This is a genomic window from Lactiplantibacillus sp. C232 (assembly GCF_023806725.1).
Lineage (GTDB): Bacteria > Bacillota > Bacilli > Lactobacillales > Lactobacillaceae > Lactiplantibacillus > Lactiplantibacillus plantarum.
In genome coordinates, this window is record NZ_JAMSKZ010000019.1 from 1 (window position 1) to 55477 (window position 55477).

The following is a 55477-nucleotide window of genomic DNA, read 5'->3' on the forward strand; positions in this document are numbered from 1 at the left end:
ACACTCGCTTCATACATTTTAAAATTGCGGTACGCTCGTCGTTGCTTGAAGTAATCCAAATTCGTCCCTCCTTTACTAATGGGCCTTTCACCCGTTCGGTGGATTCAGTCACTGCTGTTCAAGCCAATTCTGTTTAGTCAATCTATGAGTAAGTCGTCTGCACTAACGACGCTCTCTAACTTTTTGGTACTACGACAATAAGCACAATGTCCGCATTGGATAGGATCTGCTTCGCCTTTAATGACATCTTGAATATGCTGTTGAGAGTCCAATATCTGGTTCATAGCATTAGTAAGTCGGTACTCCGGTAAATCAATAGCCTGCTTGTCTGGTGGATCCTGTTTGCTTACTGCCACGATGTACGGTTTACACATCACACCGAATTGCTGCTTAATCAGTTCCTGATACACGGCCATTTGAAGCTGATAGTTATACGCATAAACAAATGGTTCCCGTTCACGGCTTTCTTCATTCCAATAACCCTTATAAATATCAGCGGTCGTCTTTAGATCCACGAAGTAACCTTGTTTCAAATTGAGGCAATCAATCTTGCCCTTCCAGGGATAACCACCGATTTCACCAGTTACAATCACTTCTTTATCGCCTTGATAAAGAAGATTAAAATCATGATCGTCAGATAAGGCTTCAATCATGGATTCAGCAATTTTGAAGTCCTTTTTGAGATGGCCTTTGCTTGGGCCCTGGCTTGAAATTGCCTCTGGATGTTCATCAACAAACTTGGCATGAGCTTTCTCGCTTTCGAAGTAGCTGTGAAGCCAATTTCCAACGACTAGCGCCGTTGAGTTCATAACTGGCTCCCATTTACCCTGCAACTCGGCGAGTGCTTCAGCCTCACAGGCTAAAAACTTCTTGAACCATGTTGCTGACATAAATGATTGATCTGTCCAGCGATCGTAATAGTTAGCCGGCGTCAAGGTCTCCGAGGTTGTCGAAGAGGTTTTGCTGGTTGGCCCCGTCTTTGGCAGGTTCTTGATCATTGCTTGGTGCCTCCTTTACAGCTGTTTTAACGGGTTCTTTGACTGGTTCGGCAGACTCTACCTTCTCAGCTTTATTCTCTGCTACATCAGCTACCAATGACCTTTTAGTCGGTGTTACGTCTTTTCTATCGTCATTCTCATATTCGTTGCGAGTGGTTTCGTTAACTGCTTTTACAAATAAATCGTTGTCTGAGCTTGAATTAATATAGAACTTCGCAGCTCGATTGATAACAGTCCGTTTAGCCATCTCTTCCGGGAACTCGTTTTGAACCTTCTTCGTCTTAGCGTGGCTCCAACTGGTGTCGATGTCTTTTTTTGTCATAACCGTGTATGTCCGGTTCCCGTTGATGTCTTCGATCCATGCAAAGGCCCCGATAATTGGCTTATCTAGGTTCTCAAAGCTTGGCTCGAACTCTTTAACCACCAGCACTCCATTTTCACCACCAATCTTGAAAGTGTCGTCTTTGTGGACAACCTGTGCCTGAATATCCTTAACGTTTGAAAGACGCTTTACAACACTAATTGAGCCAAAATAGGAACGCTGCATGACTAACTGGTTGCCATAAGGAATGAAATAGCATTGGTTTTTAGCTGGGCTCAATCCTTGAATTGCCATGTTCATCAACGCCTTGATAACTGATCCTTGGTCACACTTATCAAGTAATGGTTGGCCCTTAGACGTATCACTCAAAATCAAGTAAGCACTGTTTAATGCATTCCCTACTGAATAATCAGGTGGTAATGACAAGCCTTCATTATTCTTCATATCCTCAATATTGTTATTAACCATCGTAACTAACTCATTACTCATGCTTATTCCTCCTCTGATACCCAGTAATAGCCCAGACGTGTCATCATCGTGTCCGTGTCGATGTGTGCCAGTAGCTCGTCCCATAGACGGGACTGACCAAACACATCAATCAACCATTGCCAATTTGGCTCCTCACCTTGATCTGGATATAACACGCTTACGTCAGTCGAACCGAAAGTGACGATACAAATGGCGCTCAACATATCGGCCTGCATATCAGCCGCCCACTGCTTAAAGTCGTTATTATCGATATAATCTTGAAATAACTGTGCCTTGGCAAACTCATCACCATCGTAACAATAGTTATCTGCGTCAAGTACCCAGTCGCGTGAGTCGTTACGTTGCTGCCAATGCTCGTTTAAATCTGCCTGTGCTGGTATCATTTGCCCCACCTCCGTGTCAAACGTTGCCTTAGTGACTGTTTCGGAGTACAATAGAACTCGAAAATAAAATTATTAAGCGTCTTAGCTGCACGGGTACTCCCAATACTCGAGCAGCTTTTTTCGTACTCAAATTTAGGCTTTGGCGATACTTTGCGTACTTCCAATTCGTTCAACCTCCTTAAACGTGTTAAAAAGACTATCTAACTCCTGAATCGTGAGCTGTTTGTAAAGCACGTTTCCAATCCTGAACGTAAATTTCATTGTCTTCATCTCCTTAAATTCCAAACCAACTAGCAACTTCATGACGCTTGAACCACAATGCAGTTAACGCGCAGCCTACTAATGCTCCTTCAATCATTGCTATTTCCTCCTAGCCATTTTCTTGATTGACTTTATCGATTACTTCCTGCAATTTATCCATTGGAATACCGGCATACTCAGCTTTCTTAGCCAAATCAGTTATCTCGGCGCTAATTTCTTCTGCATATTCACGTGGATAACGTTCAATAACTAGCTGCTGCGCTGGCGTCCGATCTCTCGGCTTGACTGTAATAGCTTCTTCAAACTCAACCTCAATTCTTTCTCGCTCACGCTGTTCCTTTTTCTGTTTCATCAAAGCCGAGAACATATCACCTTGTAGCTGACGATCATTCTGGAATGACAGCACTCCGAAATTCTCACGAGCACCAGAATAGCTAAGCCAAAAATCGTTAATTACATTTGCTAACGACTTCCTGATTTGTGGATCAGTACTTCTTGATCCACTCTTCAACCGGGACAATTGTCCGGGAGAAACATGCGTCCTATCTGCAATCTGCTGCTGTGTTAGTGTTTTATTTTTGCCTAATGCCAATGACAATTGCTCTGCAAACTTGTTCTTCATACCTACACCTCTGTATTTTGGAAAGGGCTTTATATAGCCTTTCCATGTAATTCACTTATAATTTAAATTAATTGGGATGATCTAATAGGTAATCGATCATCTCAGCTGCTGGAATCTGCCAGCCGTTATGGGTATTCACATAATCAATGAAGCCACCCTGTTCAATGTCCAAATCATGACGATGCTTGGTTAAATATCGTGAGGCTCGTTCGGTTGATTTAGTTCCGTATTTATACTTGGCCAAATCTTTAAGCTTCCAAGTACGAATACCACGTTGTGCTTGCTTCCAGGCTTGGAACTTCTCGTATTCTTCTTCGCTAATGAATTGGAATCCCTTTGGAGCCTCATGCCGAATCAATATCGTATCTGACATGTTCGCACCTCCTAATATGAAACTGACATAAGTTGGCTAGCTTGCTCGTTATACTCGGCCGTTACTGCTCGAAATTCAGCATCTAGTGCTTTATCGCTTAGTGCCTCAAACATTACTCTTGGTGTTTCTGGTTTAACCTTTGCTAGTGCATTGATTAATGTAGTTCGTGATAGATGTGTCATTTTGTTTCCTCCGTTCTTTGAAAATTAAATATTTGCTTTTAGTAACTCGAATATTCGACGCGCTTCATCAATTTTGCTTTCGTTAGTTTGATAAACATTAGACACACCTAAATGGAACCTTTGGACCATTTCGTGCAACTTCTCTTGCATAACTTCCATTACTCGGTCACCTCCACTGATAATTCATCTGTGGAAACTCCCAATGCACGGGCAAGCTTTTTCGCCGTCTCGTATGTCAAATTAGTACCTGACTCAATTGCGCTGATCGTCGTTTGCGGTACTCCACTTTTATCAGCTAGTGCTGATTGGCTGAGTCCCAGTTTCTGCCGCAATTCTCGAATCCTTAATGTGTAAGTCATTTGGTATCTCCTTTCCAGCCACTAATATATTGGTAACCTGGCCATATAATAACTAATATATCGTTACATGTCAACAATATATTAGTAAATATTTTTGTTATTTACTTTAGAATGAACTTAACAATATATCGTTAGGAGCTCATAACATGAAAACCGATGGAGAATTTGTTTCCGAACATTTAATGGAATTAATAACTCAACAGAACTTAACTATTAATCGTGTTGCAACATTAGCTGGGCTGAACCAGTCGACTGTAAACGCGATGTTTGAAGGGAGAAGTAAGCGTCCAACAATTACTACAATCCGTAAGGTATGTGGCACCCTCGGTATCAGCGTCCACGACTTCTTCGACTTTCCGCCTTACAACGAGGTGGAAAAATAATTTCTATAGACTTCTCACTTAAAAAGGTGGTAAAAAAATGTTAACAGCTACGATTCATTTTTTAGATGGTGAAACACTAACGCTAAACGTCAATGACTTTGTTTGGGGTATTCGCACTGCGCCAATTAATGATCGGCCTAAGAAAGTTTCTAAAAAGAACTGGGAAAAGATAACGTACGATTTTCCTAACAAAGACGAAATTAATGGTCCGTTTGAACTGAACGAACATATTAAGCTAGGATTAGTGCCAAGTATCACCAAACTTCTAAACAACTACACTTTCTTTTTCACTGATGATGACCCTGGCACCGTGTTTGCCAGCTCCAAAGTGGTAAAGATTGTCAGTCATTAACGTTTAATCCGAAGAGTTGCTATTTGCGATAGCGGCTCTTTTACTTTTCATTGGCATCATTTTGTTGCCTCCTTCGACTTTGTGTTACTTTTTGCAACTTTCGAAAACAAAAAAAGTGAATCAATTGGTCTCTCAACCCCATCTGATATTTTCTTAGCGACTTTCGGAGATGGTTTTCTTCCGTTTAATATTTGCGATAAATATCCATAAGAAATACCGTTTTTAAGGGAAAAGGACCGTACTGTTTCCCCCTTCAGGCTGATTAGTTTTCTGATTTCATCAGAGTTTTTTACAGGAAGGACTACTGCCATGTCTTTGCCTCCTTTCTTGATTACATAAATTATTATAATCTTTTGTTTTACTTTTTGCAACCACTTATCACGATAATATTTCACTTTTTGCACTCTATTGTTTCACTTTTTGCTATAATCCAATCATAGAAGGGAGTTTGACGCCATGAGTTCAACGGAAAATCTACGTAACGAAGTGTTAAACTTCGGTCCAAAAATCAAAGAAATAAGAAATAAGAAACGTTTTACAGTTAGACAAGCTGCACTACAAGCAGGAATATCTCCATCATTTTGGTCACAAGTAGAAAATAAAAAACGTGAGATTCCCAAACCAAAAACTCTTCAAAAAATGGCAACAGGTCTACGAATTACTGATGATGAAATTTTTAAACTAGCTGGCATTACCAAAGATCAAAATAACTTTCCTACAAAAGGATCTCACTATTATGACTTAACTGAAAAAGATGAAAGAAATATCGATAAGGAACTTGAAGATATGATGAACGGTCTCGACTCCAAACATTCGTTATCATTTTTTCAAAATGGGCAAGAGCTATCTGATCAGGATAAAGAACTACTCAAAGCGTCCATGCGCCAAACATTAGAATTATCCAAACAATTAGCAAAAAGGAAGTTTACTCCCAAAAAGTATCGTAATGGAGAGGAATAATAGGAGCTGGTTATATGGAACGGTGGATTGAAGAAGATATTGACCACTTAACCAACAAGTTTGGGATTCAAAATGCTTTTGGTTTGGCGCGTGACTTGGGCATTAACGTGCAATTCAATAACCTTGGTAGCAATATTTACGGCTACAATAACAACTCGCATCGAATCCCAATGATTGTCATTAATAATACAATTGATGAACGTACACAAAATGGTGTTTGCTATCATGAAATTTTTCATATACGACATCACAAGGGATTTAATGCACAGTTTTTTGCAATAAATACGACAAGCTTTTTATCCGATAACAACGAAGTTGAAGCCAATAAATTTATGTTGACCATGTTAAAAGAGGAGTACGGCTGGAGCAAGCAGCAGGATATTTTAAGATTTCTTGACTACTTCCGCCTCCCTCACGAATTATCATCGTTAATGTAGTTTATGCACAGACCAGATAGGAAGTCGATAAAAGCTAGGAGTTGGGACTACTTATAGTTCGGGGAATTATTGTTATTGGGGAATAACATGTTTTGGAGGGATTACTTTGGATATATTTTTTACATTTATGTTTCTTGTATCTTTAATTGCGTTAGCTTACTTTTCAATTCGTGGGGGAATTCATCATTTCACAAAAACAGGTGTTAATCGTCCATACAAAAAATACACCTTAATCTCAGTAGGACTAACAATCCTATTCTTAGCATTAACGGCTTGGGCCGCTCCTTCTGGCACAACAAGATCGAGTGCATCACAGTCAGATACAGTCTCAAGTAGCAAAGCGAAGAAAAGTTCAGCAAAAGATGCATCGAAAAGAAAGGCTAGTATCAGTAAAGCTAACTCTATTAAAGAGAAGGATTCATCTGAAAGCGCCCTATCAAGCAGCAAAGAAGAATCTGCAAGTATTGCTGCCTCCAAGTCTGAATCCAAAGAGAATTCAGAGAGTATGGCTAGTTCTGAATCCGAAGCAAGCAAAAAGCAGTCTGAGGCAGAAAGCTCTTCAATAGCTAAAGCCAGTTCAGAATCATTAGCTGCTAGCACATCATCCGCTAAAAAAGCGAGCGAAACAAGTACTACAGACAATGCTTCTTATACACAAAACGGTGATTGGACTACTGCTGCTTCTGGCATGGTTTTTGTTTCAGACTCCAATAAGTACTACACCAGCGTTAAGAATCCAGGTAATTACCAATATATGACCCAGAGTGCTGCTGATAATTCCGGCGCCAAGCCAGCACCACGGGGCAATCAATACGCAAGACCATAACAAGTCCAAGCCCTCGTTGGGGCTTTCACGCGAGCGTAGTTCAACGGTAGAACAGTTATTTACACGCTTCTCACAAGTCTCACATCCTATATTTATGCAGGTTCGACTCCTGCCGCTCGCATTAACATAAAAAAATACATTCTCCCTCACCACGAAAGAGAATGTACCTCAAGGGGCATGTACGAAACATGCTTAGAAATATTATAGATCTTAAAATCGTATTTGCAAGTTTTTTTGCGAGCGTAGTTCAACGGTAGAATGGTTCCTTTAATTCAAATATAGCCTACCTTCCAATGCAGGTTCGACTCCTGCCGCTCGCATAGAGATTCTTAACTCAATCAAACACAGGAGAATCACCAATGTTCAATTCTTTAACTTATTTTTTTAAAAGCATGTCCTCTATTAAGTGGAGCACTGAGCTATTATTTGTGGCAATTATATCAGCATTAGTTGCATATTTTCTCTATAAAAAGCTTCATCACTAAATTATTACAAACGTGGGTGTAGTTCAACGGCAGAACAGCAACTTCTTATGGGATACCCTTCCTTTATTTCTTATTGCCATGCGGGTTCAACTCCTGCCACTCACATTGACCAGTCAGGATGTCATTAAAAGCTAGGGGGTTAAAATTTAATCATCATGGGGATTTCTATTTGGGGAAATATTAATTTGGAGGAATTACAATGAAAAGAATTACTTTATTTAGTGTGGCAATCTTATCAGCATGCACAATCGGTGTAACAACACCTCTTAAAGCAAACGCAGAAGTCTACTACTCCACTTCTGTTTCGCAGCCAAGCGAAGGTGACACATGGTTCAGAAACGTCGGTGACGGGACAGATACATTAAATTACGAAAACGGTAAATGGGTACTTGCAATGAGCGACTCTATTCGTCGTAAAAATGCGTATCATCAATATGTAGTAGACGTTTACGAACCTAATGCTCAAGCAATATCAGAAGCACAAGCCAAACAAAATGCTTATATTGACAGTGCCATTGAGAATCCTAATCTTTACCAATCCCTTCCTGATTCTAAAGCAATGTCTGTCTACGTCATGAGAGTAACTAATGGTCAATCTTTTAAGGGCACAGTTAGGATTCCAAAAGTAACGATTCCTGACCAAGTGCCTATAAAATCAGCTAATACTTTTGTAAGTGCCAACGTTCCCGTAATGTTATCAGTCGTAGGTACCCGTTCTAGTTCTGAAAGTAACAGTGATAGTACCTCAAGCGCTAATTCTTCTAGCTCAGCAGAATCAAACAACTCTAGTTCGTCAGCTCAGAGTACTTCTAGCTCATCAAAATCAAGCGGTTCTAGTTCGTCAGCTCAGGAATCAGTAGAATCAAACATCACTAATTCATCATTCAAAGATTCTGAATCTAACGCTGCTAGTCAGATTCAAAGTAACGGGAACGCCACTGCTACTACAAATGCTGCAAAAACAACCACAAAAAATGTCGCGTCTGCTACCACCAAATCAGTAGCTATGAATACGAGTAATAATTCATCTGATACTACCAAGAACGTTAGTACCAAATCGCCAGTCTTAAACTCTACTACTAGTAGTAGTAATCAATCAAAGAACCAAACATCCTCATCAGCAAGCAGCATGTCGAAAATCAAAAAGAATATGAACAACATGTTACCACAAACTGATGAAGCCAAAAGTAATGTAGTTACCTTTGGTCTACTCACATTGTTTGTAAGTATGATTGGTTTTATTTCTATCTTTCGCTATAAAGATGGATCAAAGATATAATAAGATCCATTTTAGGGGAATATAGAATGAAAAAAGGAATAACCATCGGGGCCGTCCTATTCACATCACTAGCACTAGCTGCTTGTGGAAATAGTGCTAACAAGTCAAGCGAATCAAATCCAAAATCAAGTAGTCTAGTCACTGCCAAAAGAAAAAAAGCCTCTTCTTTATCTGAAATCAAGAAGAAGGCGTACTCCGAAAGCAAAGTTAAAGCTAGTTCTGAAAGTTCAGCTAAAGCTAAATCAGAAAGCGAATCAATAGCCAGTTCTCAAAAGTTAGCTGATTCAATATCAGAAAGTAAGGCTAGTTCTGAAAGCATCGCAGCCACTAGTTCATCAAGTGCCGCGTCCTCAGCTTCACAGTCATTAGAATCTTCCACAGCAGCTTCTAGTGCTACGGGAGCTAACAGTGAGTCAATTTCGATGGATGAGCATACGCTAACAGGATTTTTAAATAAATACGGAGTTTCACCGGTGTTATATAAAACACAGCATGGAATGTCTGAAAAAGAAGCTTTTGAAACTACACCGGATTCAATGAAGAGTTCTGGTGAACTACAGACCCAATTCTTAAAATACGGAATCAAGTAGCCAAGTTCATAACCAAACAAAAGCCCCCTCACCGGGCTTTCACGCGAGCGTAGTTCAACGGTAGAACAGTACTCCTTTGAATTGCTGACTAGATACTAACAGATGTAGGTTCGACTCCTGCCGCTCGCATAGAGATTCTTAACTCAATCAAACACAGGAGAATCACCAATGTTCAATTCTTTAACTTATTTTTTAAAAAGCCTGTCCTCTATTAAGTGGAGCACTGAGCTATTATTTGTGGCAATTATATCAGCATTAGTTGCATATTTTCTCTATAAAAAGCTTCATCACTAATTGATTACAAACGTGGGTGTAGTTCAACGGCAGAACGGCAACTTCTTATGGGATACCCTTCCTTTATTTCTTATTGCCATGCGGGTTCAACTCCTGCCACTCACATTGACCAGTCAGGATGTCATTAAAAGCTAGAATATATTTTCAGGAGGATATTTAATTGATTCAAGAATTCAAAGAATTTATCTCACGTGGTAATGTAATGGATTTAGCAGTCGGCGTTATTATTGGGGCTGCATTTACTGCTATCGTTAAATCATTAGTTAATAATTTAATAAATCCACTAATAGGTGTTTTTTTAGGACAAATTGATTTCTCTAGCCTTGTTTTAAAAGTTGGCAATGCTACTTTTAAATACGGTTCCTTTATTAATTCTGTCATTAATTTTTTGATTATTGCATTTGTGGTATTTTTACTAGTCAAAATGATTAATAAAATTATGCCTAAGAAAGAGGATGTCAAAGCCGATCCTATTCCAACAGCTGAGGAAAAATATCTTTCAGAAATTGTATCATTATTAAAGCAACAGAAAAGATAATTGCAGTAAGAAATCAGGTGCCATTTATGAAAAAATCAGAAGATTTATCTACTAAAGATTGGAAACAAGCACAGTCTGCCGTCTTCAAAGAGTACGAAGATTTTATTAAAAGAGTTCAAGAAAATGGTGTAGACTATGCTATTCAGCATGCAAGACGTTTAGTAAATTACCAAAAATTAGTTACCGAATGGCAACATAAAACAAATATTTTAAGGGACGATCTATCTAATAACCACGTCGCTTTAAGTGTTTTTAAAGACTTAGAAGAAGGAAACGAAAGTCATGTTTTGAGTAGAGCTTACGAGATTATGAAGAAGTGGCCAGAGTTCAACCCAGAACCATTAACCATTTGGCTAGAGCTCATCGAAGACTCAGATGATGAATAATAAAACTAAATGTCAAAGGAAGAATTCCAAATGAAGATTATCAACGTCGCATTGCATGTTAAACCAGAGCTCAAAAAAGAATATGAAGATTTCATTCATGAACTTGTTATTAATTCAGCACAAGAAGCTGGTAATGAATTCTATGGACATTTCAAAAAGTTAGACAGTGATAATGATTACGAAATTATCGAACACTGGAAAGATCAAGAAGCCGTGGATTTTCATAATGACACCCCTCATTTCCAGAAATTTCTAGCACACGTCAGTGACTATCTAACTTCAGAACCAGAAATTACCAGAATGGATTATTAGCTTTCTCGCTTTGCAAATAAGTGAAAAAACAGCACTTATTTGCAAAGCTTCCGGACCTTTAGCTCAGTTGGTTAGAGCAGACGGCTCATAACCGTCCGGTCGTTGGTTCGAGCCCAACAAGGTCCATTTCACGCGAGCGTAGTTCAACGATAGAACAGTACTCCTATGAATTGCTAACTAGATACTTTCAGATGTAGGTTCGACTCCTGCCGCTCGCATTGTAACAAATAACCCATACTACCGCTTACTTTAGTACGTACATCGCGTGGGCGTAATTCAATGGTAGAATAACAATTTCAGCCCTTCTCTCTCGTTTGAAATTGTTATGTAGGTTCAATCCCTGCCACCCACTTTTAAAAGAAAGAAGGTAAGATTATGGATAAAGATATGTCGAAATATGAACTCATAGATAACATTACTAATGACTTAACCTCTTTTATTAATCTGTATGCTTTCGTTTATCTTACAAAAGATAGCTACTCAAGGAAAGAATGTGGCCGCATAATCCAAGGAATGGAAAGAGATATGGTTGATCGTCTTAAGCAAAAATAATTGTAGGTACATTCTAATTAACTGTTGAGCCGACCAAAACCCATTGTTGGCTCTTATGCGAGTGTAGTTTAGTGGTAAAACGACAGCCTTCCAAGCTGTAGTCGCGGGTCCGATTCCCGTCACTCGCTTTGACCATTATTATCGATCAAAAATTCAGGAATAATTATGAAAGGATGCGATTTTTTGAATGATGATGCATTATACATCGACATGATTCATGAAGAAGAATTGCCAAAACGAGGTTGTAGCAAGCCAATTACCATAACTGCTTCAGATGGTAAAAAATATATACTAAAGAACGATATGGTGATGTATCCTACAGAAACTAAACCATCTAAGCAAGATGCAGAATTCTTTCAAGAAGCATTAGTTTCTGAAATTGCAAAAAAATTAGCCGTTCCTACTCCAAATTACGCTACAATAACCATTGATGTTGATACACTTTCTAATTTTCCTGACTTACAGTGGAAATATAAATTTTCTAAGGGAAAGTATTTCGCTACTGAAAAATTACCGAATATTGGTAATGACTTACTTGAAGTATTCAAATTAGCCACTGATCACAGTCAGCCGTACGCTATACGTGGATGGCGTGCTCTATTTAACAATGTTGTAAATAAGGAAATAATTCCAAATCTTATCTGTTTAGATTTTTTAACCCTTAATCTTGATCGATTTACAAATGGTGGAAATCTCCTCTTTCAATATCAAAACAATGGTAAGTGGTTAGTATCTATTGACTACGGATTTTGTTTCTTCTCTCCGTACTGGAACACAGATCCTGTAAGTCAAAGAAAAATCGACTTGTTAAATTTTAATAACCCAAAAGTAAATCCAGACATAACTACATCATACTCAGCAACTATGATGTTTTGGTTTTTGAATAGAAGCAAACAAATGCATCAAGCTTCTAAGTTCAAATACGGTGTTGTCTTTGACGCATTACAACGCGAACTAGATTTTAGTTCAAATAATCCTTTTAGTGATGTGGTTGCTGAAATTGAATCGTTAACCAATACTTTTTTTGTAAATACAATTTCTAACATTACTCCCGATTGGATTTCCGGTGGTAATATGCAGAAACAGGCTTATGTAGATTTTTTAAATAGACAAAAAAGTTTGATTAAACCTTTTATCGAGTATAATATTGCTCAAAACATATTTACAAATTACAAAGGAGGACAGATAGAATGGCACAAAGGCAAAAGTACCAATTCTCAATAATTTCATATAATCAAAACAGTATGAGAAACGAGTCAATTAATATCGGTGCACTCTTGTTTAATGAACGAGATAAGTCTGCAAAATATAGAATTATCCCATTCAACAGCTTTAAGATACGTGGACTAGCTTTAAACCAATATCAAAAAGATTTGTTTCAAACAACCATGAAATATTTAAGCTTCATACTGAGTGATTTAGATTCAGATTTTTCGGTTCAATTGTTAGATAGTACTATTGAACACAATTTACCAGAACAAATTCGCTTTTCAAAACCTAAGCCTATTGTGACTGCAAATGAAGAGCTCCTATTCAATCAAATAGTGTCCGAATATGTAGGTGATGAATATTTCAAATTAGATGATGTTGTTAATATCTTAACTCCCAAAGAGCAAATGATTAATATTTTCACCGCCCATGATTTGCTTGGAAACCAAATTAAAAAAAATATAAAAATACGCCCTTCGAAATCGTTAGAAATAAAATTCAATATTGATTTTGCATATGGAGAAAATACAACTCTTAATCTTATTGACTCTTCACCAGTTAAAGAAAGTGCACTAGAAGACTGGTATGTAAAGATGGTGACACTCAGCTCTAGATACGACTATGATAGCTCGATATTTTTAATAAATGATTCTAAAAATGCTATTAATGCCGATAAAAAATTATCCCAAATGCTATCTGACTTAGAAAATGATACCCGCATTCACAGTTTAGATATTAGTCAACATGACGAACTGGAATCATTCATTGAAACAATTTCCTATAAAAGTGTTAACTCTGAACAACTCAACGCACTAATTACTAGTAACCACTATATGGCTTCTTAACAAATTTATAGCCCCACCAAGAGCTTTTATTCAAGATTCGAATTGTCAGATTAAGTACAACACGTAACTTATGTGTTACCCGCTTATACCCCATCACGGGGTATATATTTTAAGTTAGAAAGAACATACGTTTGGGAATGTCAACCTATTGTTATTTCCAGTTGGGAGGAATAAAACATGTCAGTAACCAAACTTAATAATGGTAAATGGCAAGCCCGTGTCTCTTATAAGGATGATGACGGTAACTATAAGTCGGTTACTCATTTAGAAAAGCGCAAAACTGACGCTGTTGAGTGGGAAACTAAAACTAAGAATGCTCTGCTGGAAGGTGCTGACTTATCACGTAGTACCGAGAGTCTAAAGCATTACTTTCTTGATTGGATCAGAATTTACAAAACTGACGGTGTATCGCGTCATACTCACGAGCTGTATATGGGCAACTGGCGTCACGTCTCTGCATATTTTAAGGATAAACCTATGAGCGCAATTAAACGTCCAGATTACCAGAAGTTTCTGAATGAATTTGGCCGCAGTCATGGAATTGCCACATCTCACAAGCTTCATCAACAAGTACACACTGCAATCAAGGACGCCGTAGCTGATGGTATTCTAAAACGAGACTTTGCTTACAAGGCACACGTCACTGGACGCCCTCCTAAGCCCGTAGAGGAAAAGTATTTGACACTGTCCAATTATAAGAAACTGCGTAAATACCTCATTAAAATGGCTGATTATGATCACATGACTATGCTGATGATGCTGTTTCAATTAGAAACTGGAACCAGGTTCGAGGAAGCTGCTGGTCTGACGTGGGATAATTTGGATTTGAATAATGGAATAGTTCACATTAAACAGCAGTGGGACGCCCGTAGACAGACTTTTCGTCCAACTAAGGGAAATGGACAGGCCGATGGAGATATAACCATAGGACCCGCCTACTGTCGTTTTATGAGGAGCTATCGTAACACGCAGAAGGATTATTTAGAACTGCACGAAATGAAGAATCCTAAGAACCTCGTATTTTGGTCTAAACTAGGAAAAATCGTGGGCAATGGGAATGCAAACGAAGAGCTAGGACGTATTTGTAACCGTCTAAATATCAATAAAGTTACAACACACGCCATGAGGCATACACACGCTTCGATTCTTATCTTAAATCATGAGTCCCTTCCCTATGTTCAACATCGCCTTCGACATCAGAAACTAGAAACGACCGTTAACACCTACGTCCATCTTATTGAAGAAGAAAACGGCGTATCAGATAAGAAGGCCACTGAGCTAATGGATGAAGGATTTTAGAAAATGATAATTTTGCGATTGCTGTATTCCTTGTGCCACAAGGGATTACAAAATCATTTGTTAATTTTTCTTCCAAAAACTGCTATATTTTGACTACTTTTTTCGTTTTTGGAAGAATCGTGGAAGAACATATCGTGTTTGAGTGGTTTTCGAGTGTAAAACAAAAGCACCAAAACGCCTTTATATCAGCGTTTTGGTGCTTTGTCGTTTCTCTATATTTGTCGCCTTATCACCCGCACGGGGATCGAACCCGTAACTCCGCCTTGAGAGGGCGACGTCTTAACCAATTTGACCAGCGGGCACAAATTCATTTATTATCTTACCGAATGATAAGCGGCTTGTCAAATATAATTAAGATTTTTGCCACCTAAAAATCGTCACAACAACTAAACCAACGAATAAGAGCAAACAGTAGGCCACACTACACCAAAAAACGAAAGTCAATAATTGGGGTAACAAAAAGCTGCGCATAACTGCTAATCCGATGGCCGTGACCGCCCATACGATCAATTGTTGTCGCAGATGATCGAATAAATGATCTAATTCTGACTTCGACATACACTCACCTTCCATTTAACTAGTTTAGCCACCAACTGATACGATATTCAAGCAAAAATGCAAAAAATAGACACAAAGTTTCAGCAAAGTCTTGACAGTATTTGCTGGAAAAGTTACTATTAAATAGTTGTTATTGGGTATTCGCCAAATTGGTAAGGCAGCGGACTCTGAATCCGTAATTTACTGGTTCGAGCCCAGTATACCCAATCAGAAGTACGGATAAAGCCACGCAGGTAAGATCAAATTTACCTGCGTGGCTTTTTATGAATTGTCACACCCTTGCCAGTGCAATTTTATCTTTTTTCACTCAAAACGGTTTACGGACTTGATTAGGGGTTTATAATAGATAGTGTAGACTGTCTGTGAAGCCTTGTAAAATTGTCACTATTTTAAATTCAATCCAAAGGAGATAATGTTGTTGGTATACAAAGATGTTTTTGGTATCGATCACAATGATTGTCACATTGTTCAGACGCGGCACGAGTTTAACCGGATCTTCATTATCGAAAATGAAGTTGGCTCTCGCTTTACTTGCATCAAAGATGATGCCCCACTCGAAAAGAAGATGTCTGGGCACTGGAAGTATGCAAAAGCTAGCGACGCCCCTAAGAACTATGCCGTTCCTTATAAGGCCCAGAAAAACTAAACAACCGTTGAAAAGAGGATTACGATGCGGCGCTATCAACCGTTAACCAAATCAAATGGCCGGGTCCCCCACTCGCTCAATCATAACACCAACCCCTACTATGGTCAGCATGGTGCTGATTGGGTCAAAGACACGAATGCTTCGCTATTTAATGCCCAACATGAGCATCTCCAATCAAAGAGCCATGTTGAGCGACGCGTGCGGCACAACGTCCGTCAAGTGTTGTGGGTGGTCGTGGCGATTCTTGCCATGTTACTTGGTGGTTTTATCTTGTTCTCATTAGCGATCAATATTTAACACTAAAAAGAGTCATTCAGCTTATACAAGTTGAATGACTCTTTTTTACTAGCCTTTAATTTCCTTGGTATCCACTAAAACTTTGCTGACCATCCGAAGCTCATCAGTTAATTCAGAGGTTCGAATCCGGCCAAATTCGTCGAGGAACTTGCCAAGGCGTTCTTCGTTAACTTTTTCAATGACCCGTGCTAACTTCTCACCTTTGGCGGTTAACGTTAGATAACGGTACCGACGATCATAAGGATCGATGTTCAACACAATCAAGTCATTGTTGATCAAGTAGGTCAGTTTCCTTGAAATCGCTGAAGAAGAGACGTGGCGGTCAGCGGCTAGCTCTTTCACCGTAATCCGGTGATCAGTGCTATGGTCAAGATAGTAGAGAATCAAGAACTGTTCGAACGACACGTCCGCATCAGTCACCATCGTTTGAATAATCTCGCGAAGATGGCTTTCAAGCCATGACATGCCCACTAAGACTTTTTCGAACAATTCCGCATCGTCGTACTTGGCCTTCTTAGTATTAGTCTTCATCATTATTTAAAACCCCATTCATGCGTCACGTTCAAGGCATCATCAACAACCCCGTGATTACGCACGGACTTCTGCAGCTGGCATAACGGTGATTTCAAGATCACGTGTCATTTGTTTCTCAATCGCAGTCTGAACATCACGATCCGTTACAACTAAGCTCGACAACTTACTCTTTCCGTTGATAATATCTTGGACGTGTTGATTATCCAAATCATCAGCAGAGACGATTGGTAAGAGATGGAAATTATCATTCGTTGCTTGTAAGCATTGGTCGAACAATGGGGCGTTAACTCCCATAACCAACACACTGTTTTGTTGTTGTAAGACTGATGCCAACCACCAGTTCAATAATTGTGCTTCAGAATGGAAGACATTCGTGATGGCTTCTTCCTTGTTCACTAATTGAATTGATAATTCGTGGTTACTACCATATTGCTTGACCATTGCTAAAGAGTGGTCTGGACGATAGAAGTTTTCTAGTGTCACTTGTGAGTTATTCGTCCGGTCAAGGTACTGAGTGACTGACAAGAACCCGGCAGCATCGTACACATCCCGACGAGTTGCTAATGACCCATTGAAGTAAGTCATGTACCAAATGGCACCATTCTTACGGTACTTCAATGTCATAATTGGGTTACCGCCGTCATCGGCAATTGACACAATCTGCTTATCAGCATTGCGCTTATATTGCCATGCAGAATTATCAGGTAATTCTGGTTTAGTCTTCGCAACGGCACCCGGTACCTTTGCCTGAATCGTGTAGTACATGTTGTACAAGCCAGTTCGTTTATCAACTAAGCCAGCTGATTGGTAACTGTTCCAAATTTCTGGCAAGCTGTCATTATAGTTAACCGTAATAACATTAGCTTTATCCTTAACTTCACTCTTCAATAAGCCCATGATCATTTCCATCGAAGCCTTTTCATCACCAGACAATGATTGAATCAGATCGGTGCTGAACAAGAAGTACTTTGCAGACTGGTCAAATTCGACGGGCGATACTAAGTGAGTCGTCCCGTAATCCGATTTTAACTTGGCATCAATGCTTTCAATCTTTTGTTGGAGCCCCTTAACAATCGTGGCATTTTGATCATAATCATGTTGTAATCGATTGATTTTCTGATTAATCAAGTTGAGTGAACGTTCTTGTTCGTCTTGAGCACTCTTCTTCTTACGATCATAAGCAACTAACGCATCTTGAGCGGTATGTAAGTCTTTTTCCGCACTCGTAATCGCGTGTTCCTTCCGCGAACGTTCACGGGTTTCAGTCTGTTCACGCTTCTGGAGTTTCACGAGTTCACTGTTGATTGCGTCACTCTTTTGATACAGATCCTGTGCTTGCTTCTCCTGTTGCTTCATCAACACGAATAACTTCTTAAGATCCTGTTCGCCCTGAATTGCTTTACGCATATCAGCTTCATTTTGCTTCAAATCAGCTAATGATTGTTCAGACTGCGTAATCTTCTTTTCCAACGATTTGATGGTTTGATCGCTCTTAGCAAGAGCTTTCTTAGCATCATCATAACGTTTTTGAGCAGCATTGATGGTCTTGACCATTCCCTGCCGTTCGCTATCGTTCGTGTTAACGACTTTGTCCTGTTTAGACAGAGTAACCTTAGCGTCCTTTAACTGTTGTTCTAAGTTTAACTGTTCGGCAACTAAAGTTTCATACTGTTGCTTTTCGTGCTTACGATCCTGAACTAATTGGACCTTAAGCTCCCCACGTAAAGTTTGGTATTGCTTGTTTAAGTCAGCCATTTCGCGTTCAATGGCCACACTGTTTTTGGCTGCTGTTTGGGTAGCACGCCGTTGGTTGACCCGGTTTTGGCCCTTAACTGGGGCACTAGTTGAAGCAGTCACGCTGCTACTAGTTGGCCGGACACCAGCAGATGACCGCACATTGGGGGTCGTACTACTTTGAGTCGCCTTTGGTTTTGGCTTTTGAGCAGCAACGGTTGAAGTCGCCGTTGCACGCTCAGAATGATTACGGTAATCCTCATTCTTATCTCTGCGCTTTTTATTGAACATCTTCATAATGCAACTCCTCCATAAACTTGATTGTTTGCTCAAAGAGTAGAAAGGTCATCGCTGACCTTTCTATCCGTTCAGCAAATAATCAAGCTATTCTAATTATTATGCTTCATGCTTCCGACGAGAAACGCCAAAGTATAGCGCTGAACCCATCAATAAGGTTGAAAGACCCAAGACAGCCAAGGCAGTCCCGTTTTCGTCTTCATCCGTTTGTGGTAACGTCTTTGCGTCTGAAGTCGTCGTCTTAGTCGTAACTACTGGCTTCAATGAGGCTGATGCAGGAACAACCCCACTAGTCCCATTGTTAGTAGTAGCCGTCGTCGTTGGCGTTACTTCATCATCAGAAACCGTGGTTGCTGGTGCCGTTGAAGTCGTCGTTGATGAACCGTTGTTTGATGAACCATTACCATTATCAACAGTATCGTCACTTGGCGTCGTAACAGGAGCAGTTGTAGTTGTACCAGTACCGCCACCGTTGACGTTGTCACCAGTGCCAGGTGCAGTCGTAGGTGCTACCGTTGGTGCCGTGGTTGGTGCTGTGGTTGGTGCTACTGTTGGCGCCGTAGTCGGTGCCGTAGTAGGAGCTACTGTTGGTGCTGTGGTTGGCGCTACTGTTGGCGCCGTAGTTGGTGCCGTAGTAGTACCACCATTCTTCGTATATACTAAGGTCACGGTGTTACCGTTATAACCAATTGTCCCGGCAATAGCATCACCAGTTGAGTGGTTGTAACTGTAACCAGCAATTTCTGGTTGACCAACCGTGTAAGCTTGACCAACGATATATTCAGTTACGCTGGATGCTTTGATGGTGTTACCATCAGCGTCAACATAATTGATCGTCAAGTTAGCTTTATTTTCAACTGGTGTCGTTGAATCCTTGGTGTAAGTTAAGGTAATCGTCTTATTACCATCAACCGTACCAGTCAAAGCGGCATCAGCTGACTTGTAAGTGTAACCATCGATCGTTGGCGTTTCAACCGTATAAGTTGAGCCGTTATCCAAAGTTTGGGTCGTAGCGGCCTTGATCGTGTTACCATCAGCATCAACGTAGTTTACCGTAACCGTTGATTGTTCAACTGGGGTGGCATTCTTGGTATAAGTTAAGGTAATCGTCTTATTGCCATCAACCGTACCAGTCAAAGCGGCATCAGCTGACTTGTAAGTGTAACCATCAATCGTTGGCGTTTCAACCGTATAAGTTGAACCGTTATCCAAAGTTTGGGTCGTAGCGGCCTTGATCGTGTTACCATCAGCATCAACGTAGTTTACCGTAACCGTTGATTGTTCAACTGGGGCTGCATCCTTCGTATAAGTGAAGGTAACCGTGTTACCACCAGAAACAAAAGTCCCAGTTTGGGTTGCATCACCCGTTAAGGTATAACCGTCAATCGAAGCGGCATTTACACTGTAAGCACCGCCAACTTCAGCTGCAGTACCATCAGCACCTTCTGTATAAGTCTTAGAAGGTAAGATCGTATTGCCATCAGCATCAACGTAGTTAACAGTCAAGTTTGAAGCTTCGGTATTTTGTGAGTAGACTAACGTCAATTCAGTACCAGCAGCCGTCACATTACCATCAGAATCAGTGGTGTCAGCGGCAACTGTTCCAGTCAAAGCACTGGACTTAGTCGTATCTAACGTGTAATTACTGAAAGTAGCAGGTGTAACGGTGTAAGTATTGTCAACATCGCCTTGAACAGTCGTGTCATCCGCAATCTTATTGCCGTTTTCATCAACGTAATGGACAACGACCGTACCAGCGGCAACAGAAGTATCCATTACTTGGGTTGCATAGCTCCAAGCCTCAATCTGCTGATTGGCATCAGTGTTGTTAGTATTAGTTGATAACTTATTAACTGAGGTAGTCCCTGTAAATTCCAAATATGCAGCCCGGCTACCCGTCGTCGCGTCGTCGTTAGCTTTGAAAGTATAGAGAACAGTGACATAACTATCAGCATCAGTTAGCTTCGTGATGTCCACAGTGGCAGTTGAAGCACCAGCTGCGTAACTGTATTCCTTACCGGATTCAGTTGCGTATTCAACGGCAGTCCAAGTGCCATTACTGTTGGAACCATTTGGCGCAATTGAAACTTGACCAGAAGCATTAGCCCAATCAAGCGCTTGGCTCTTGGTTAACCGGATGGCAACTGCGTACGTATGCCCGGCAGTAACTTTGATGTTCGTGCCATCAACATTTTCCTGAATGTATTGTGCTTGGTCTTGTAAGTTGCCCGAACCACCCGACTGAGTAGCACTCGTCAATGTTCCAGCGTCAACTGAGCCAGCAGCAGTTTGATTAGCAGCTTCAGAAGCTGGTGCCGTTACTGTTGGGGCTGTAGTCGCAGCCGTGGTCGTAGCAGTCGTGGTTGCCGTTGCTGCAGCAGAAGCTGGTGTTGCAACTGATGCCTTAGCAGCCGTTGCTGCAACAGTTGCCGTTGAAGTCGATGTCGCATCACTGCTTGCTGGTGTAGTCGCACTGACAGTTGCAGCTGAAGAACTAGCCGCACTCGTTGTTGACGTAGCAGCTGAAGAAGCAGTCGAGCTGGCAGCACTACTTGAAGTAGTAGCAGTTGAGCTAGCCGTACTTGACGTTGAAGTTGCAGTTGAAGATGCAGAACTGGCATCCGTAGCAGCTGATGAAGTCGCCGTTGAACTAGTTGCAGCAGAACTGGCAGCACTAGAAACTTGTTCCGTGGTTGCGTCTGAGCTAGCAGCAGTATCAGCAGAAGCATTAACGTTGGCAAATACTAAACCTGCAGCCAAAGCTAACGTGGTTGCGCCGGCATAAACCCAACGTTTGCCATCTTTATACATCTTTACCCGATAAACCGAATCACCGGTCATTTTTTGATTATCTTTTGACATATGGAATCCTCCCCGAGCACCCACGATTTTCTGCATTTATGTAAAATGATGGGCGACAAATCGCTTGCCAGCCCATCATCTTAGTCGTGCTTATCGTGTCGTGCTTAATAACACCATAACGATTTTGTTGGCATTTCAGTTATATTTAACGAATTAGCCCTTGAATGCGGCAATAACGTTTAAGATAAAACTGTGTAATCCACCAAAGATGTCGTTGGAAACACTTGATGTATATGATGATGTGTGTGTACCTGGTAAAATATGAAAATCATTGAAAAAACTCATGAGATTAATCCCCTTTAATTGTTAATTAATTAGCCTTTGAATGCAGCAATTACGTTCAATACGAATTGGTAGAAAGTACCAAGTGGTTGGTTGCTAACGTAGCTGGTGTGTGATGAAGTATGCGTACCTGGTAAAAAGTGTAAATCTGAAAAGAAACTCATAATGTATATCCTCCCTCATTATCTAAATAATATCAAGACATTAATTAATATATTAATTAATTAGTTTATCGAAATAGATTATCCCTTGATCGCTTTAATAACGTTCAAGATGAAGCTGTGCAAGCCACCAAAGATATCATTTGAAACACTTGATGTGTATGATGACGTATGCGTACCTGGTAATACGTGGAAATCGTTAAAGAAACTCATAATATAAATCCTCCTAAAAGATTAGTTGTGATTACTTGCTGAATAAGCTCTTGATTGCAGGAATCAAGTTTAAGATAAAGCTATGGAAACCACCGAAGATGTCGTTTGAAACACTTGATGTGTATGATGACGTATGCGTACCTGGTAATACATGGAAATCGTTAAAGAAACTCATAATGTAAATCCTCCTATGATTGTTTGACTAAATTACTTTTTGAATGCAGCAATCAAGTTCAAGACGAAGCTATGGAAACCACCGAAGATGTCGTTTGAAACACTTGATGTGTATGATGACGTATGCGTACCTGGTAATACGTGGAAATCGTTAAAGAAACTCATAATGTAAATCCTCCTATAATTGTTTGACTAAATTACTTTTTGAATGCAGCGATCAAGTTCAAGACGAAGCTGTGGAAGCCACCAAAGATATCGTTTGAAACACTTGATGTGTATGATGACGTATGTGTACCTGGTAATACGTGGAAATCGTTAAAGAAACTCATAATGTAAATCCTCCTATGATTGTTTGACTAAATTACTTTTTGAATGCAGCAATCAAGTTCAAGACGAAGCTGTGGAAACCACCGAAGATATCGTTTGAAACACTTGATGTGTATGATGACGTATGCGTACCTGGTAATACGTGGAAATCGTTAAAGAAACTCATGTTGAAATCCTCCTATAAAATTAACTATGATTATTTGCTGAACAAACTCTTGATTGCAGGAATCAAGTTTAAGATGAAGCTGTGGAAGCCACCGAAGATGTCATTTGAAACACTTGATGTGTATGATGACGTGTGGGTTCCCGGTAAGAAGTGCAAATCAGTAAAGAAACTCATGAATAACTCCTCCTTTTAAGTTAGTTAATGGTTAAATCCCCAAGCCTAGCCACTTGTATGGCAAGACTTGAGAGTTTGGAAAACAAATTAAATTCCGACAAACTTGATTAAACGGTTAGAAAATTCAACTAATTAATCATTGAATTCCCTAACACCCGTCTCTAGCAACGCTTAACCTTTGATTGCGGCAATCACGTTCAACACAAACTGATAGAAAGTACCAAGTGGTTGGTTGCTGACATAACTAGTATGTGATGATGTGTGGGTCCCTGGTAAGAGATGTAAATCACTGAAGAAACTCATGTTAATATCCTCCTTAGAAAATTTACAAATTGTTCACAAATTAGCAGCTCAATAATCATTAATTTAATTTAGTCTGTTAAATAACTAATATTGATTACTAATGCGAACGTGAAACAAGTAACCTCGTTTACGATTTAAATATTAACTAATTCGCCCCACAATCGTCAATAAAATTACTAATATTTGAATAAATACAGGGCAGTATCATATTCAATCAGTAAATGTGTATACTATGGACAACTTACGCGTTTCATTAACGGTCAAAATTTGTGTCCAATATCAATATTATTTATATTTATCACCAGTTAACTATGCCAGTAGAAAGCGTTTAAACCCCTGATAATATCAGCATTTCAGCGTAGTTACTTGGTGCGACATCCCCTCTTTTTTTCCGAATTATGAACCATACCATCGGGAAATTTATTCCCTAAAAAATAATTATAAATATCGCTTTTTTCGACTTATTATTAAAATTATTAATACTTTTTATATTTTTTACGGCGGTTTTATTTCATGCCTTAACCCACGTTATCCAGTTGAATACATATTTTGGGATCAAAAAAGTGGCTATTGCCAACACTCAGCAATAACCACTTACTAATTTTAATAATCAAACAATATTTCACTAAGGCCTTTTTAACCGTGTTGATACTGCAGCCGATAAAAGTCACGATAACGTTCATGGGTTGCTAATAAGGACTCATGATTGCCATCACCCGTAATCTGACCATCCTCCATGAAGAGAATTCGCGGATAAGCTTCGATCTGGTTTAACCGATGGACAATCGTAATAGTCGTCAGGTCAGCTGGTAACGTCGCCAAGAGCTGGGTCACCCGTTCTTGGTTCTGATTATCAAGACTAGCCGTCGCTTCGTCTAAAATCAATAACGACGGGTGGCGGACGAGTGCCCGGACGATGGCCAAACGTTGCCGCTGTCCACCAGAAACATTCAAGCCCCGTTCACCGACGTCCGTATCAAGACCAGCTGACAGTTCAGCTAGCCAGTCCGCTAAGCCGACTTGTGTCAACAACGCACTCAATTGTTCATCAGAGACCGGTTCCGTCGAACCTAACAGGAGATTATCGCGAATCGTCCCGGGCATCAAGTCTACTTCTTGACTCACGTAGCCGATCTGATTACGAATCGAGGGAATCGTATAACTGGCCATTGTCTCGCCATTCACGTCCAGCTCACCACGAGTTGGCGTATAGTAAGCCTCTAAGAGCGAAACTAAGGTCGTTTTCCCGCTACCACTCTCACCAATCAAGGCAATCCGCTCACCGCGATGAATTGTCAAATCAATGTCCTTAAGCACCGGTTTATCACTTTCGTAGCCAAAATCGACGTGATCAAAGTCGACCGTATCGATTGTTGACAGCGTTTCGCCTGACAACCGCTTATCTTCTTCCGGACTATCTAAAATGTTGTCGATTCGCTCAGTTGCCCCGACCGTTTGTTGCAAGGCAGTCACTAAGCCAGTTACGCTACTCAGTGGTGAAATCATTTGAACGGCATACATTAAGAAAGCTACTAAACTTCCAATTGTCAACGCGTTCGTTTGTACCAAGATCCCACCATAAACAATGATAATGAAAATTGCGGCCAGTAACATGATGTTTAGCACTGGATTAAGCACCGAGATCAGCTTGATTTGACGGACACTGAAGCCTTTGATCCGATCAACTTGATCTTTTCCCTGTTTTTTCAGTGCCTTTTCAGCAACCATTGCTTTCACTAACCGATTTTGACCAATCATTTGTACTGCTGCACTATTTAAGTTGGCCGTTTCTTTTTGAATCGCTTTGGAGATCCGCGCTAACACTTGACCCATTGGCACAATGATCACGGCCATCAATGGAACCACAATTAAAATAATAATCGTTAAGCGGAAGTTTAATAACAGCATTAACGTCAAGGAACCCACAATTGAGATGATCCCATTAATGGCATTCGAAAACTGACTTGAAATCAATTCAAAAATCGTCGATGTATCGTTAACTACCCGACTAGACAGTTCCCCCGTCCGGTTATGGTCAAAATACGGAATCGGCAAGTCCACGATATGTTGCCATAACGCGCTCCGCAACGTCGAAACGGCGTCGACCCCCGTATAACTAAGTAGAAAACTCGACGCAACACTTGCAAATAGCTGCACGACAATCACAGCGCCTAACCGAAGCAACAGTTGACCCGAAGTACCATGGTTAAAGGCGTCGATAAACTCCTTCAACATCAACGTAATGCCAAGACTACAAATCGTTGCGACAAACGACAACAGGATTCCAATCACAAAGAGTCCCTTCTTCGGGTGAGCATGGGTCATGATCAATCTCAATAAATCACGGGTCCCATACTTGGCATGTGGTTGTTTAGCCGATGACGTGATATGCGTTTCCATTGGTTGTAACTCCCCTCATTGCTTGAATATCAGGCTGAATGACATGATCATTCCACCGTTGCCAAATCATAGCCTCAGAAAAACGGCTACTGTTGCCATATGCCCGTTCACTCATCTTCGCCAACTGTTTAGGGTGTTGTAAGAGCGTTAAAATCACCTTGCCCAATTCAACTAAATTATTGGGGGTGATCAATCGCCCATTTTCACCATCCGTAATCATCGTTGCCGGACCATACTTAATGTCATAGGCAACCACCGGAACGCCATGACTTAACCCTTCTAAAATACCTAAGTTAAAGCCCTCATATTGGCTAGTAAGGACCATCAGTTGTGCTTGGTTATAGACCGGTGTCAAATCGCGCTCAAAGCCCTTAAACGTGATAAATGACTGCCAACGTTGCGAACTGACCAAGGCTCGCAACCGATTTTCTTCTTTAAATCCAGTCCATGAATCACCATAACCATAAATATCTAAGGTCACATTCGACTGTTTTTCATGAACATAGGCGACCGCCTTAATCAATTGTTCCAAATTTTTCTCTGCCGATAAGCGAGCAACGGCAATCACCTTGCCCTCAATCCGATCCTTAAAGTCAACCGGACGAGCTGCTAATTGTTCGTCACTTACACTACCAACTGGAATCGCTAAAGTTGGAATCACATTATGAATGTGGTTCGTCATATCATCACACTCTTCTTGCGTGGACATGATCAAACCAGCCATTTGACTGGCGTGATCTAACCCGATTTGAGTGTACGGCACAATTGGTGAGTTCACAACGTCAAGTGGGTCCAGCGTGAAATTACTGTGTAAGAACTCATACTTGCGCGCTGCTGTGGACATTTTAACAATCGGATTCATTCCAGCATCACTACGATCCACGATCATGGTTCCGTGACCGCCATACTCAGTATTTAACGCGTCTAAGAAAAAGGCAGTCAGCTGATCCCAGTCCTCAAATTCGTAATTATGCCCGTGATAGTTTAACAGCCGTTGATGAGTGGCAACTGGTTGTTGCTTCTCATTTGGCCGGAAAAACGTCTCTAAGACAGGCTGTTGTTGTAAATTACAGTGTTGCTCTAACACAATATTCTGCTTGTCATCAAAGTACTGGGCCACCGTTAAGAAGCCCCGCGTATCATAATAGTCTCGACGGCTGACCGCGCCCTGTGGATTGAGAATATCGACGTAATCAATATTCCCCTGCGCATTTAACATCAGTGCTTTTTGCCGTTGTTCCCGTTGAATGACGTCAAATTCATTAGCGCTGACCCGTTCCAGCGTTTCACCCGTCACCCGTGGATAATTGGCCGCAGTTAACGGTTCGCCTTCGTAATTCGTAGTGCCTTGAAAATAATCATACATATTGACCTGGAACTCATCATCATACCCAATGAGTTGCATATTATGATGTAAATCGCGTACAAAGTTACGGGTCACGATCAACGCAGGTACCCGGTGCTTTGTGAATAATTTTTGACGCTGAATCATGGCTAACTCAATAGCTGATGGCGTCGAATCAATTTTGCTCGTAATAAAGAAATACATTTGCTACGCCCCCGCTTTTATTCATGTGATAAACTCTCGACTGGATCCAACCGTGCCGCCATATGTGCCGGTGCCAAAGCAGCCAATAAACTGATGACAACACTGACTGTAATGCCGCCCAGCATTGCTGCCCCGGAGATTCGAACGATTGGATACTTAATTAAGCTATAGATGGCCATATTGCCTAAGAATTGCCAACCTTCTCCAAACAGTAACCCCATAACGGCGGCTAATACCCCGATAGTTAAGGCCTCAGCAAAGAACAAATGACTAATATCGCGTTTGCGGGCGCCAAGTGCGCGCAAAACCCCAATTTCACGAGTCCGTTCAGAAACGCTGACGTACAGGACAACAATGATCATAATTGCTGAGACTAATAACGCAATACCAGCCACCCCGGTCAATACGTTAGTGGCTAAACGAATATAGGTATTCAATGAATCAATTAAATCACCGATTCCGGTATAGTTATACTGTTGCTTCTTATTCGTTCCCTTGATTGCCTTGATTTGGTGTTCGACTTGCTTAACATTCGCCAATTTATCTATTTGAACAATGGCAAAATTTGGTCGATAAGCCACATTCTTAGCAGTTAACATCTTTTTGACGGTTTGTGGTAAGACCACGACGCTAGTATCATCGCTACCCGTAATTCCGCTGACGGTCAGCGTCTGACTGACCGTTACGGACTGATTCTTGCGATTAACCGTTGCCAATTTAACGGTCAACTTCTTATTGAGCGCTTGTTGATAATTTTTCTTACCCACCATCTTCTTAGCTAACTTACGACCAATCAAAACTTGACCATTTTCAGGACGTGAACCGTCCTTAATTGTCTTACTCAAAATTGTGGGGTTATCCGTCTGGAGACTGGCCGTCACGGTTGTTTTTTTATAACTCGCTTGTGTGCTCGTGTAATAGCCCAGCTTAGCAGACTTAACATGTTTGATAGCCGCTAATTGTTTGACGTTTGCAGTCGTCACTTCGGCATTCTTCGCGGCTGTGACTTGTTCTTGGTTAACCGCTGCTTTGTAAGCTGCTGCACTGGTTGCTTTTTTACGCGCAGCCGTGCTGACTTTCCCCGTCTTCTTCGATACTTGGACAGCGGTTGGATTAACTTGAGACGTAATCTGGTGATTCATATAATTTTGAATCCCTGATCCCAAGCCCAGCATTACGACGATACTACTGATACCGATCGACGATCCAAAGATAATCAGCAGGTAACGAAGCCACATTCGACGCATATGTTGCATGGACATCCGGAACATCTGCCGAAAGCCAAGTGTTCGGTAACGCGTCGGTTGCTTATCGACCACGTCGAAAGGCGCCCCGATCACTAATTCGTCATGAATCTGGCCGTCATCCAAATGAACGATCCGCGTCCCGTAGTCAGCCACTTCCTGCGAATGGGTCACGGTGATCACAAGTTTACCTTCCGCAGCGATTGAGTATAAAATATCCATTACTTCTTGGGTATTTTCACTATCCAACGCCCCGGTCGGCTCATCTGCGATAATAATATCGGGGTCACTGGCTAGTGCGCGAGCGATGGCGACCCGTTGCTTTTGACCACCGGATAGTTCATTTGGATACTGGTGCGTCTGCTGCTCAAGTCCCACCCGCTTGAGTAGGTCCTGTGCTTGCTGGACTTGTTGCGCATGGGACGTCTTAGTCATCTTTAATGAAAGCATGACGTTATCCAAGACAGTTAGGTAACTTACCAAGTTAAAGTTCTGAAAGATAAACCCGATTGTCTCCCGACGATACCGGTCCATTTGCCGCACATTCATTGAACGCAAGGATTGGCCGTCTAACAAGACATCTCCATCATAATGATGATCCAAGCCACCAATAATATTCATTAACGTTGACTTACCACCACCAGACTCCCCAAGAATGGAAATAAACTCCCCCCGTTCGAAGTTTAGATTAATGCCCTTCAAGATGACATTCTCTTGGTGATTTAAGGTATAGGCCTTACGAATATCGTGTAATTCTAAAAAGCTCATATATGTACCTCCACTATTTTATTAACTACATTCCCCACAATGTATTTCCTCATTAATAACATTGCGATTTTTGGTGAATGATGTAAAGTGTTATTGAATACCTGTGGTCATCATTCATAATTAAAATTATAATCATCCTAAATCCTAATAAACCGCCTACTTGGTAGTTACAATTTGTAAAATATCACCCATTTTGCTGATTTTTACAATAAAATTTTTTCTATTTCGAACTTATTTTATGACGGCAATCACGACTTAACCGTCAGCAGAGATAAATCCAAGCACCCCACACATTCAAGGCATGAACTAAAAAGCGTCCATTACTAGGCACACTGACTGCCAGTAACGGACGCTTCATCGTATTAAATTACACCTAATGACTCCAACTTCAATCAGCAGGATTCCTACTTAAAAAAGGACCGCTTCGTGACCACGCGGTAAATCGCATCCGCTAAACCAGTCACAAATACGACAATCAGCCCTGCAAATTGCAACCATGGCAATTGTTGCCTGATTACTGTCACTTCACTCCCCAGCCAAAAGACTAGTAACCCGAGAACAATAATGATACTTTCGATAATGTTTAATTTACGCATCTCAAACTCCTCACGTACATCACACATCGTTGCGAGCAACTACCATGCATGACTATATTTGTCCTTTAACACCTAATCTATTATAACCCGTCTGCTGTTAAATCACATGCCAACCACTCACGATTAAGATAGGTCGGCAGATTTTTCATTGCGTGATGTCATTCAAAGTTAGTGCGACCAGTGCGGTCAAAAATTACGAGCGTCACCATGTTAAATTAGGGTCATCTTGCGGACGTAGCGATTCATTTCGCCAACAACGTTGTGATTCATAAATTTTAGATTAGCGACGACGCTCAATAACAGCTACGAACACAGCGTCAGAAAGACAAGCAAAAAGCCCCCAAAACAAGCAGCCTATCAGCCAGCTGATAGTTGTTTGTTTTAGGAGCTTCCATCTTAATTTCTAAAGTGCTAGCACCTTAGTCACTAAGACGTGCGGTTAACTTCTTAGTTAATTCTTCGTAACCAGGCTTGCCAAGTAAGGCGAACATGTTGTTCTTGTTTATAACCAGAATTCATAATTTTTACTTATTGCAGAATGCTTGTTTAACACTGATATTTCAGCTTTCAGAATTTTATGTTTTTTATTTATTTTACATTCATGAGAACCACGGTGGGAACCACAAAAAACATTTAAAATTTTAACTAACTTACTTATATGCCCGAGTTTACAATATTAGCTAGAATTTTAGTAGACTTATAATTTTAGCTTAAAAACTGGCTTAAAAAATGGTATGTTTATAATACAATCACAAAGCTTTAATAAGGGGATAAAAATGGGCAAACATGCATATTTAATACAAGCATACAACAACTTTGAATTTGTCGAAAAATTATTGGCAGCTATTGACGACAGTAGAAATGATATTTTTTTGCATATAGACAAGAAGGCTAGTAATGTTGATAGAAAAAAATTAGCTAAAAATATTCATTTATCTAATCTCACATTTGTCGACAATGTTGAAGTGTTTTGGGGACGCTACTCACAAATCACCAGCGAACTGAATTTATTAGAAGCAGCCATAAAGAACAATCATTATGATTATTATCACTTATTATCTGGTGCAGATCTTCCGATAAAAAGTCAAGACTATATACACGAATTTTTCAAAAAAAACAATGGAAAAGAATTTATTAATTTTCAAGCTAAAAACGTTCTTCCTGATAAACTCGAGAGAGTAAAATATTATTATTTATTTCAAAAATCTGATTTGAGATATAATAAAACTTTATATATTGCTCAAAAGCTAATAGTTAAGCTTCAAAAAATAGTTGGAATAAATAGGATCAGAAAGTCCTCAGTTAAATTCCAGATGGGTTCTAACTGGTTTAGTATAACTGATGACTTAGCTCGGTATGTCATCAGCAAGAAACCGTGGATTCAAAAGACTTTTAATTTCACCGCCAATGGAGATGAATTATTCCTTCAAACTATTGTTGAAAACTCAAATTTCAAAAAACGACTTTATTTTAATAAATATGACGATAAGGAAAGATATGAAGATGGGCCATCACGCGAAGCAAATCAAAGGCTAATCATTTGGGATTGGACATCACACAAACCCACTAACCTAACTATGAAAAATCACTCCCAAATTATGGATTCGGACTTGTTATTCGCCAGAAAATTTGTTCCAGACTTAGACACACAAATAATTGAAGAAGTTCTAAAATCAATCAACCACAAATAGAATTAGCACTTGACCAAAAATCACAAAAAATCCCGTGCCAGCCAATCAGGCCAGTACGGGATTTTATTATGCTATCAACGTTTCTAATAGATGTTTACATTTTTTAGATAAAAAGGTAAATGGTTAACATTGTATCTACTTGCTTCATTTAACTAGTAATTTATCTCCAGGATGAATCGCTGTCTCAATAGTTTTACCATTCATTTTAGCCAATTTGTTCATATCTGTATTGTACCGTTGGGCAATCGACCACCAACTGTCTCCCGAAACAACCTCATAATACGCGTGAGAAGCACCAGTTTCGACGTATTCCAGCGTATTGCTTGCCGGACCAGTTGCTAGATAACCATAGCCGTTCGAACGTGGTTGGCGCACCCAACGATATCCTCCTTGAATGATAGCCTGATCAGTCTTAACAGTTGAACCTGCTGGTAACACTGCAATCACGCTAGCATCTGTTGCTGGTGCAGTTCGAAGTTTAACAGCTGTTTTAAGCATGTAAGATTTATTCTCTTTCACCCATTTAGCACCACTTGGTTCGCTTGGATTCATTGTTGGGTTATCCGTTTCAGGCACCTTGGTTGCCTTAGCATACTTATCCCAAGCAGCCTTGTCACCATAAAAAACATCAAAATCTAAGTTACCATTCCATTCCGGTAACTGTCCAGTACTTGTATATTGAAACATTACCGCTGTCTTCCAATGCTTCAAACTACCATATAAATCTCGTGGTTGATAGCCATTCACAACGTTGTAGTTGTTATACTGTGCAATCCACAATCCATAATTAGCATTAACTAAGGCTGACCAGTCCAATGAATTTTCACAGCTAATACCAGTATATAGTAGCGACCGAACACCGGTTTTTTGATACACGTAATCAAGCCACTGCTTGGCTAAGCCAACTCCCGCTTGATTCTGAATGGTTGAACCACTCGTATTTTCGAAATCGAGAACCAGCATCGCCTTACCAATATATGGCTTAACAACCGTTAAAAAGTAATCAGCCTGCTGCTTAATATCTGAATTGTTTCGAATAAAGTGGTATACACCTAGCTTCTTGCCTGCTGACAAAGTCTGCTTTGCATGTCTACTAAACTCTGGATTAGTATAGTCTACCCCTTCGGTGGCTTTAACTAGCACAAAATCACCCATCACTTCGCCTACATTCATACCAGCCTGATAACTGGCAACATCAATACCATTTAAACTCATTATTTGGTCCCCCCATCCGTGCTAAAAGTATTCAGAAGTGACTTAACTAGCTCGTTACCGCCAACGCTAACGGCACCAGCAGCTAGTCCATCTACCATACCAACTACCCATGAGGTATCGGCCATTGCCAATGAAATAAAAATACCAATCACGGCACCGATAAACTCAGCTGCAATTGGTAAATACTGATTATTGAACTTGGTGCCCTTTAGCGCCCAAATAATCAAAAACACCACGACACCAATAGCGACAATTGTTCCGCCGTTGGCTAATTGAATTAGATTTGTCATTTATTTCCATCTCTCCTTCTATAATAGTCAATAATCTCTTGTTTCTCCGCGTTTTCTTTTTTAAGTGCCTCATTTTCCTTTTTCAACTTGTCTCTAGAATCGCTGCTGGCGGCCTTATTGCTGTTCCACATCGTTAAGACCGCAACGAATATTGAACCCGCTGTGGTAATCAAGGCTACGATAACAGCATCGCTCACCCCTAATCATCCCCAATTACAATTTCAAAAATGGTCGATCCTAAAACAAACATGGCATACATGCTTTCAAAACTAACATAACGCTGTGTCCCAAAATCATGAACGCCAAAAGCAATCATAAAAAATAACCAGACAAAAGTGAGCAGTCCGGTCATTAGTGGCTTGTAATAATGTGAATGTACATTCCACAGCGAATAAACTAGTGCTAGCGTTCCAACACAAGCCAACAAAAATATCATAGGTGGATCATCAAGCACATCAAGCAACGTTGGCTGTGGTGGCTCAAATGCAAACGTGTTGTGCTTGATGATAAAGTAAATTCCTAGTCCGTATGTTCGCAGTGCATCCCAGAACCAAAACCTATTTTTTACTAAATGTTCATACATTGTCATGTTCCTTTACCATTTCACCCAATCAATCACAGCAGAATATATATCTGACTTCGTAGCACTTGTACTTGTTGCAATGTAAACATCACCACCAGTAGTCACCCATAAACTGGCATATTTGTCATGATTACTCATAGCGTTGTACGCAGGAATTACAAGTGCCACTTGATGGGTTGGGGCTATATCTGATGGTATGCTGGCAATTATGGTATATGCGTTAACTGGTATATTAGTAGCTTTATCAATTCTTAATTCAATTTTTTTCGCAAAGCTGCCTTGGGTTTCTTTGAAGTAAGATATATTAGTAGCCGTTATACCATTCTTAGGGTTAACATCAGTATTTACAAAAGCAGAACCAGTTTTTACTAACCAATCCTCACTACCACCTTTACCGTCAGTGTGTACGGTCTTAGTCCATTGATTACCGGTGGATGATTGAGTTACAGATATGATTTTTCTTCCATTATTACTTATTTCGACTGTAACTTGAATAATCGAAGTATCTTCTGGTCCCAATGGTCCATTTACAAATGAAAATCCTTCATACTTACCAGATGGTAGCATCAAAATGTCACTGCCAACAGGTAATGATTGGAAGTCAGATTTATTGTCATTTACTGGAATATTAGTTTGCACTTTATATCCGTCCGGCAATCCAGAAGTTACTAAATAAAAATATCCTTCAATAACGGCCCCAATTAACAATGTGTGTCCTAATGTGTACGCGCCTTCGGCCTCTAGCAAATAATCGCTTGTTTCTGAAATAGCTCCAGGATACTGGCTATTAATAAATTCTGCCATACTTTGCTTGTTAAATTCTACCTGCTTTACAATTCTTCCATTTTGACTATATGACTGCAATCCAATTGTTGTCCCATAAGCCCCCATTGCCAAATATACGTTGCCGTTAGACATTGTTAATCCCTGTGCTTTTGCGAAAAGAGTACCAGTTGTTTCGGTATAGACATCTTGTTGTAATTTCGGACTTCCCGCCTTGATTGATTCCCAATCATAAACTGAATATTTAGTTATGCTCTCTAAAAAAGCATCTGTCGTAACGAAATTTCCGCCTTCAATCCCCCATTTAAACTTTCCATTAATTAGGATATTGTCACCAATTTTCCCCGTATCGTAATTAAAGATGGCATAACCGTCGCCATTTACAACTGACACAATGAAACACAGCTCTCCATTGGCGTTATAGAAGTATGGAATGCCTTCTGAGAATGAGTTCGCTTCATTGACGAAGGACTTCATCCCTTTTAACTCGCCAGTTTTTAAATCGTGGATTTCGATCCGTGTTTCTGTGCCACCAGTAATTTGGGTCGATAAGTATAACTCATTGCTATCTTTATTGACCGAGAAACCCTGCGGGTACCATCCAGATGACGGTTCTTGCCAACCGCAACGTAATAAAATTTTAAGACTAGTAATGTATGCGTCACTTGAATTATTTTTCACATCACCAATATACCTCTCATTGCTAGATATTCGGGTTTCAAAATCAGCGTTAAATTCATCAATCTCATTACGACTGTAAAATGAGCCTTTTTGATATTCCTCGTAAATTGCATCTATTTTTACCTTTAAATCCCTCAATGTTCCATCAATGATGGTAATGTAGTCTTCGGCTTTATCTTGGCTAATGTCGATAGCTTTTTTAACAATAAAAATTAAGTCGTATGTCGTTTGCTGACCATCCGTATCATTTAATGAGAAATAAGCATCCTTTATCTTCCCCGCTTCAGACCATAACGCATTGGGAATCTCATAAGTGAACTTGCCATTAACGGCATCCGTAATGGTGACGCCTGCGTTATCTGCAATAATTGCAGCCCCTTTTGCAGTCTTTGCCATTAAATTAATAGTTTGCTCAGTTAAATCAACAGCACTCCCGCGATCCGTAACTGTGACGTACAAAGTAACAGCACCATTCTTATCGCCTTGGCGTCCTACAATTGGTTCAGGAATTAGAGAGCTAAAACTATCCAAATTTATTTCATAACTTCTAATGCTCATTTAGATTATCTCCCTTGTAATGGTCAGCTTCATATTTGAGTGTTCCGCCATTTTCTTCAATATTTTGAACGTCTTGATAGGACATTGTGGACTTAACTAATCGATTATTTTCATATCCTCGACGCTTTGCTTTAATTTCCCAGGCAAACTTAGCATTCGGCACATCACTTTGGACAACAAAAAAGGCCTCATCTCGTGATGAAACCCATACATGAGCTGAACTATATGATTGTAAAAATACTTGGTACGGAACTGAAGTATTGACAGTGTCACTAAACAGTTCTTCAATTGACACTTTCACTCGGCAGTTATCATCTGTGTTTGACTCTCCCATGTCGCCAAAATAGCTTTCCGCCATTTCATAAGCAGGAGTCATACGAATACCATCGCGTGTGACATTCGCGGCGTTCTTAGTACCATTATAAACAGTGAAATCACCTAAAACATCCACACGATCACCATAAACATTAAGTTGATTCCCTTTACCACCATTACCACTTATCGTAACTTGATTAGGATTTTGAATCCAGAAAGTGCTATCGCTCTGGCTGATGATATTACCATCAGTGTAATAATCTTTAGCCGAATATAAATTGCCCTTTGTTGCAAGATCACTTAACGCATATCCGTATAAATTATATTCTCTGTCTTCGATTGTCGAACTTGCGGGGATTTGAAAAACGGCTTTAGATTGTGCCCCAGTATCGTCAGACTGGTTAATACTGAAGATATATCCGGGATGATTCCAAATAGCAAAGCCGTTAACTTTGCCGGTGCTAGCGTCACCGGTAGCATATAATCCGCCCAACAAGTTACCGTCGTAATAATATTCCATCATACCTTTTTGTAAGGTAATTCTAAAATTGGTATCATCGTCAACCGTATTATAAGTGATACCATTGATTATTCCACCGATAATATTACTAGCATTAAGGTTTTTGATATTAATATTCTGGCCATCAATGCTTTCGGCGGTAATCGCTGTTTTAAACGTTTGACCGCCATCTGTTGATACTCCGAGACCTGCAGAGTTAAGAATGACCATCTTGTTATGGTCGTTCTTATCAATAGCAATGATTCCTTGATCTGTGAACTTTAATTCAGTACGAGCTGCCAGAATACTATCTGTCGCAATCTGCATTTGACTACTAAACCATGCGTTGGGAAGAACTGCGTTACCATTTATGATGTCGTTCATAATGTTATTGATATTGGACGAACCAGCCGATTCTTTTTGTGCCATAGTCAAATCACCACAGGTAACTTCAACGGTGATTCGACTACCGTTGATATCGTATGAACTATTAACCTTAGTTATTCTAACTTGATCTTCAAAACCCAGTGACTCATCAACAATTGTTATGGTGTCGCCAGGAGTTGCCATTGCATACGGGTAACCAGCAGTTTGCAAATCTAATAGTGAGACGGTAATTGATAAACTCCAACTATTGTCAACTTTTGCTTTGACAGCATCAAGTAAATTTTCAGCAATCGTATAACGTTCATCATCTACCGGGTCCGCTTCTATTTTTCCAAACTTTGCTTTGTACATATCATATAGCGGGCTATAATACTCAACATTCAGTCGCGGTGTAGTTTGGTCATCTGGATCACTGTGAGCACCAAATCCGACGCCATAAGTAGCAAATGAACTATTATCAGTCTCAATCTCAGCCTTTTCCAAATTAAAACCTTGTCGTACTACGGTGGCTAAATCGGAACCAATTTTATCTTTAATATACACGGTCTTTTCATTTACATAGAACTCAGCAGAAATTTGCTTGATGATATCATTGAATAAATCAAGCTTATTTTTCAATCCCCAATTCTCTTTAGTAAACGCGGCTGTATTCGTCTCGTTAACATAAGAATACCCAGTACCATTAAAGATTGCTCGAAGATACTCGTTCAAAGGGTGTGATCCGTTCCATTCTTCATGAAAAGCCGTTTTATTCAAGGTATAGAAGAACATCTGGACAGCTGAGAATGTGACTGTGTTGTCACTATCGTTATGTTTAAATGTAATAACCGCATATTCCTCGTTCTTGAAGAGCATTGTCCACCCTTTTGCCAATCCTTGCTTAACACTAGTGCCAAAGTAGATTGTACCCGTTAATGATTTTTCACCATTAATGCCCTCAGTTACTTTGATTTCCGTATCAGCAACATATTCTTTGTTGCTAACATCTCTAAAGACTGTCATTTATTAACCACCTCCTACGCATACAGATTTTGAAAGTTTAAAATTCTGATTTCACCTGCGAGTGAACTAGAAATTTTGTTTGTAACACCTGGTAAAAGTTTAAAGTAAGCCTTGTTTGTATTTTTGACAATGCTAATCGAATTTCTAGTATATTCATACCCAGAAAGAGCAATAACATCACCACTAAACAGCGACCCAGTATGCTTAAATTCCGTGCCGTTTAGCGTAAGCAATAGACCGCTACCCGATTGCTTGGCAGTAAATTCAATAATGAATCCTTGCTCCAGCTGACTGCAAGGCACCGTGCCGGCATACGGAATAACTAAGTTATCAGTATTGTAATACGTATCAAGGTACCATTTGTTATAGCCGGGATCTGATGGTGCTGGACTATAAGGTGTGACTGTGGTACCTTTTTCTAGCTTTGGAGCGGCAAAGTATATAAATACTCCGTCCGGTAAACTGCTTGAAAGTTCAAATCTCATGCTTTGTTTATATAGATTATTTGGGTCAGGCACGTTTGTATTAAACGTAAATTTCTCGATAACCCGCTGCCAACCATTGCCGGACAGCGTGTTAAGCCTAGTCCATTTGCCATTTATAGAAGTGGCTAATGACTCCCACGCTATAGCATAAGAGTCAGAAAGAGTTGAGGGGTCTACTCCTACCACCTTAACGTATATACTATAAGTGTACGTATCGGTTGTATTTATTAACTGAGCAACCGAACTAAATGCGTATCTGGCATTATTCCAAGCAACGGATAACTTATTAGCTCTTGAACCTAAATACGTCCCAATATCAGAAGCCCAACCAGAGTTCTTAGTATACCAATCATTACTAGATTGATTAGCCGAATCACGCAATAAATTTTCGCCCAAATATGGAACCTCTGCCGTAATATTTAAATCCCGTGGCACACTTTCACCGTAAGGCAGTTTCATCGTTATAAATGTCATCGTTAACTTGTATAACACGGCGCCGCCAATATTCCCCTGCAGTTCAGGTTCAATTGACTTCGCATACACAAAGAACCGCTTGTGGCTTGGCCGTGTAGTTAGCTGTTCATATAAGTTACCCTCGTTTTCTCCTGGCCGTTCAAAGTCAGGAGTTAATTCTCCGCGCATTTCAGTAATGTAAAACCCGTCAGTATCTGATAACAACGCATAAAGTCTTTCTCGCAATATCGTCTCTTCGTCTAGGTCATCAGCACGATAGAAGCCTTCAACCTCTATTTCTTTGCTAGTGTGCCATCCGCCAAAATCAACGTTGCCGTTTCGCCCTTGAATCTGAGTACTGTTTCGAGTAATTGCCGGTGCACCTTCTTCAAACTTAGTCACTAACACTTTTAACTGGCTCAAATACGTACGGCTATCGCCCTTTTCAATTAATAAATCCATATTTATACCTCGCTAATTAATAAAGAACTTGTTGTGTACGCGTGCATCTGCATCACCTTGACTAACAATCGTTCGAATCTTGTCACCGATAATCTCATTATGAACAACATATGTTGGCTGTACCCAGTTATCGGTATCGATATTTTGGTCCATATCACCTGATGAATAACTAGCAGCTTGCATTGCCAAATCACCCGTTTTTATATCGCTGGCAACTGAATTAATACTATCAGTAAAATCTTTTGTATTAACACCATTCAATCCTGATACTGCACTATTAGCAAGGTTAGCTGACATTTTAGAAACATCAACTGCTGTTGACTCCATCCCGTTTACGAAGCCTGCACCAAAATATCCACCGAATGCATAAGTTACTCGCGATGGTGAATGAATTTTCAACGCACTTTGAATTTTGCTTGCCGCAGCACTAGCTAAACGACCAGCTGCTGACATAACAGCACCAACCATGCTGCCAATACCATTTACCAACCCTGATCCAAGGAAGCTACCAGCTGAACTAAAAGCCCCTTGTTGACCACGAGCACCACTGGCGCCACTACTACCGAGACTAGAACCAGCTGACCTAGCACTACCAGTACGACTACTAATACCGCTGGCCGCTGCTCCACCATTTTTAGAACCGGCAGAAGTAAAGTAGCCTGCTGTTGAGCTAATCCCTGAAGCACCTGAACGCCCGACTGATGATCCTGATGATTGTGCACTACCTGTTTTACTGCTTAATCCACTGGCAGCCGCACTACCATCTTTTACACCAGCAGATGTGAAATACCCAGAAGCAGAGCTAACACCTGAAGCGCCGGCTCTACCAACTGCAGCACCAGCTGATTGATGCTTACCCGTACTGTTAGCAATTGCTTGCGCCGATTGAATAGCAGCGTTGCCACCGGCTGCTTTAAACGCCGCTTGCCCGGCGGAAGATGCAGCTGCACCTGAAGATTGTATGACGTCAGTAGCTGCTCCAATAGCATCATACTTTTGCCCTGTGAAACCAGCTGCCAAAGCTTTTAGCAATATGCCACCAATCGCGGTCATTTGACCGGCATAAGTAGCCAAAACCGCAATCACAGCGGCTAGCGTTGCTCCAGCAATTTGAATTAGTATAGGCATTTCAGTAACAAATGCCTGTGCTAGCTGACCAACCAGCGCAATCCCCGCAGCAAGTAATGCTGGTGCTTGACTACCAATTGCACCAATCAATGCAACCACAAATCCTACACCTGCTGAAACCAATGATGGGATAGCCGACGTTAATGAATTTATCAAACTCACAATCATAGCCGTGAATGAAGCAATAACTCCGGGTGCATTTGTTGAAATGGAAGTCATTAATGCAATTAGCATATTAGAAAATGACGTAATAATAGCGGGTGCATTTTGAGTTACAGCGTTCATAACGGAAACAAGCATTGTCGTAAATGCTAACGCAATGGCTGGTGCGTGCGTTGATACTGCCGTCATTAAACTAACCATCATGTTTGAGAACGCAGCTGCAATCGACGGGGCTTGTCCCGCAATCGTGTTCATTAAGTTCGTCATCATGCCCAAAATTGCACCAACAATTTGAGGAACAGCTGCTATTGTTGTAGTAATGAATTCAGTCATCATGGCTGCAAACCCAACGCCTAACGCTGCTAACACTGGCACAATGCTGTTAACGTTACTTGAAAGTGTCGATATAGCTTGGGCAACTTCTTTAACGCCTAATCCGAATGCAGCGACTCCAGCGCCAACGGCTAATACCGCCGCACCAAACACCCCAATACCAACCGCGTTAGCTGTTAACAGTGGCCCGAGCAATGCAAATGACCCAGCCACCGCAACAATTCCAAAAGCCAACGCAGCCATAACTTCTTGTGCGCCACTACCAGCTTTTGCTAGACTGATTGCGGATTGTACTAGAATGGCAATACCAGTTGAAGCAGCTAAAACACCTGCACCAATTAATGCAATCGCAGCGCCCATTGATAAAAAGTTTGCTGCTGAAGATGCCGCTGCGTTCGCACTAGTTCTAGTTGCGTTCCCTAATGGTGTAACAGCTTCGGCAGCCGTTTTGCTTGCACTCCCGATTCCAAGCAGTTTCCCAGGGATTCCAATAATGCTTTTACCCATATTGAATAATCCTTTTGCTGCACCACTTGCAACACCTACTATTTTGCCTGCACTAGTAATAAAAGCCCCAGTTGCTGTAACAGCTGGTCCAATAACTGGTGACAATCCAATAAAACTCCTAGCCACTTGAGCAATACTGCTATTACTGTCAGTTGCCCATGTGATAGTCTGATTAATCATATCAACCATCGCACTGTTTACGCCGCCTTTAGCAGCAAGTGACTTATTTCTAAGCGATTCCCAGTTACCGCCAATTTGTTCGATCTTCGAACCAATGTTTTGTTGCATTTCATTAGCTTGATCCTGTAAGAATTTAGTAGCAGTAGCTGTCGAACTGCTAGCACCGTCTTGTGCTTTTGCATAAGCTGACCATGATGTTGCCGTGTTACCTGATTCATCTTTTACTGAGCTTAGCAGTGGCAACATTGCTTGCATGCCGGCAGTGTTAAACATAGTTTTGAGCGCTGCGGTTTTTTGTGCAGCGCTCATACCATCAGTTGCAGCAGCTACTTCTTTAAGAATAGTGGGAAATGATTTCATGTTACCTTGTGCATCGGTAAATGATAATCCTAATTTTTTCATTTCCCCTGCAGCCTTATCAGAAGGAGCTTCCATCTGAATAATGGCATGTGCCAAATCTTGTGAAGCACGTTGAGCTGTAAAACCTTTGTTAGTTAGAAGCCCTACAGCTTCGGTCATGCTCCCCATACTGAACCCGGCTTGACTTGCGATACCGCCAATATTACTAATAGCGCCTGACATGTCTTCAATGCTTGCGTTAGACAGGTTAGCTGTTTGAGTAAGAATTGCTGCAGCCTGTGCTGGTGACTTTAGGCTTTTCCCCCACACGTTCATAGCTTGCTGAACTGTTCCAGCAGTCGTCTGCAAGTCAGCTCCCGTCGCTGTGGCTGCTTCTGCAATTGCTGGGAACTCTTTGGTAATCGTTTTAATAGACGCGCCATCTTGCGCCATTGAGACCATGGCGTCAGCTGCATCTTGAGCGCTAAGTGGTAATTCAGCACCCATCTTGTTAGCCATGTCTGCTAACTCACCAATATCCTTTGAGGTACCACCAGCAATGATTGCAGCCTTGTTAAGAGATTGTTGGAATGTACCGTATGATTTTAACGCGCTAACACCCATAGCGGTAGTTGCAGCACCGGCGGCAGTAGTTACCTTACCAATAGTGGACATGCCTTGGGATACTCTGCCACTTAGCCCTGAAATACCACTCTGCATGCTGCGAGTAGAACTATTCATCTGGCTCATTGCTGCGACATAACCACTAATATTGGCGGTAAAAGTGGCGGTTACTTGTGCCATAATCTAACCTCCTTATGGTTTGTTTCCAAACAGTCTGTTAACTTTTGCAATCAACTCAGCGGTTGGCTTTCTTCGTTTAGAATTGCTAGAGCGGTTTATAATTTCTTTTTCTGTCTTGTCTAACTGCCGCTGCATCTTATTTAATGCACGTTGTGGCTTCTGTGCATTAGTTAAACCTGCAGTATAAACAGATTGATTCAATTGTGCTCGTCGTTTATCAAGCTCTCGTAACTGTAAGCCATCCATCAATGCCCTGGCTTCCCACTTATACAAAGAAAAGGGATAACCGACATCGGTTATCCCCATTCTTGCGAAATCAATTATGAGAGACTCTTGCGCATTGCGTCCAACGTATCTTTCTGAACTTGCTGCTTCATCTTTTCCTCTTCCGTTTCCGCCTTTTTCCCGGTTTGATACTTGTCTACCAAGTTGATCCAGTGTGTGGCGGCGCGACGGAAAAAACCTGACTTCTGCAACTCATCTTGTAAGTCAGCACGTAATTGTTCAAACTGACCATCTTCTTCATACTTATCCATCAGATCTGCGACTTTATCTTCTGAAATGCCGGACAATAATACTTGAACTGCATTGGGAACAGCCATTTCGTTGTCAGTCACAAATTGTAACCAAAGTTGGCTAGCCCCATCGTCAGCATTGGGGGCTGTTGATAGAATCTTGTTTGCACGGAAAAATGCCTTAAAATTGAATTTAACTTCTTTATCATTAATTTTCATTGTGGAGTACCCCTTTTTCTGTTTTATTCACCAGTTACTTCAACATTGACGGTCTTTGTAAAGCTCCCTGATTTAATCGTGACAGTCGTTGATCCAGCCTTAACACCTGTTACCAATCCAGATGTATTGACTGTGGCTGTAGCCACATCAGCGCTCTCGTAAATAGCAGCAGCAATGACTGCATCCTTATCGGCCGCATCCGAAGGTACTGCACTGACTGTTAATTGTTTAGTACCTGATACGGCTACCGAGACGCTACTTGGAGTTACCGTAATATCAGTTGCCCGTTCGTCGTCTTGACCAGCCGCGTCACTGAATTCACCTTCAGTTTCACCAGGACGTTCAAAGTTGTAAAGTTGGTTCAATGCAGCAATTTGCTCGTCGCTCAACGGGAATGTAGCGTCAGTGCCATCAGCATTCTTGTCAGCAAGCTTTCCGATGATATTCAAAGTAAAGTCCATTTCGCTGAAAGAATCTTCATCGGAAATATCGTTACTGTCAACAACTCCATAACCGAACATTGCTGGATATGCCTTGTGGTCACCCTCGACAATTGCAAGCCGTGGATCAACTTCAACACGCCATACTTTGACTTGCCGTCCATGGTGCTTAGCACCGTTGATAATACCACCAGTCTTATCACCTGGTACCTTGTAAATCGTGATTTCAATAGAGTCTTCGTTCGTTGACGCAGCGATAACTCTGCCCATCTTAGTTTGTTCATCTAGTGAATCACCCTCAATAGACGTATCACCAGACGTTTGGTGAGCCGGTAATACTGCGGGGCTTCCAATTGGTGCTACCTTAGGGTCAGTTGATTGGATAAAGTACCAAACGTCTTTACCACGAACAGGTGTGTCTTTAACATACGTAATACCGTTATTAATTGTTTTATCTGCCATGTTTGCAGCTCCTTATTTTTAAATTGTGATTTTAACTAAGAACATTGCACGACTTAGGTCCCGCCCAGTACTGGTGTCTTTAGTTATCTGTGTTGTAAGCGAGTCCCATTGGACAACGCGTGATAGTGCGTTTTTTACTTTTGCAATATCTGATTCCACCGCAACCGGCGAGGTCCCCCCCTCGGCGTAGTAATCAATCTGCTGTTCTACTTGATTGAGCGTATCGGTCTTGCTTGAAACGTCTAAATCAGTGTGAACATTAATGTGTACAAGTGGTAGTTCATCATCAGGCTGTGGCTGTCTAAAAAACACTCTGAATCCATTTGCTTGTAATGCCGACCGCAACCTTTTGTAGTACTCCGTCAATTCCATTAGAAAACCACCTTATTCAGCTCATCATTAACCGCTTGATAGAAGAACGGCGTTGCCGCAATGGCCCCAGGCCGCATGAATGGCTGTGCACTCATCTTATAAGTGCCATATTCGTTATAGCTTGAATAGTCAGCACGAGAAGTATAGGTTCCCACAACGCTGTTTTTGTTCTTTTTAACAGGATCAGCAATGATGTTATTACACATATAACCTGTATCAACTCGTGCTAATCGTTTAGAACGATCGGACGCTTCTGACAAAGTCTTCTTCATAGCAATTGCAACATGGTCTGGGGCTTTGGCTCCCGCAACGTTAAACGTCTTGTATAAGTCGTCTAATCCTTTAAATGAAACGTTGAAATCACTGTTAGCCAAATGTCAGCACCCTCACTTTCCTACCACGAATAGCAGTTATTACACGACGCTCGACATTCTCATAAACTACACGATCAGGAATATCAACTTGATTCTTTAAATGAACTTCAAAAACCACCGTCTTAAGCAATCCATAAGTAGCTAATTTGTTAGCATCCGTTACAGGGACAATCGTCGCCGGTAGAGTAACTTTACGTTTCGATACTTCACCAGTTAAGTCATCTTCCGGTCCATCGAAATATATGAGTTGAATACGATCGTTGTATCTCATACAAATCGGAACCCCCCACGACGCCGGCGAAAACTCTCACGGTAAATATCGAGATCACTAGCCCATTCGCTTAAATCAATCTTTAACCAGGTATTGCTGACCTCTCCTTCAGTTGAAGCAGCCTTACCCTCATCACCAATCGCGTTGTACATCCGCACAACAATTTCTTTGATGATGTAGTCTACGTTGTCGGGTAATGCTTTATTAACAACGCCATCCTGATTGATGTACGCCAACACACGGGCTTTAGCATCACTAATTAATTCATTTAGTAAATCGTCCTGAAGTTCGTCTTTAATTCCGACCCGTAATTTGACTGCATTCAAAATATCCATCTATTTCACTCCCTAAGCCAAAATAAAAAGCGCTACAAATTGCAACGCTTTTTAATTCATTATTCACTTGCTGTAACGGTTACAGCAATATCAGTAGTAAACTCACCAGAAGTTGCCGTGACAGTTGCTGTTCCTTCTGCAACCGCTGTGATTGTGCCGTCAGCTGCAACAGTTGCTTTACTGTCATCACTGGACTTCCAAGTAACTGCTGCAATTACTGCTGCGCTATCGTCAGCGTCAGCTGGTTCGGTCGTGATTGTAACTTTGCGGGTATCGCCTACTTTAATACTGGCCGTCTTCTGTGATGGCGTGATGGCGGTAGTATTATTCGGCGTTACGCTTTTTTTGCCAATACCACTTTAGTAGGGTCGTACAAATATGCTACATAATGTTCGTCAGCAGTCAGTACTGTTGTTTTGTGAATTACATCCCGGTCGTTTTCTACTTCAACGTTGCGCTTCATAACTAATTTTAATGCTGGGCTAGCAGAGTTAATCTTCACGAAAATAGCTTGCCCGGCTGAAACTTTATTAGATTCAATAATTTGAACGCCTAATACCGCAAAGTTGGTTCCATTGACTAATGCATTTTGTGAAACATCAGAGCCCGTTCCTTCATTACGAGCTGATTTGCGAAGCGCGGCAGCATCGGCCGGGTTCATAACGGCTACAACTGGACTATCATCTGCATCGCCAACATCAGAGAACTTAGTAAGTGCTGCTTGGACCATATCTGAATTTGCTCCAAAATCAACTGTTTGAGTTGCGGTTAATGCTGCAGCTAAAATATCGTTATCAACTTTATTAGCAATCGCTAAACCTAACTGCTTTGTTGATTCTCCTACCGGATCGCCATACCCACTTAAAACTGCCTCATCAGTAATTTCTGTACCTTTTGCAGCCTTCTTGACCGTTGCGTTAGTAGTAGTAGTCCCCAGTTTATCTAAAGGAATTGCTGCGCCTTCTGCAACGTCTTCTGCATCACCAATATAAGTGAACTTAGGAAATGTTAGCGTATTACCAGCGCGTCCTTGAAGCGTACTATCAACGCTGGCCAACGGGGTAAAACGTAAAGCATTCTTCAGTTCATAAGAAACGATTGGAGCAAGTACTTGTGGGTTTACTAAATCTGCTAATTGTGTAATTTCATCAGCCATTATTTTGTTCCTCCTGTAATTTCGTTAAATTTATCTGGGTTTTTATTAAATAGTTCAAGCCGTTCTGCTGCTGTCATCGAATCGAAATCCTTTTTTGAAACGTCATTCAAGTTACCGAGTTGAGAAGAACCAGAAACGGGCTTAGTTCCTGTTGCAATTTTTTCAACACGTTGATTAACTTGAGCATCAATACTACCTTTTAAAGTTTCCACTGCATTCTTAATGGCTTCCGCATCGCCTAAACCAATAAGCGTGTCACTCATATCAGCAGGTAAGCCATTATCTTGCAGTAATGCTTTAGTAGCTGCCTTTAATTCGCTTTGTTTCAGTGCAGCTTCACGTTTCTCAATTTCTGCAACGCGAGCTTGCATTTCAGCATCTGCCTTTTCAGCTGCTGACATTTTAGCAAGCTTAGCACCCTCATTTTTAGCGTCTTCCAACGCTTGTTTATTATCCGCTTCCCATTTAGCCTTGGCTGTTTCAACAGCCTTAGCGGCACGTTTATCGGCCTCTGAGTCAAGCTTTGACTGTAGTTCCTTTTGAGTAAGAGTCACCGGCTCATCCTCTTTGGGATCTTCGGGATCAGGGTCAGGATTAGGATCGGCAAAAAATTGTAAATTCATTGATAATTTTTTAAGTTCAATCATTGTATTGGTTCCTCCTTAGCCCAAAACAAAAAGACATGTTATAAGAACCCAGCCACACATTTGCCCGACTACATTCACACGTCTATTACTTCACGCTATTTATTTGTAAGTAGTTTTATGACTTGCTCGGGTCAATAAGTTATTAGATTGATACTGTAAGGATTTGACCAGTCTCAAAGTGTGAGTGACATTCTTTTTCAGCGCCTTTGCCCCTCCGAATTTTAATCGTTAAATCGTGGTAATTTTGTGTTTGGTAAGCATCAACTTTGATATTCAGCGGGTAACTATCGTTAACTTCATTTACTAAATCTTTGATAATTTTAATCATCATTTGGTTGTTAAGTTCAACTTCTTGTTTTGGCAATTTTATCAGTCCTCTCTATTCATCAACACCAACCCACGAGCATAGACAATTAGGATGCCGGGGAATCATACCATCTGCTTCACGATAGCTAAATACACGGCCGTCAAGTGGCGCGCAAATACGACAAGCACCAGTGTTAGCAACCCCACCTTAACTTGTTGTAGCCTGCTTCCTTAGAGGCTCTGATGGACTCCTCCGCCATGATGCGTGCACTCTCAGTTCGCAATAATCGGCGTGCTTGGTAATCTAGCACGTTGTATCGCTTACGAATCTCTGCAACAGCATCAACAGGGTTGGTATGAGTCAGCAAGGCTTGCTTCATGATGCGACTAACATCATATTGCAGCTCATCCATGTTTGACCAAATACGATCTGACCAATTAACATCGGCAATTACACCATCAACCAAAGCTTGTATGTCACCTTTTGACGCCTTAGGGTACAAAGATTTAATCTTATTTACCGTTGACTTAGCGACTCTTCTAAAATAAGCATTCAACTGCTTGTTTAATTCAATACCTGTCTTGGTTGCATATACTAGCGCGGCATAAGCGATAAGCTCAGAATTAGTGGCAATTTGACGCTGTCTAATGTCCGACTCCATCGCCACAGATTGAATCTCATTTAGCAGTTCTTGGTCTGGCAATTGGTTATCAGTTGCATGACTGTATTGTGGATACTTGCCAATAAATTTGTACCACCAATCAAGTAATCCTCGCATGTCACCATTGACCGCCGACTTAATTGCTCGTTCGTTGGTTTTCTGGTTCGCCTTGCTGTCCGCGAACTTCCTCATCGCCGTAACCAGTACCGCTTGTTCCATTAGTTAGCACCCCATTCTTAGTGACATAACCACCCATTCGTTGACGTTGCTTATCCATCATGTCGATAATTTCGTCAGCATCAGATACGTTAGGCAGGTACTGATAGAGATATTCTTGCGGTAACTGCGCCCCCGCCTGAACCAATGACGTGATGATTGCAATATCATCAGTTGGCATATTGTCTTTAAAGATAAAGTTGATCTTATTCGCATCAACGTCCCACTCACCAGACACTGCTTCCTCAATAGTGGAAACAGTATTATAGCGAGCAGTTAACCCACGTTCAAACTGTTTGCGCTTCGTACTTGCTAACTCAACCGTACCAAGAATTTTATACTTCATCGCTACCCCTGAAGCATTACTTGCAAAGTTCTCATCTGTCAGGTCCGGCGTATGACTGAACTTGTGGATGTCTGATGCTAGCCGTTTCTTATATACCTCAGTCCCTGTGCTATCGTATTCTTTGTGAATGTACTTCGCATCGGCTGAGGTCTGCTTACCAGTTGAATCAATCCCCGACTTAATCAACAACATGTTCGCTTGTCGCATGCGTTCCAGCTGTTCTAGTCGGTCTTGTGCTAATTTCTTCATAGACTCTTCGTCATTCGGGTCTATTGATTGTAACAACACTGAGTCATCAAATAACGTATCGATATTCCCTTCAATAACAAGTAACGCCTCGTTAAAGTCGGTCATATAGTTAGCAGTATCAGATTGTGCTGCGTCATAAAGGTCAATCAATGTTAAGACGTTTTCATAGTCTCCTTGGCGAAAGGCGTTATTCTTATATTCGATAACAGGGAATGCAAACTGTACTTGTTCATCCGCTTGTTCCGGCGCCGTGACCGAGCCAGCGACATCGACAGGTTTATAAGTAACGTGCTTTTCCTTAGTCCACGTTTCAGGAACATATTTAATCACAGGAACGCCTGTTGCCGAAATATCCTGTACTTCATGATACCGAACGGCCATAACCGGCTGTGGGTCTACCGAAGTATCATAAATAACAAACGTCTCTCTTGGGTCAAGCTTGACGCTGTGATCAATGCCATCTTCCCCGTGATAAATGTATTCATATGCTCGACCAAACGTTGACATGTCCAGGAACAAATCATAATTCAAGGTATTAATATCATTCACTTGATTAAATTTATCTAGGCTGTCTGATGACACGCCACTGAGATTAATTGCATTCCCAACGCTATAAGATGTCTGGAAATCAGCGATGTATTTAGCAAATGAATGCACCGCCCGATGGTCAGCTTTCCCTTTCTCGTTGCGTCGATTATCAGGTTCGAGAATGTCGTCATTGTGTCCCTGATAGTAATCTAATAACCGTTGTAAACGTGGTCGTTGATAACTATAATGATGTCTAATAAACTCTGCAATCCGTGTAGGCGTCAACTTTTCAAGATCTTCTTGATATACCATGATTGCCTGTTTGAAATTTTCCATGTTATCCAAATCCAATATATTTCACCTCACAATCCTAATTGTTTTAATTCAGCCACACGGTCACGATAACTCATGTATTGGCCATTCTTGACGAACATAAATTTCTGCATAGCGTAACGCAACGCGTCAATCGCATGGTTATTCGCGTCGACGGGCGTATTCAGCCAGTTCCCTTGCTTGTCACGATCATAGACATATAGATTCATTTCCTCGAGTAGTCCTTTGCATCTAGGACTTATGACGTAACGGTAAGACTGCATGTATTGAATCCCTTGAACAACACTATCTTTACCTTTACCGCTAGGTTGAATTCCCGGAACGCCATGCACTCGTGTAAGTTCAGCAATCAAGTTAGCACCAGCGCTATCTGCCGTAATTGGCAACCCATACGCCTTATGCTGAATAAGCTGTTGTGCAATCTGACCAGTGAGCAAGCCGTGTTTATAAAATTCATCGTACACATAAATCACATGGTTGATTTGGTCCACTGCAATAAATATTCCAGCGGTTGGATCGTTCTTAAATCCAAAGTCTAAGCCGACTGATTTAGGTAAACGACTAATACTTTGCATATCAAAATCACGCGTTTCAAACAGCCCATCAAATACCAAGCCTTCAGCGACTCCCCAATCACCCAGAACTGCTACACGCGCACGATTTGGGTTCCGTGTTAGCATTTCTTCTAAGGCTGCTACATAATCATCATTCAAATGATCATTGTCATGATATGTCGTTGTTGTTGCATACACACCTGATCGTGCTGTGTCTTTATCAAAAAACTCTGGCTTGAGCCAATGCCGTTCAGACCAAGGGTTAAAGGTAATGAGCGTTTGATAAAAGCCGCCTTCCGGAAGCTCGCCACGCATGGACTCTTCAACCGTGTTAAAGGCATCAAGTGTTTTTAACTCATAGGCTTCTTCGTACCAAGCACGACATAATTGGCCGATAGTAGGCGTTATTGATGTAATCTTTAATGGGCTATCCATCCCTCTAAAGTAGATCTTTTGGCCCGTCAGCTTGTAAGTCACTTCCAGTGGGCTTTGAGTCCATTTGAACATGTCATATACACCCAGCACTGCAGCAACCTTTTTTAGTGTTGCAAACGTGCTATCTTTCTGTGTATAAGCATATTGTCTTAGTACGATCCAGTTTACGTACGGATATACCATCATATCGACTAAAACTTTTACTGCCGCAGCATACGATTTACCAGAACCACGAGACCCCTTATAAACAAGGTAGCGCATACGGCTGGTAAACAACGGATAGTAAGCTGAACTAACAAGCTGATTGATATCCAAATTAATCATCGCCATGTGCTTCATCGCTCCCTGGTGGGTAAGTTATATTAACCCGCACTTCATTTACTTCATCAGATACCACTTTGGCCTTAGCCTCCGCAATATCCGCGTCAGCTTTAAGCTTGCGAATCTGTTGTTCAACAAGCTTATTGTTATCCGGATAACGCTTCAGTATTTCCTTAGTAGCGCTTATCCGTGTTTTCAAGTCAGCTTCTTTGTGTTTCTCATACACGCCGTCAGCAGTGCCAATATAAACCGTTTCTTTAGTTTCCCCTCTAGCGATACTAGTAAGCAACTCAATGGCTTCTGTGGCGTCCATAATGCGCTTGGAAGCTATCTTGGCCATTCGCTCATCAATGTAAGATTTAATTCCAACATTTTCCAACAATTTGCTAGATTGTGCCTTTGCATAGTTGCGCGAATAACCAGCTTCAATAGCAGCTTGATAAGCATTTCCAGACTTGATATACTCATCGGCAAACTTTTGCTGTTTGGGTGTTAACTTTCGTGTCATTACATACCACCACACCTCCGTTAATTGGAATTAATTAGTCTAAATTTTGTAGCATCGATTCTCAAACTTTTTGTAGGCGTCTAGGTAGATCTCACCCTTATCACCGTTATAGGTAAGCTCGTAATACATGCCATCACTTAAGGTCGTGCTGAGTAACGCTTTGCTATTCTGTAATGCTTTCGCTTGCCAAACAATAAAGACATTATCGACAGTGATTTGCTTTTCGTCCGTTACGTCTAAATGTTCATTAGCGTAGTCCAGCACTAAGGCTTTGCATTTACTTGTAAATTCAACATCGTTCATTTTCTGTTACCTCCGTTTTTAAACCAGTCGAAATCGACGGGTTTAGAATTAATCTAGTAAGTCGTAAGTTTGCTTAAAAATATCTGGCTTACATGGGTAAAGCTCACCATGAACTCCTTTGATGATGTAATCACCGATATTAGCAGTCATGGTTCCCTCTAAGGTTTCAATAGTCAATGTGTCTTTTTCGTCAAAGAATCTAAGTTTGTCATCATCATAAATAGCTTTTAACAGCCATTCAGGGCGTTCAGAAAAAGAACTATTTCCATTGACAAATCCTCTAAATTCAACATACTCAATAACTATTGGTTTCTTTTGCGCTCGCATGCTGCACCTCCTTATTTTTATCCAAACTAAAAGCGCCATGCTGTTTAGCACGACGCTTTCTATTCTTGCACCACTTATCTAGCCGGGCATCAGCCTGTACCCATTCAGGTGGCTCATACCCGTATTTACTGTGAATCATTACTGACATGACAGCACCTCACAATCATATGCACTAAAAAGCAGCGATCAACCGGGCCTGCTCATTTCTTTTTCGCTTGATGTAATGTCATCATTGCTGGAAACAAAGTGCATAATTTCTTCTTGATTACCTTTTGTTCCATTCGCTCACCTCACAATTTTTTGTGAAATAAAAGACGCCACGCTATTAAAGTTGACGTCACATATTAAAAATAACTTCATTTGTTTAAAAAAGTTTTTTAGATTCTTTAAATCTAGCCAAGTTATAATTAGCTGAGTAGTCTCCCTCCATTTCTTTCTGGTTTCCGATCAGCTTCGCATCACTCTGATACTCCAATCCATGCTCACCATCTTTATCTTTAAAATACAGTTTAATTGACTCTCTTATTTCTGTAATATACCAAACCCAAACTTGATTAATATGACGATTTTCATTAGTAAATAATAGATACGCATCACTATTAGCTGCGATTTTATTTATTGAAATGCTCTTGGTATTACCGCCGCTATTTTCCTGATTCATAGAATCGTTTAATTGTATGGAATTGTCACTAATCTTTTTATCATTGTTTTTGGCACTTGAAACAAACACCCTCACCGCGTACATGTTTTTGGTTGAAACATTACGAATAACTAAATAATTAATTGATTGTTCATATACTAAATCACTGTCAATATCTTCAGTCAAATAAACATTATACTTGCCCCATGCATCAAGGTTCATTACTGTCGTTACATAATCAGACTCTTCCATCATTTGTTTTTTTTCAAACTCATCTATTAGTAAATTTCTAAAGTTAACATTCTCCTGAGAAACTAAAAAGAATGGCCGAGCCTGTCTATATTGACTCTCTTTTTCATTATTCAATTGTTTTTGGGAAAGTTTATTTTGTTTAGTAGCTTGCCAATATACACCTAAGATTGCAATAATTGATCCCAGTAAGCTACCGAAGAACCCTAGCCATCCATTCCAATCTGCCGGTGATAAACGTGTAAATAAGCTTACTAAATAAATAAATAATCCAACTCCCCCAAAAAATATAATTTGTACAATTTTCATGTTATCCCTCCAAACTACTTTAACTATACAAAAACTCCCGCCAATAAGCGAGAGCAGTTTGGAGATTTCCCGTTTTGGTGCCGCGGACGCGTTTAATGTGCTTGGTAGGGATTTGCACCCTACATGATGTGTGGACATACTGGTTGTCAACCAACACCCGTTACTCGCGTCTGACTATCCGTCTACCTATTCCGCCACAAGCACGCGTTATGCGGTCAACTCCCATTGGGTGCTGTATCACATAGCAATATCGCTGGTAGGACTCGAACCTACATCCCATTGTGGCTTACCAATTAGCCCACAGCGATACTCGCATTCAACGGCCGACGTTAAACACGAAGACTAATGCCGGCGGCAGAGAGGAGCGCATCACCCCTTATAAATCCGCCGGCTACACAGATAGCTGGATTTGAACCAACATAGACGGTTTTGGAGACCGCCATCTTGCCAATTAGATCATATCTGCTTAATAGGCGGGCCATCATATCAACTTAATCAAGTAGGCAACACAAACTGTACATCTGTGCCCGTCTAAAGTGGCAATGTGGAATCGAACCACATACAGCATAATAAATACCGTATTTACCTTAATCCGCCACATAAAACGGCTAGAGCTATCAGAAAAACGTTTATTTGTCGCCCTAACCAATTATCGATAATACTAATTTACCACCAATTTATTGCTATGAAGTCCGGCTTTAGTTCGGAAAAAGTTCGGTTAAAGTCCGGTTTGAGTTCGGTTTTGGTAAATATTCAGGTCTTCTAGGTAATAGCTCTGTGCGAACTGTAGCATTGCCAATGGCTTCCAGCGGTCAAAATACTGCGTCTTGCTGTAGCCAATATCCATGTAGCACATCGTGTCGCTGTAACCTTGCAAATATAGCCGATCTAATATCTCCTGGCACTCATGATCACAACGAGCCATTGCCTGAATAGTCTGTCGGACAATCTGTTCGGCGTACAGGCGGCGTGTAATCCGACCCTCGGCCGAGTTACCAGCTGGGGCCGACTTAGGCATGCCATCCATGCTAGGCGATTTTAAATCAGCGACCGAATGGCCGGACGCCCGAACTGCTTGCGGTAACTTCTTATCCAGGAACCGCCGCACCTGTTTAATTGTTTTCTCCTGGTCAATTGGTGGAAAAATTTCATCTGAAATAACTTGCTGTTCGCCCATCATGCGCCCCTCCGCTTTCGTATGCTATAATTAACTTATTCGGAATTAGTTGTAGCGCGGTCAGCGATGGCAGCGCTTTTTTATGTTATACTTACAACGGTCATTCGAGTGGTCCCGTGACTGGTCGCCTTAACGGGCGGCTTTTTGTTTGCTTCGGCGTGTTGCTTCATGCGCCGGTGCTTCCGTTTAATCGTTGAACGTTTCTTAGTGTGTTTAGGCATCTTCGTCCCTCCCAAAGGTATCATCAAATATTGCTGGTAAAATTGAATAAGCTTTTAAAGCTTCTTGATATTTCTCTTCACTTATCTGTTTATCTGGATTGATGTGAAATTGTGTTGTAGTTTG

The 55477-nt window shown here is 40.9% G+C and carries 72 protein-coding genes, 12 tRNA genes and 1 pseudogene; 26 read left to right on the plus strand and 59 right to left on the minus strand.

What is annotated here, in order from left to right; genetic code table 11:
• Positions 1-137: 137 nt before the first annotated feature.
• The 8 genes from MZO41_RS14275 to MZO41_RS14305 all read right to left on the minus strand — a co-directional run bounded on the left by MZO41_RS14275 (position 138) and on the right by MZO41_RS14305 (position 3989).
• Positions 138-998: a PD-(D/E)XK nuclease-like domain-containing protein gene (locus MZO41_RS14275; RefSeq protein ID WP_058906843.1), complete on the minus strand. Its 861-nt coding sequence runs from the start codon at positions 996-998 to the stop codon at positions 138-140.
• On the minus strand, positions 922-1809 hold the full coding sequence (locus MZO41_RS14280) for a recombinase RecT (protein WP_058906842.1): 888 nt from the start codon (positions 1807-1809) through the stop codon (positions 922-924). The genes MZO41_RS14275 and MZO41_RS14280 overlap by 77 nt, the downstream gene beginning before the upstream one ends.
• A gap of 2 nt (positions 1810-1811) precedes the next feature.
• Entirely contained in the window at positions 1812-2192 is a 381-nt protein-coding gene (locus tag MZO41_RS14285) for a recombination system host exonuclease inhibitor (RefSeq protein WP_022638122.1), read from the minus strand.
• Between the two features lie 132 nt (positions 2193-2324).
• Positions 2325-2453 (minus strand): hypothetical protein, encoded by a 129-nt coding sequence (locus tag MZO41_RS16860; RefSeq protein ID WP_257785057.1) that lies wholly within the window; start codon positions 2451-2453, stop codon positions 2325-2327.
• A 109-nt stretch (positions 2454-2562) separates the two neighbouring features.
• Entirely contained in the window at positions 2563-3075 is a 513-nt protein-coding gene (locus tag MZO41_RS14290) for a helix-turn-helix domain-containing protein (RefSeq protein ID WP_022638124.1), read from the minus strand.
• 67 nt (positions 3076-3142) lie between these two features.
• Positions 3143-3448, minus strand: coding sequence for a DUF771 domain-containing protein (locus tag MZO41_RS14295; RefSeq protein WP_058906841.1), 306 nt, complete (start codon positions 3446-3448; stop codon positions 3143-3145).
• Between the two features lie 11 nt (positions 3449-3459).
• A complete protein-coding gene (locus MZO41_RS14300) occupies positions 3460-3630 on the minus strand; it encodes a hypothetical protein (protein ID WP_003642792.1) in 171 nt (56 codons plus the stop codon).
• Positions 3631-3788: 158 nt separating this feature from the next.
• A complete protein-coding gene (locus tag MZO41_RS14305; protein WP_011101086.1) occupies positions 3789-3989 on the minus strand; it encodes a helix-turn-helix transcriptional regulator in 201 nt (66 codons plus the stop codon).
• A 146-nt stretch (positions 3990-4135) separates the two neighbouring features.
• Here MZO41_RS14305 and MZO41_RS14310 point away from each other — a divergent pair, with 146 nt between their 5' ends.
• Together MZO41_RS14310 and MZO41_RS14315 are read left to right on the plus strand one after the other, a co-directional pair.
• Positions 4136-4372, plus strand: coding sequence for a helix-turn-helix domain-containing protein (locus tag MZO41_RS14310; RefSeq protein WP_011101085.1), 237 nt, complete (start codon positions 4136-4138; stop codon positions 4370-4372).
• A gap of 37 nt (positions 4373-4409) precedes the next feature.
• Positions 4410-4724 carry a hypothetical protein gene (locus MZO41_RS14315; protein WP_013355753.1) on the plus strand — a complete coding sequence of 105 codons (315 nt, stop codon included), beginning with the start codon at positions 4410-4412 and terminating at the stop codon, positions 4722-4724.
• Positions 4725-4780: 56 nt separating this feature from the next.
• Here MZO41_RS14315 and MZO41_RS14320 read toward each other — a convergent pair whose 3' ends face one another.
• On the minus strand, positions 4781-5035 hold the full coding sequence (locus tag MZO41_RS14320) for a helix-turn-helix domain-containing protein (RefSeq protein WP_033099030.1): 255 nt from the start codon (positions 5033-5035) through the stop codon (positions 4781-4783).
• A gap of 145 nt (positions 5036-5180) precedes the next feature.
• Between MZO41_RS14320 and MZO41_RS14325 the strand changes: the two genes are divergently transcribed.
• The 20 genes from MZO41_RS14325 to MZO41_RS14420 all read left to right on the plus strand — a co-directional run bounded on the left by MZO41_RS14325 (position 5181) and on the right by MZO41_RS14420 (position 14736).
• Positions 5181-5684, plus strand: a complete 504-nt coding sequence (locus tag MZO41_RS14325) for a helix-turn-helix domain-containing protein (protein WP_013355754.1) — start codon at positions 5181-5183, stop codon at positions 5682-5684.
• Positions 5685-5698: 14 nt separating this feature from the next.
• Positions 5699-6121 carry an ImmA/IrrE family metallo-endopeptidase gene (locus tag MZO41_RS14330; RefSeq protein ID WP_058906840.1) on the plus strand — a complete coding sequence of 141 codons (423 nt, stop codon included), beginning with the start codon at positions 5699-5701 and terminating at the stop codon, positions 6119-6121.
• A gap of 106 nt (positions 6122-6227) precedes the next feature.
• Positions 6228-6947 (plus strand): hypothetical protein, encoded by a 720-nt coding sequence (locus tag MZO41_RS14335; RefSeq protein ID WP_013355756.1) that lies wholly within the window; start codon positions 6228-6230, stop codon positions 6945-6947.
• A gap of 29 nt (positions 6948-6976) precedes the next feature.
• Positions 6977-7068, plus strand: a tRNA-OTHER gene (locus MZO41_RS14340).
• Positions 7069-7183: 115 nt separating this feature from the next.
• A tRNA-OTHER gene (locus MZO41_RS14345) sits at positions 7184-7267 on the plus strand.
• 177 nt (positions 7268-7444) lie between these two features.
• Positions 7445-7537: transfer RNA gene (locus MZO41_RS14350), tRNA-OTHER, on the plus strand.
• Between the two features lie 94 nt (positions 7538-7631).
• Positions 7632-8711 carry a hypothetical protein gene (locus MZO41_RS14355; protein WP_022638126.1) on the plus strand — a complete coding sequence of 360 codons (1080 nt, stop codon included), beginning with the start codon at positions 7632-7634 and terminating at the stop codon, positions 8709-8711.
• Between the two features lie 26 nt (positions 8712-8737).
• Complete coding sequence (locus tag MZO41_RS14360; RefSeq protein WP_022638127.1) at positions 8738-9301, plus strand: hypothetical protein; 564 nt, start codon at positions 8738-8740, stop codon at positions 9299-9301.
• A 43-nt stretch (positions 9302-9344) separates the two neighbouring features.
• Positions 9345-9430 (plus strand) — tRNA-OTHER (locus MZO41_RS14365).
• A gap of 177 nt (positions 9431-9607) precedes the next feature.
• Positions 9608-9700: transfer RNA gene (locus tag MZO41_RS14370), tRNA-OTHER, on the plus strand.
• Between the two features lie 55 nt (positions 9701-9755).
• Entirely contained in the window at positions 9756-10133 is a 378-nt protein-coding gene (gene mscL, locus MZO41_RS14375; protein ID WP_021356373.1) for a large-conductance mechanosensitive channel protein MscL, read from the plus strand.
• A gap of 26 nt (positions 10134-10159) precedes the next feature.
• Positions 10160-10519 (plus strand): hypothetical protein, encoded by a 360-nt coding sequence (locus MZO41_RS14380; protein ID WP_022638128.1) that lies wholly within the window; start codon positions 10160-10162, stop codon positions 10517-10519.
• Positions 10520-10549: 30 nt separating this feature from the next.
• Positions 10550-10831, plus strand: a complete 282-nt coding sequence (locus MZO41_RS14385; protein ID WP_022638129.1) for a putative quinol monooxygenase — start codon at positions 10550-10552, stop codon at positions 10829-10831.
• 52 nt (positions 10832-10883) lie between these two features.
• Positions 10884-10957 (plus strand) — tRNA-Ile (locus MZO41_RS14390).
• A 139-nt stretch (positions 10958-11096) separates the two neighbouring features.
• Positions 11097-11183 (plus strand) — tRNA-OTHER (locus MZO41_RS14395).
• A gap of 23 nt (positions 11184-11206) precedes the next feature.
• Positions 11207-11383, plus strand: a complete 177-nt coding sequence (locus MZO41_RS14400; protein ID WP_003642778.1) for a hypothetical protein — start codon at positions 11207-11209, stop codon at positions 11381-11383.
• Between the two features lie 57 nt (positions 11384-11440).
• A tRNA-Gly gene (locus tag MZO41_RS14405) sits at positions 11441-11511 on the plus strand.
• Between the two features lie 55 nt (positions 11512-11566).
• Positions 11567-12607, plus strand: a complete 1041-nt coding sequence (locus MZO41_RS14410; RefSeq protein ID WP_058906839.1) for a hypothetical protein — start codon at positions 11567-11569, stop codon at positions 12605-12607.
• Positions 12574-13437: a DUF3037 domain-containing protein gene (locus tag MZO41_RS14415; protein ID WP_058906838.1), complete on the plus strand. Its 864-nt coding sequence runs from the start codon at positions 12574-12576 to the stop codon at positions 13435-13437. The genes MZO41_RS14410 and MZO41_RS14415 overlap by 34 nt, the downstream gene beginning before the upstream one ends.
• A gap of 177 nt (positions 13438-13614) precedes the next feature.
• Complete coding sequence (locus MZO41_RS14420; protein ID WP_058906837.1) at positions 13615-14736, plus strand: tyrosine-type recombinase/integrase; 1122 nt, start codon at positions 13615-13617, stop codon at positions 14734-14736.
• 229 nt (positions 14737-14965) lie between these two features.
• Here the strand turns inward: MZO41_RS14420 and MZO41_RS14425 are convergent.
• Positions 14966-15038: transfer RNA gene (locus MZO41_RS14425), tRNA-Glu, on the minus strand.
• A gap of 49 nt (positions 15039-15087) precedes the next feature.
• Positions 15088-15294 carry a hypothetical protein gene (locus MZO41_RS14430; protein ID WP_003642774.1) on the minus strand — a complete coding sequence of 69 codons (207 nt, stop codon included), beginning with the start codon at positions 15292-15294 and terminating at the stop codon, positions 15088-15090.
• A gap of 134 nt (positions 15295-15428) precedes the next feature.
• On the opposite strand from MZO41_RS14430, the gene MZO41_RS14435 reads away from it, so the two are divergent.
• From MZO41_RS14435 to MZO41_RS14445, 3 genes are all read left to right on the plus strand, one after another.
• Positions 15429-15501 (plus strand) — tRNA-Gln (locus tag MZO41_RS14435).
• 205 nt (positions 15502-15706) lie between these two features.
• Positions 15707-15940 carry a hypothetical protein gene (locus MZO41_RS14440; protein ID WP_003642773.1) on the plus strand — a complete coding sequence of 78 codons (234 nt, stop codon included), beginning with the start codon at positions 15707-15709 and terminating at the stop codon, positions 15938-15940.
• Positions 15941-15964: 24 nt separating this feature from the next.
• Entirely contained in the window at positions 15965-16237 is a 273-nt protein-coding gene (locus MZO41_RS14445) for a hypothetical protein (RefSeq protein WP_003642772.1), read from the plus strand.
• A 48-nt stretch (positions 16238-16285) separates the two neighbouring features.
• On the opposite strand, the gene MZO41_RS14450 is transcribed toward MZO41_RS14445, so the two are convergent.
• From MZO41_RS14450 to MZO41_RS14495, 17 genes and pseudogenes are all read right to left on the minus strand, one after another.
• Entirely contained in the window at positions 16286-16771 is a 486-nt protein-coding gene (locus MZO41_RS14450) for a MarR family winged helix-turn-helix transcriptional regulator (RefSeq protein WP_003642771.1), read from the minus strand.
• A 54-nt stretch (positions 16772-16825) separates the two neighbouring features.
• On the minus strand, positions 16826-18802 hold the full coding sequence (locus MZO41_RS14455; protein WP_013355761.1) for a coiled-coil domain-containing protein: 1977 nt from the start codon (positions 18800-18802) through the stop codon (positions 16826-16828).
• A 99-nt stretch (positions 18803-18901) separates the two neighbouring features.
• Positions 18902-21664, minus strand: coding sequence for a MucBP domain-containing protein (locus tag MZO41_RS14460; RefSeq protein WP_041161946.1), 2763 nt, complete (start codon positions 21662-21664; stop codon positions 18902-18904).
• Between the two features lie 153 nt (positions 21665-21817).
• Positions 21818-21949 (minus strand): hypothetical protein, encoded by a 132-nt coding sequence (locus MZO41_RS16865; RefSeq protein WP_003642768.1) that lies wholly within the window; start codon positions 21947-21949, stop codon positions 21818-21820.
• A 29-nt stretch (positions 21950-21978) separates the two neighbouring features.
• Positions 21979-22110, minus strand: coding sequence for a hypothetical protein (locus MZO41_RS16870; RefSeq protein ID WP_003642767.1), 132 nt, complete (start codon positions 22108-22110; stop codon positions 21979-21981).
• A gap of 78 nt (positions 22111-22188) precedes the next feature.
• Positions 22189-22320, minus strand: a complete 132-nt coding sequence (locus MZO41_RS16875; protein WP_003642766.1) for a hypothetical protein — start codon at positions 22318-22320, stop codon at positions 22189-22191.
• A 31-nt stretch (positions 22321-22351) separates the two neighbouring features.
• Entirely contained in the window at positions 22352-22495 is a 144-nt protein-coding gene (locus MZO41_RS14465) for a hypothetical protein (protein WP_011101805.1), read from the minus strand.
• 32 nt (positions 22496-22527) lie between these two features.
• Positions 22528-22659: a hypothetical protein gene (locus MZO41_RS16880; RefSeq protein WP_011101806.1), complete on the minus strand. Its 132-nt coding sequence runs from the start codon at positions 22657-22659 to the stop codon at positions 22528-22530.
• 32 nt (positions 22660-22691) lie between these two features.
• Positions 22692-22823 (minus strand): hypothetical protein, encoded by a 132-nt coding sequence (locus MZO41_RS16885; RefSeq protein ID WP_011101806.1) that lies wholly within the window; start codon positions 22821-22823, stop codon positions 22692-22694.
• Positions 22824-22855: 32 nt separating this feature from the next.
• Positions 22856-22987, minus strand: a complete 132-nt coding sequence (locus tag MZO41_RS16890) for a hypothetical protein (RefSeq protein ID WP_011101806.1) — start codon at positions 22985-22987, stop codon at positions 22856-22858.
• Between the two features lie 30 nt (positions 22988-23017).
• A complete protein-coding gene (locus MZO41_RS14470) occupies positions 23018-23161 on the minus strand; it encodes a hypothetical protein (protein WP_003639252.1) in 144 nt (47 codons plus the stop codon).
• A 171-nt stretch (positions 23162-23332) separates the two neighbouring features.
• A complete protein-coding gene (locus MZO41_RS16895; RefSeq protein WP_003642764.1) occupies positions 23333-23464 on the minus strand; it encodes a hypothetical protein in 132 nt (43 codons plus the stop codon).
• A gap of 636 nt (positions 23465-24100) precedes the next feature.
• Positions 24101-25864, minus strand: coding sequence for an ABC transporter ATP-binding protein (locus MZO41_RS14475; RefSeq protein WP_003642763.1), 1764 nt, complete (start codon positions 25862-25864; stop codon positions 24101-24103).
• On the minus strand, positions 25836-27413 hold the full coding sequence (locus MZO41_RS14480; protein WP_003642762.1) for a glycosyltransferase: 1578 nt from the start codon (positions 27411-27413) through the stop codon (positions 25836-25838). Before MZO41_RS14480 ends, MZO41_RS14475 begins: the two co-directional genes overlap by 29 nt.
• Before the next feature lie 17 nt (positions 27414-27430).
• Positions 27431-29425, minus strand: coding sequence for an ABC transporter ATP-binding protein/permease (locus MZO41_RS14485; RefSeq protein ID WP_003642761.1), 1995 nt, complete (start codon positions 29423-29425; stop codon positions 27431-27433).
• 404 nt (positions 29426-29829) lie between these two features.
• Complete coding sequence (locus MZO41_RS14490) at positions 29830-30021, minus strand: hypothetical protein (protein ID WP_003646619.1); 192 nt, start codon at positions 30019-30021, stop codon at positions 29830-29832.
• 419 nt (positions 30022-30440) lie between these two features.
• A pseudogene (locus tag MZO41_RS14495) lies at positions 30441-30521 on the minus strand (glucose-6-phosphate isomerase); the annotation flags it as partial.
• A 276-nt stretch (positions 30522-30797) separates the two neighbouring features.
• Here MZO41_RS14495 and MZO41_RS14500 point away from each other — a divergent pair.
• On the plus strand, positions 30798-31712 hold the full coding sequence (locus tag MZO41_RS14500) for a beta-1,6-N-acetylglucosaminyltransferase (protein WP_157697324.1): 915 nt from the start codon (positions 30798-30800) through the stop codon (positions 31710-31712).
• 144 nt (positions 31713-31856) lie between these two features.
• Here the strand turns inward: MZO41_RS14500 and MZO41_RS14505 are convergent, their stop codons facing one another.
• From MZO41_RS14505 to MZO41_RS14655, 31 genes are all read right to left on the minus strand, one after another.
• Entirely contained in the window at positions 31857-32927 is a 1071-nt protein-coding gene (locus MZO41_RS14505; RefSeq protein WP_089178212.1) for a GH25 family lysozyme, read from the minus strand.
• Positions 32927-33217 (minus strand): lysis protein, encoded by a 291-nt coding sequence (locus tag MZO41_RS14510; protein ID WP_089178211.1) that lies wholly within the window; start codon positions 33215-33217, stop codon positions 32927-32929. Before MZO41_RS14510 ends, MZO41_RS14505 begins: the two co-directional genes overlap by 1 nt.
• A complete protein-coding gene (locus tag MZO41_RS14515) occupies positions 33214-33414 on the minus strand; it encodes a hypothetical protein (RefSeq protein WP_089178210.1) in 201 nt (66 codons plus the stop codon). The genes MZO41_RS14510 and MZO41_RS14515 overlap by 4 nt, the downstream gene beginning before the upstream one ends.
• Positions 33415-33416: 2 nt before the next feature.
• A complete protein-coding gene (locus tag MZO41_RS14520) occupies positions 33417-33800 on the minus strand; it encodes a hypothetical protein (RefSeq protein WP_089178209.1) in 384 nt (127 codons plus the stop codon).
• 12 nt (positions 33801-33812) lie between these two features.
• The gene (locus MZO41_RS14525; protein ID WP_089178208.1) at positions 33813-35822 is read right to left on the minus strand and encodes a BppU family phage baseplate upper protein; all 2010 of its coding nucleotides are present in this window, start codon (positions 35820-35822) and stop codon (positions 33813-33815) included.
• Positions 35812-38025, minus strand: coding sequence for a phage tail spike protein (locus tag MZO41_RS14530; protein WP_128650901.1), 2214 nt, complete (start codon positions 38023-38025; stop codon positions 35812-35814). The genes MZO41_RS14525 and MZO41_RS14530 overlap by 11 nt, the downstream gene beginning before the upstream one ends.
• A gap of 14 nt (positions 38026-38039) precedes the next feature.
• Complete coding sequence (locus MZO41_RS14535; RefSeq protein WP_128650900.1) at positions 38040-39425, minus strand: phage tail domain-containing protein; 1386 nt, start codon at positions 39423-39425, stop codon at positions 38040-38042.
• 12 nt (positions 39426-39437) lie between these two features.
• The gene (locus MZO41_RS14540) at positions 39438-42878 is read right to left on the minus strand and encodes a phage tail tape measure protein (RefSeq protein WP_128650899.1); all 3441 of its coding nucleotides are present in this window, start codon (positions 42876-42878) and stop codon (positions 39438-39440) included.
• A gap of 12 nt (positions 42879-42890) precedes the next feature.
• A complete protein-coding gene (locus tag MZO41_RS14545; protein WP_129318291.1) occupies positions 42891-43184 on the minus strand; it encodes a hypothetical protein in 294 nt (97 codons plus the stop codon).
• Positions 43185-43198: 14 nt separating this feature from the next.
• Positions 43199-43612 carry a tail assembly chaperone gene (locus MZO41_RS14550; protein ID WP_063845673.1) on the minus strand — a complete coding sequence of 138 codons (414 nt, stop codon included), beginning with the start codon at positions 43610-43612 and terminating at the stop codon, positions 43199-43201.
• Positions 43613-43635: 23 nt separating this feature from the next.
• Positions 43636-44514 (minus strand): phage major tail protein, TP901-1 family, encoded by an 879-nt coding sequence (locus MZO41_RS14555; RefSeq protein WP_089178306.1) that lies wholly within the window; start codon positions 44512-44514, stop codon positions 43636-43638.
• Positions 44515-44532: 18 nt separating this feature from the next.
• A complete protein-coding gene (locus MZO41_RS14560; RefSeq protein ID WP_063845675.1) occupies positions 44533-44886 on the minus strand; it encodes a TIR domain-containing protein in 354 nt (117 codons plus the stop codon).
• Positions 44886-45260: an HK97-gp10 family putative phage morphogenesis protein gene (locus MZO41_RS14565; protein WP_089178305.1), complete on the minus strand. Its 375-nt coding sequence runs from the start codon at positions 45258-45260 to the stop codon at positions 44886-44888. Before MZO41_RS14565 ends, MZO41_RS14560 begins: the two co-directional genes overlap by 1 nt.
• Positions 45253-45531 carry a hypothetical protein gene (locus MZO41_RS14570; RefSeq protein ID WP_058906821.1) on the minus strand — a complete coding sequence of 93 codons (279 nt, stop codon included), beginning with the start codon at positions 45529-45531 and terminating at the stop codon, positions 45253-45255. Before MZO41_RS14570 ends, MZO41_RS14565 begins: the two co-directional genes overlap by 8 nt.
• Entirely contained in the window at positions 45528-45866 is a 339-nt protein-coding gene (locus tag MZO41_RS14575) for a phage head-tail connector protein (RefSeq protein ID WP_058906820.1), read from the minus strand. Before MZO41_RS14575 ends, MZO41_RS14570 begins: the two co-directional genes overlap by 4 nt.
• Before the next feature lie 59 nt (positions 45867-45925).
• Positions 45926-46219, minus strand: coding sequence for an Ig-like domain-containing protein (locus MZO41_RS14580; RefSeq protein ID WP_089178316.1), 294 nt, complete (start codon positions 46217-46219; stop codon positions 45926-45928).
• Complete coding sequence (locus tag MZO41_RS14585; protein WP_058011716.1) at positions 46201-47022, minus strand: N4-gp56 family major capsid protein; 822 nt, start codon at positions 47020-47022, stop codon at positions 46201-46203. Before MZO41_RS14585 ends, MZO41_RS14580 begins: the two co-directional genes overlap by 19 nt.
• Entirely contained in the window at positions 47022-47669 is a 648-nt protein-coding gene (locus MZO41_RS14590) for a DUF4355 domain-containing protein (protein WP_227166262.1), read from the minus strand. Before MZO41_RS14590 ends, MZO41_RS14585 begins: the two co-directional genes overlap by 1 nt.
• A 142-nt stretch (positions 47670-47811) precedes the next feature.
• The gene (locus MZO41_RS14595; RefSeq protein WP_058906817.1) at positions 47812-48033 is read right to left on the minus strand and encodes a hypothetical protein; all 222 of its coding nucleotides are present in this window, start codon (positions 48031-48033) and stop codon (positions 47812-47814) included.
• Between the two features lie 136 nt (positions 48034-48169).
• Positions 48170-48856, minus strand: coding sequence for a structural protein (locus MZO41_RS14600; RefSeq protein ID WP_222845176.1), 687 nt, complete (start codon positions 48854-48856; stop codon positions 48170-48172).
• A complete protein-coding gene (locus MZO41_RS14605; protein WP_089178314.1) occupies positions 48774-50312 on the minus strand; it encodes a phage portal protein in 1539 nt (512 codons plus the stop codon). The genes MZO41_RS14600 and MZO41_RS14605 overlap by 83 nt, the downstream gene beginning before the upstream one ends.
• A 26-nt stretch (positions 50313-50338) precedes the next feature.
• Positions 50339-51628 (minus strand): PBSX family phage terminase large subunit, encoded by a 1290-nt coding sequence (locus MZO41_RS14610; RefSeq protein WP_080396931.1) that lies wholly within the window; start codon positions 51626-51628, stop codon positions 50339-50341.
• Complete coding sequence (locus MZO41_RS14615; protein ID WP_089178303.1) at positions 51615-52127, minus strand: terminase small subunit; 513 nt, start codon at positions 52125-52127, stop codon at positions 51615-51617. The genes MZO41_RS14610 and MZO41_RS14615 overlap by 14 nt, the downstream gene beginning before the upstream one ends.
• A gap of 39 nt (positions 52128-52166) precedes the next feature.
• The gene (locus MZO41_RS14620) at positions 52167-52430 is read right to left on the minus strand and encodes a DUF6275 family protein (RefSeq protein ID WP_089178302.1); all 264 of its coding nucleotides are present in this window, start codon (positions 52428-52430) and stop codon (positions 52167-52169) included.
• 48 nt (positions 52431-52478) lie between these two features.
• Complete coding sequence (locus MZO41_RS14625) at positions 52479-52757, minus strand: hypothetical protein (protein ID WP_089178301.1); 279 nt, start codon at positions 52755-52757, stop codon at positions 52479-52481.
• The gene (locus tag MZO41_RS14630) at positions 52726-52905 is read right to left on the minus strand and encodes a hypothetical protein (protein WP_089178300.1); all 180 of its coding nucleotides are present in this window, start codon (positions 52903-52905) and stop codon (positions 52726-52728) included. Before MZO41_RS14630 ends, MZO41_RS14625 begins: the two co-directional genes overlap by 32 nt.
• A gap of 216 nt (positions 52906-53121) precedes the next feature.
• Positions 53122-53955 (minus strand): hypothetical protein, encoded by an 834-nt coding sequence (locus MZO41_RS14635; protein ID WP_089178299.1) that lies wholly within the window; start codon positions 53953-53955, stop codon positions 53122-53124.
• A gap of 248 nt (positions 53956-54203) precedes the next feature.
• Positions 54204-54263: transfer RNA gene (locus MZO41_RS14640), tRNA-OTHER, on the minus strand.
• A gap of 86 nt (positions 54264-54349) precedes the next feature.
• Positions 54350-54421: transfer RNA gene (locus MZO41_RS14645), tRNA-Trp, on the minus strand.
• Positions 54422-54673: 252 nt separating this feature from the next.
• A complete protein-coding gene (locus MZO41_RS14650; protein WP_195562197.1) occupies positions 54674-55135 on the minus strand; it encodes an ArpU family phage packaging/lysis transcriptional regulator in 462 nt (153 codons plus the stop codon).
• Between the two features lie 77 nt (positions 55136-55212).
• The gene (locus MZO41_RS14655) at positions 55213-55353 is read right to left on the minus strand and encodes a hypothetical protein (protein WP_164915002.1); all 141 of its coding nucleotides are present in this window, start codon (positions 55351-55353) and stop codon (positions 55213-55215) included.
• Positions 55354-55477: the final 124 nt, after the last annotated feature.

Excerpts from the sequence above, each read along its gene's own strand:
- MZO41_RS14500 (WP_157697324.1), top strand. The coding sequence starts at position 30,798 with ATGGGCAAACATGCATATTTAATACAAGCATACAACAACTTTGAATTT.
- MZO41_RS14470 (WP_003639252.1), bottom strand. The coding sequence starts at position 23,161 with ATGAGTTTCTTTACTGATTTGCACTTCTTACCGGGAACCCACACGTCA.
- MZO41_RS14650 (WP_195562197.1), bottom strand. The coding sequence starts at position 55,135 with ATGATGGGCGAACAGCAAGTTATTTCAGATGAAATTTTTCCACCAATT.
- MZO41_RS14380 (WP_022638128.1), top strand. The coding sequence starts at position 10,160 with ATGAAAAAATCAGAAGATTTATCTACTAAAGATTGGAAACAAGCACAG.
- MZO41_RS14290 (WP_022638124.1), bottom strand. The coding sequence starts at position 3,075 with ATGAAGAACAAGTTTGCAGAGCAATTGTCATTGGCATTAGGCAAAAAT.
- MZO41_RS14530 (WP_128650901.1), bottom strand. The coding sequence starts at position 38,025 with ATGACAGTCTTTAGAGATGTTAGCAACAAAGAATATGTTGCTGATACG.
- MZO41_RS14555 (WP_089178306.1), bottom strand. The coding sequence starts at position 44,514 with ATGGCAGATAAAACAATTAATAACGGTATTACGTATGTTAAAGACACA.
- MZO41_RS14625 (WP_089178301.1), bottom strand. The coding sequence starts at position 52,757 with ATGCGAGCGCAAAAGAAACCAATAGTTATTGAGTATGTTGAATTTAGA.
- MZO41_RS14550 (WP_063845673.1), bottom strand. The coding sequence starts at position 43,612 with ATGAAAATTAATGATAAAGAAGTTAAATTCAATTTTAAGGCATTTTTC.
- MZO41_RS14480 (WP_003642762.1), bottom strand. The coding sequence starts at position 27,413 with ATGTATTTCTTTATTACGAGCAAAATTGATTCGACGCCATCAGCTATT.
- MZO41_RS14450 (WP_003642771.1), bottom strand. The coding sequence starts at position 16,771 with ATGATGAAGACTAATACTAAGAAGGCCAAGTACGACGATGCGGAATTG.
- MZO41_RS14400 (WP_003642778.1), top strand. The coding sequence starts at position 11,207 with ATGGATAAAGATATGTCGAAATATGAACTCATAGATAACATTACTAAT.
- MZO41_RS16880 (WP_011101806.1), bottom strand. The coding sequence starts at position 22,659 with ATGAGTTTCTTTAACGATTTCCACGTATTACCAGGTACGCATACGTCA.
- MZO41_RS14285 (WP_022638122.1), bottom strand. The coding sequence starts at position 2,192 with ATGATACCAGCACAGGCAGATTTAAACGAGCATTGGCAGCAACGTAAC.
- MZO41_RS14510 (WP_089178211.1), bottom strand. The coding sequence starts at position 33,217 with ATGACAAATCTAATTCAATTAGCCAACGGCGGAACAATTGTCGCTATT.
- MZO41_RS14385 (WP_022638129.1), top strand. The coding sequence starts at position 10,550 with ATGAAGATTATCAACGTCGCATTGCATGTTAAACCAGAGCTCAAAAAA.
- MZO41_RS14655 (WP_164915002.1), bottom strand. The coding sequence starts at position 55,353 with ATGCCTAAACACACTAAGAAACGTTCAACGATTAAACGGAAGCACCGG.
- MZO41_RS14570 (WP_058906821.1), bottom strand. The coding sequence starts at position 45,531 with ATGAGATACAACGATCGTATTCAACTCATATATTTCGATGGACCGGAA.
- MZO41_RS14440 (WP_003642773.1), top strand. The coding sequence starts at position 15,707 with ATGTTGTTGGTATACAAAGATGTTTTTGGTATCGATCACAATGATTGT.
- MZO41_RS14505 (WP_089178212.1), bottom strand. The coding sequence starts at position 32,927 with ATGAGTTTAAATGGTATTGATGTTGCCAGTTATCAGGCTGGTATGAAT.
- MZO41_RS14320 (WP_033099030.1), bottom strand. The coding sequence starts at position 5,035 with ATGGCAGTAGTCCTTCCTGTAAAAAACTCTGATGAAATCAGAAAACTA.
- MZO41_RS16870 (WP_003642767.1), bottom strand. The coding sequence starts at position 22,110 with ATGAGTTTCTTTTCAGATTTACACTTTTTACCAGGTACGCATACTTCA.
- MZO41_RS14415 (WP_058906838.1), top strand. The coding sequence starts at position 12,574 with ATGGCACAAAGGCAAAAGTACCAATTCTCAATAATTTCATATAATCAA.
- MZO41_RS14485 (WP_003642761.1), bottom strand. The coding sequence starts at position 29,425 with ATGAGCTTTTTAGAATTACACGATATTCGTAAGGCCTATACCTTAAAT.
- MZO41_RS14475 (WP_003642763.1), bottom strand. The coding sequence starts at position 25,864 with ATGGAAACGCATATCACGTCATCGGCTAAACAACCACATGCCAAGTAT.
- MZO41_RS16885 (WP_011101806.1), bottom strand. The coding sequence starts at position 22,823 with ATGAGTTTCTTTAACGATTTCCACGTATTACCAGGTACACATACGTCA.
- MZO41_RS14560 (WP_063845675.1), bottom strand. The coding sequence starts at position 44,886 with ATGGAATTGACGGAGTACTACAAAAGGTTGCGGTCGGCATTACAAGCA.
- MZO41_RS14330 (WP_058906840.1), top strand. The coding sequence starts at position 5,699 with ATGGAACGGTGGATTGAAGAAGATATTGACCACTTAACCAACAAGTTT.
- MZO41_RS14305 (WP_011101086.1), bottom strand. The coding sequence starts at position 3,989 with ATGACTTACACATTAAGGATTCGAGAATTGCGGCAGAAACTGGGACTC.
- MZO41_RS14295 (WP_058906841.1), bottom strand. The coding sequence starts at position 3,448 with ATGTCAGATACGATATTGATTCGGCATGAGGCTCCAAAGGGATTCCAA.
- MZO41_RS16865 (WP_003642768.1), bottom strand. The coding sequence starts at position 21,949 with ATGAGTTTTTTCAATGATTTTCATATTTTACCAGGTACACACACATCA.
- MZO41_RS14615 (WP_089178303.1), bottom strand. The coding sequence starts at position 52,127 with ATGACACGAAAGTTAACACCCAAACAGCAAAAGTTTGCCGATGAGTAT.
- MZO41_RS14315 (WP_013355753.1), top strand. The coding sequence starts at position 4,410 with ATGTTAACAGCTACGATTCATTTTTTAGATGGTGAAACACTAACGCTA.
- MZO41_RS14585 (WP_058011716.1), bottom strand. The coding sequence starts at position 47,022 with ATGGCTGATGAAATTACACAATTAGCAGATTTAGTAAACCCACAAGTA.
- MZO41_RS14545 (WP_129318291.1), bottom strand. The coding sequence starts at position 43,184 with ATGGGGATAACCGATGTCGGTTATCCCTTTTCTTTGTATAAGTGGGAA.
- MZO41_RS14525 (WP_089178208.1), bottom strand. The coding sequence starts at position 35,822 with ATGAGCATTAGAAGTTATGAAATAAATTTGGATAGTTTTAGCTCTCTA.
- MZO41_RS14600 (WP_222845176.1), bottom strand. The coding sequence starts at position 48,856 with ATGGAACAAGCGGTACTGGTTACGGCGATGAGGAAGTTCGCGGACAGC.
- MZO41_RS14355 (WP_022638126.1), top strand. The coding sequence starts at position 7,632 with ATGAAAAGAATTACTTTATTTAGTGTGGCAATCTTATCAGCATGCACA.
- MZO41_RS14310 (WP_011101085.1), top strand. The coding sequence starts at position 4,136 with ATGAAAACCGATGGAGAATTTGTTTCCGAACATTTAATGGAATTAATA.
- MZO41_RS16895 (WP_003642764.1), bottom strand. The coding sequence starts at position 23,464 with ATGAGTTTCTTCAGTGATTTACATCTCTTACCAGGGACCCACACATCA.
- MZO41_RS14575 (WP_058906820.1), bottom strand. The coding sequence starts at position 45,866 with ATGGATATTTTGAATGCAGTCAAATTACGGGTCGGAATTAAAGACGAA.
- MZO41_RS16890 (WP_011101806.1), bottom strand. The coding sequence starts at position 22,987 with ATGAGTTTCTTTAACGATTTCCACGTATTACCAGGTACGCATACGTCA.
- MZO41_RS14465 (WP_011101805.1), bottom strand. The coding sequence starts at position 22,495 with ATGAGTTTCTTTAACGATTTCCATGTATTACCAGGTACGCATACGTCA.
- MZO41_RS14360 (WP_022638127.1), top strand. The coding sequence starts at position 8,738 with ATGAAAAAAGGAATAACCATCGGGGCCGTCCTATTCACATCACTAGCA.
- MZO41_RS14325 (WP_013355754.1), top strand. The coding sequence starts at position 5,181 with ATGAGTTCAACGGAAAATCTACGTAACGAAGTGTTAAACTTCGGTCCA.
- MZO41_RS14605 (WP_089178314.1), bottom strand. The coding sequence starts at position 50,312 with ATGGAAAATTTCAAACAGGCAATCATGGTATATCAAGAAGATCTTGAA.
- MZO41_RS14635 (WP_089178299.1), bottom strand. The coding sequence starts at position 53,955 with ATGAAAATTGTACAAATTATATTTTTTGGGGGAGTTGGATTATTTATT.
- MZO41_RS14460 (WP_041161946.1), bottom strand. The coding sequence starts at position 21,664 with ATGTCAAAAGATAATCAAAAAATGACCGGTGATTCGGTTTATCGGGTA.
- MZO41_RS14455 (WP_013355761.1), bottom strand. The coding sequence starts at position 18,802 with ATGAAGATGTTCAATAAAAAGCGCAGAGATAAGAATGAGGATTACCGT.
- MZO41_RS16875 (WP_003642766.1), bottom strand. The coding sequence starts at position 22,320 with ATGAGTTTCTTTAACGATTTCCACGTATTACCAGGTACGCATACGTCA.
- MZO41_RS14520 (WP_089178209.1), bottom strand. The coding sequence starts at position 33,800 with ATGTATGAACATTTAGTAAAAAATAGGTTTTGGTTCTGGGATGCACTG.
- MZO41_RS14300 (WP_003642792.1), bottom strand. The coding sequence starts at position 3,630 with ATGACACATCTATCACGAACTACATTAATCAATGCACTAGCAAAGGTT.
- MZO41_RS14620 (WP_089178302.1), bottom strand. The coding sequence starts at position 52,430 with ATGAACGATGTTGAATTTACAAGTAAATGCAAAGCCTTAGTGCTGGAC.
- MZO41_RS16860 (WP_257785057.1), bottom strand. The coding sequence starts at position 2,453 with ATGAAATTTACGTTCAGGATTGGAAACGTGCTTTACAAACAGCTCACG.
- MZO41_RS14280 (WP_058906842.1), bottom strand. The coding sequence starts at position 1,809 with ATGAGTAATGAGTTAGTTACGATGGTTAATAACAATATTGAGGATATG.
- MZO41_RS14445 (WP_003642772.1), top strand. The coding sequence starts at position 15,965 with ATGCGGCGCTATCAACCGTTAACCAAATCAAATGGCCGGGTCCCCCAC.
- MZO41_RS14590 (WP_227166262.1), bottom strand. The coding sequence starts at position 47,669 with ATGATTGAACTTAAAAAATTATCAATGAATTTACAATTTTTTGCCGAT.
- MZO41_RS14490 (WP_003646619.1), bottom strand. The coding sequence starts at position 30,021 with ATGCGTAAATTAAACATTATCGAAAGTATCATTATTGTTCTCGGGTTA.
- MZO41_RS14420 (WP_058906837.1), top strand. The coding sequence starts at position 13,615 with ATGTCAGTAACCAAACTTAATAATGGTAAATGGCAAGCCCGTGTCTCT.
- MZO41_RS14275 (WP_058906843.1), bottom strand. The coding sequence starts at position 998 with ATGATCAAGAACCTGCCAAAGACGGGGCCAACCAGCAAAACCTCTTCG.
- MZO41_RS14430 (WP_003642774.1), bottom strand. The coding sequence starts at position 15,294 with ATGTCGAAGTCAGAATTAGATCATTTATTCGATCATCTGCGACAACAA.
- MZO41_RS14540 (WP_128650899.1), bottom strand. The coding sequence starts at position 42,878 with ATGGCACAAGTAACCGCCACTTTTACCGCCAATATTAGTGGTTATGTC.
- MZO41_RS14535 (WP_128650900.1), bottom strand. The coding sequence starts at position 39,425 with ATGGATTTATTAATTGAAAAGGGCGATAGCCGTACGTATTTGAGCCAG.
- MZO41_RS14610 (WP_080396931.1), bottom strand. The coding sequence starts at position 51,628 with ATGGCGATGATTAATTTGGATATCAATCAGCTTGTTAGTTCAGCTTAC.
- MZO41_RS14630 (WP_089178300.1), bottom strand. The coding sequence starts at position 52,905 with ATGTCAGTAATGATTCACAGTAAATACGGGTATGAGCCACCTGAATGG.